The organism is Variovorax paradoxus (assembly GCF_000834655.1).
GTDB lineage: Bacteria > Pseudomonadota > Gammaproteobacteria > Burkholderiales > Burkholderiaceae_C > Variovorax > Variovorax paradoxus_F.
The window spans coordinates 1-57,671 of sequence record NZ_JXQQ01000044.1 but is presented as its reverse complement, the minus strand read 5'-3'; the positions used below and the strand labels follow the sequence as shown (position 1 = coordinate 57,671).

The window sequence follows — 57,671 nt, the reverse complement described above, 5'->3', positions numbered from 1 at the left end:
AAAACAACTGTCAACGAGATGTTTCCTGACACTCAGCACGCGATCGCCGTTGTCATTCCCACGTTCAATCGCCGCGAACGGCTGGAGCGCGCCGTGCAAAGCGTGCTGCAGGAGACGCGGGTCCCGATCGTCCTGCACATCTTCGACAACGCCTCCACGGACGACACCGAGGGCTACGCGCGCGAGCTCTCGGCACGCGACGCGCGGGTGGTCTACACGCGCAACGCCGCCAACATCGGTGGCCACTCGAACTACGCGAAGGCGCTGGACAGCGTCGAGGCGGAATATTTCGTGCCGCTGGCCGACGACGACTACCTGCTGCCCGATTTCCTGCACGACGCCTACGGGATTCTTGAGGCGCACGAGAGCGCGTGCGCCGCCGTGTTCCTGACGCAAACGCGCACCGACAGCGGCGCCGTCGGGATGACCTACCCGGAGCATCCCGACAAGATCCGGCTCGGCCTGGTGAACCCGCACGACCACATGCGCGACTGGCTCACCTATGGGCACTACAGCTGGAGCTCGGTGCTCTGGCGCTCGAAGGTGCTCGCCGAGGTGGGCGCGCCCTACCTGCACGTGGGGCTGCCCAGCGACGTCGATTTCCAGACCCAGATCTTCTGCACGTATCCGGTCTACATCGTGAACCGGCTGGGCGCCGTGTACACGCAGCACGAGGACCAGGCGAGCATGGGCTACGACCTGTCGCACATCAAGTCATGGGGCGCACTGTTCAAGCGGCTGGACCGCGCGGTGCTGGACCGCGGCCTCTTCTCGGTGGAGGAATACCTGCCGCTGCGCGCGAAGATGCAGCAGCGCTATCGAAGCACCTGGAACATCGCCGCCAAGGAAGAACTCGATTCCCGGCAGCTGGTGTCGTCCGCCTCGGCGGCCGGTTTCCGGCTGGGCGATTGGCCGTTGGCATTTTCGCTGATCGACACACTGGCCGCGAAGCCCCGCGCGGCGGGGCCGGATGGCGCCGACGACACCTCGGTCCTGTTGCTGCCTGAAGAAGTGGTGGCGGAAAGCGCAACGCCGAGCCGCCCGCAGGGATTCCTCGCATCGGTGCTGTGGAGCTTTAAGGCAGCCAGTGCGGTGATCGCCTCCGCGAAAAGCACCGCGGTGCAATTGGAGGCCACCTGCTCGACGCAGGAGCAGGCCTTGTCCGAGCAAAAGACGCTGACTGCGCAGATGCAACAGAAGTGCGCCGCGCTGGAAGCCGATCTCGCCGACCAGAAGGCGCAGACCGTTGCCGCGCGGGCCGAGGCCGATGCATGGCACTCGAAATTCGACGCGCTCGATGCCAGGGCGACGGCGTTGCAGGGCACGCTGCTCTTCAGAATCCTGCGAAAGCTCCGCCTGATGCGGCTCTAGCGCGGGAAAAACCTCGATCGGCAGTGCGCGTCCAGCGCACAATGTCGCCCCATGAAATCCGTGAACATGACGAGAACCGTTGGCGGCTCGCGCCATCCTGCAAAGGTGTCCCCCCGATGAAGGCCGTCATCCTCGCAGGCGGCCTGGGCACCCGTATCTCGGAAGAGACGCACCTCAAGCCCAAGCCCATGGTGGAGATCGGTGCCAAGCCCGTGCTGTGGCACATCATGAAGCTCTACTCGGCCTACGGCATCAACGACTTCGTCATCTGCTGCGGCTACAAGGGCTACATGATCAAGGAGTACTTCGCCAACTACTTCCTTCACATGTCCGACGTCACCTTCGACATGCGCAGCAACGAGATGCACGTGCATCAGCGCAAGGCTGAACCTTGGCAGGTGACGCTGGTCGACACTGGCGAAGACACCATGACCGGCGGGCGGCTCAAGCGCGTCGCCGAATTCGTGCGCGACGAAGAAGCCTTCTGCTTCACCTACGGAGACGGTGTCGCGGACATCGACATCGGCAAGCTGATCGCGTTCCACAGCAGCCACGGCCGCCTGGCGACGGTCACTGCCGTGCAGCCGGCCGGGCGCTACGGCGCGCTGGAGCTCGATGGCGATGCGGTGCGGGGCTTCGTCGAGAAGCCGCGCGGCGATGGCGGCTGGATCAACGGCGGCTTCTTCGTGCTGTCCCCGAAGTGCCTGGATTACATCGACGGCGATTCGTCCAGCTGGGAAGGCCGGCCGCTTGCGCAGATCGCAAAGGACGACCAGTTGCGCGCCTTCGAGCACGCCGGTTTCTGGCAGCCGATGGACACGCTGCGCGACAAGATGCATCTGGAGCAACTGTGGGCAACCCAGGCCGCACCCTGGAAGGTCTGGGCGTGAACACGGCGTTCTGGCGCGGCAAGCGGGTCCTGCTCACGGGGCACACGGGCTTCAAGGGCAGTTGGCTGGCGCTCTGGCTCCAGGCGGCAGGCGCCGAGGTCCACGGCTATTCGCTCGCACCGCCGACGGAAACCAACCTGTTCACGCAGGCCCGCGTTGCCGAACTCCTGGCGGGCCACACGCTGGGCGACATACGCGATCTCGCCGCGCTGCGGCGGGCCGTTCAGCAAGCCGCGCCGGAGGTCGTCTTTCACCTGGCCGCGCAGTCGCTGGTGCGGCCTTCGTACCGCGACCCGGTGGAGAGCTATGCCACCAACGTCATGGGCACGGTGCATCTGCTCGAAGCTGTGCGTGCCTGCGCTGGCGTCCGGGCCGTGGTCAGCGTCACGACGGACAAGGTCTACGAAAACCGCGAATGGCATTGGGGCTACCGCGAAGACGAACCCCTCGGCGGACTGGACCCCTATGCCAGCAGCAAGGCCTGCGCCGAACTCGTGACCTCGGCCTACCGTGCGTCGTTTCTCGCGCAAGGCGGCGTGGCGGTGGCCACGGCGCGCGCCGGGAATGTGATCGGCGGCGGCGACTGGGCCGACGACCGCCTGGTCCCTGACTTTTTCCGCGCCACCGACAAGTCCGTGCCGCTCGAAGTTCGCCATGCCGGCGCCACGCGGCCCTGGCAGCACGTGCTCGAACCGCTGGGCGGCTACCTGCTGCTGGCGGAGCGCCTTGCCGGCGGTGACCCGAGGTTCGCGCAGGCCTGGAACTTCGGCCCTGGCGACGACGATGCGGTGCCGGTGCGCGACCTGCTGGACCGGCTCGCGCGCCGCGTGCCCGGCGCGCAATGGCGCGAAACTGCCCCCGGCACCGTGCACGAGGCCAATTACCTCAAGCTCGACAGCAGCAAGGCGCGCGCAGGACTGGGCTGGAGGCCTCGCTGGACGCTCGATGCGGCGCTCGACAGGACGGTCGAATGGCATCGGGCCTGGCGCGAGGGCGACGACGTGCAGAAGGTCTGCCAGTCGCAGATCCTGGCCTACCAGGGCGGCGACGGACATGACCAGGTTTGACGTACACGCAACGCCGCTCGCGGGCGTGATGCGGATCCAGCGCCGGAAGCTCGAAGACTCGCGCGGTTTCTTCAGCCGCTTCTTCTGTGCGGAGGAATTGGCGGCTGCAGGGTTCAGCGCGCCCGTTGCCCAGATCAACCACACGCTGACCCGCCGACGCGGGTCGGTGCGCGGGCTGCATTTCCAGCATCCTCCGCATGCGGAGGACAAGCTGGTGAGCTGCCTGCATGGCGAGATCTTCGACGTCGCGGTCGACCTGCGCCGGGGCTCGCCGACCTTCCTGCAGTGGCACGGCGAGATACTGAGCGCCGGGAACGCCACGAGCCTGCTCATTCCCAAGGGCTTTGCCCACGGGTTCCAGACCCTCGGCGACGATGCCGAGTTGCTGTATCTTCATTCGGCGCCGTATGCCGCGGCGGCCGAGGGCGCATTGAACGCCCGCGACCCCGCACTTGCCATCGCCTGGCCGCTCGCGTTCGCCGACGTGTCGGACCGCGACGCGAGCCATCCTTTCATTACCGCCGAGTTCACGGGTCTTCCTGGATGAAATGCCGCCACTGTCACGCCGAGCTGAGTCTGCCGTTCATCGATCTTGCGACGGCGCCGCCGTCCAATGCGTACCTGCACGCCGATCAGCTGAACGCGCCTGAAAAGTGGTATCCGCTGCGTGTCTTCACCTGCACGCAATGCTGGCTGGTGCAGACCGACGACTACGCGCACCACGCCGATCTTTTTTCCAGCGAATACGCCTACTTCAGCTCCTTTTCTTCCAGTTGGCTTGCGCATTCGCAGCGCTATGTCCGCGACATGGTCCAGCGCTTCGCACTGGACCGAAGCGCCCATGTGATCGAGGTCGCGGCCAACGACGGCTACCTGCTGCAGTACGTTCGAGACGCCGGCATCCCGTGCCTTGGCATCGAGCCGACGGCCAGCACCGCGAAGGCGGCGCGCGAGAAGGGCATCGAGATCGTCGAGGAATTCTTCGGCGTGGCATTAGCCGAACGACTCGTCGCCGCAGGCAAGGGCGCCGATCTGACCGCGGCGAACAACGTGCTCGCCCACGTGCCGAACATCAACGACTTCCTGGCGGGCTTTGCCACGGTGCTCAAGCCGGAGGGCGTGGCCACCTTCGAGTTTCCGCACCTGCTTCGGCTGGTGTCGGAGTGCCAGTTCGACACGATCTACCACGAGCATTTCTCGTACCTCTCGCTCACGTCGGTGTGCCGGATGTTCGAGGCGAACGGGCTCGGCGTGTTCGATGTCGAACAGCTCGAAACCCACGGCGGCAGCCTGCGCGTGTTCGCGCAGCGGTGTGACACGGGCAATCGGGCGGTCGAGGCCGCCGTCTCGCGCGTGCTGGAGGCCGAGCGCGCGGCGGGCGTTGCGACCTCCGCTTACTACGCGGGCTTCCAGCAGCGCGCCGACGACGTGCGCGACGGGCTGATGTCGTTCCTGATCGAGGCGCGGCGCGCCGGCAAGCGCACGGGCGCCTACGGCGCCGCGGCCAAGGGCAACACGCTGCTCAACTACGCCGGTGTGCGCGCCGGCCTGCTGCCATGGGTGGTGGACCGGAACCCGGCCAAGCAGGGTCTCTTCATGCCAGGCAGCCGCATTCCGATCGTCGACGAGGCGCACCTGAAACGCGAGCGGCCGGACTACGTGTTGATCCTGCCGTGGAACCTCAAGAGCGAGGTCATGGAACAGCTGGCCTACATCCGAAAATGGGACGGCAAGTTCGTGATCGCCGTGCCCAAGCTGGAGTTGATATGAGATCGCGTATTCACTACACCAAGCCGTCCATCACCGAACTCGAAGTCGGCTACGCCACGGATGCTGCGCGCAATGGCTGGGGCGAACACTGCTACGACTACATCCATCGCTTCGAGGCGATGTTTCGGGAACACCTCGGTGTCAAGCACGCCATCGCAACCTCCGGGTGCACCGGTGCGCTGCATATGGGGCTGGCAGCGCTGGGTATCGGGCCCGGCGATGAGGTCATCCTCGCCGATTCCAATTGGATCGCTTCCGTTTCGTCGGTCGTTCACCTGGGTGCGACGCCAGTCTTCGTCGATATTCTTCCGGACAGTTGGTGTCTCGACCCAGCGCTTGTTGAAGCCGCAATCACGCCACGCACCAAAGCCATCATCGCGGTGCATCTCTACGGCAACCTGTGCGAGTTGGACAGGTTGCTGGCCCTGGGAGCTTTGCACGGTATTCCCGTGATCGAGGATGCCGCCGAGGCTATCGGCTCGATCTGGCACGGTCGCCGCGCGGGCTCGATGGGCACCTTCGGCGCTTTCTCCTTTCACGGCACGAAGACCCTGACGACCGGCGAGGGCGGCATGTTCGTGACAAACGACGATGTGCTCTACGAGGCTGTCCTGACGCTTTCGAATCACGGTCGTGCACGCAACCAGAAGCAGCAGTTCTGGCCCGACGTCGTGGGCTTCAAATACAAGATGTCGAACGTCCAGGCTGCCATTGGATGCGGCCAGATCGAGCGCATCGATGCCCTGTGCGAGCGAAAGCATGCCATTCTTGACCACTATCGATCGTTGCTTGCCCCCTGGGCCGACGTGATAGATCTCAATCCGGAGCCCGAAGGCACCGTCAATGGCGCTTGGATGCCCACAGCAGTTTTTGCTTCGAGAACCGGCGTCACTCGCGAGCGGCTGCAACAGGCTTTTGCGGGCGACGGCATTGATGCGCGGGTTTTTTTCCATCCATTGAGCAGCTTGCCGATGTTTGGGTCGAACCAGGGGGCAGCCAATGCCTCTGACATCGCTGCGCGCGCGATCAATCTGCCCAGCTACCACGACATGACGGACGAGGAACAAGCGCGTGTTGTCGACGTGATCCGGAAAACTCTTCATGGCTGACTTAAAGCGCTATGCAATTTGGGGCAGCGCGGGCCATGCGAAGGTGCTGGCCGGTGTCGTCGGACTGCTCCAGGGCCGGGTGATCGCGCTGTTCGACAACCGCGAGGTGCCGTCTGCACTTCCCGGTGTGCCCGTGCACATTGGCGACGAAGGATTTCAGCGATGGGCGGACAGCCAACCGGAGCTCGCGAATGTGCTCGGACTGGTCGCCATTGGCGGTGCCGGCGGGCGGCATCGGATCGAGATACAAAGGCGTTTCAGAACGCGAGGTCTTCGAGTTGCGTGCATCGTCCACCCGCAGGCATCGGTAGATGCGAGCGCAGTGCTGGGCGCTGGAACGCAGGTGCTGGCGCAAGCAGTCGTTGCGGCGGACGCGCATGTTGGCGAAGCCTGCATCATCAATCACCGGGCGTCCGTGGACCACGAATGCAACATCGGAAACGGTGTTCATGTCGCGCCTGGCGCAACGCTGTGCGGGCTCGTCACGCTTCACGACAACGTGATGATCGGTGCCAGCGCGGTAGTCCTTCCCAGGATCACCATTGGTGAAAACGCCATCGTTGGCGCGGGCGCCGTAGTGACTCGCGACGTACCGGCCAACGCCATCGTCGTCGGCAACCCGGCCCATCTTCTTCGAACCTAGAAAACCAAGGAACCTCCATGACGCCCTACGAACTCTTCAAACAAGAGTGTCACGAAGAAATTGCCCTTCAAGGAGGCGACGCATCGCTTGTCGATGCAACACGCACCTGGATCACGACCGCCAATGCTCGTAAGTACTCCTACCATTACGAATGGATGGGCCGCCCGATCATCCAGTACCCGCAGGACGTGATGGCGATGCAGGAGATCATCTGGCGGGTGCAACCCGACCTGATCATCGAGACCGGCATCGCGCACGGCGGCTCGCTGATCTTCTCGGCCGCGATGCTCGAGCTCAATGCGGCCTGCGGCGGTCCGGCGGACGCGAAGGTGCTGGGGCTCGACATCGACATCCGCGCGCACAACCGCCAGGCGATCGAGGCCCACCCGATGTCCCGCCGCATCTCGATGATCGAAGGCTCCAGCACTGCGCCCGAGGTGATCGAGCAGGTGCGCCGGTTCGCATCGGGCAGGAAGAGCGTGCTGGTGTGCCTGGACAGCAATCACACCCACGCCCACGTGCTTGCGGAACTGGAAGCCTATGCACCGCTGGCGACGGTCGGCAGCTATTGCGTGGTGTTCGACACCATCGTCGAAGACCTCCCCAAGGAGATGTACCCGGATCGGCCGTGGGGCCCGGGCGACAACCCGAAAACGGCCGTCCATGAATATCTGAAGTCGCATCCGGAGTTCGAGATCGACCATGCCGTCGATCACAAGCTGATGATCAGCGTCGCCCCCGAGGGATATCTGAAACGCATCCGCTGACTCGTGCTGTAAGGCGAAAGGCTCGGGGATTTGGCAAAAACGTCACATGTATTACGTTTTGCTGACGGCCATCGATCGTTCAGGCGCGTTGCTGACAAGGGGCCGGTATTGCAGGGCGTATTCTGGCCTTCGCCAGCGTGGCGCTTCGGCGGGGAGCGCAAAGCATTACGGCACAATTACAAGCCCCCGCCCTGAATTGAAGAAGATTTGAGATCGCACATGAAAAAGCACGCAGTAGTCACCGGTATTACGGGTCAGGATGGCGCCTATCTGGCCCAACTGCTCTTGAGCAAGGGCTATGTCGTGCACGGCACATTCCGCCGCACCAGTTCCGTCAATTTCTGGCGCATCGAGGAACTGGGCATCCAGGACGACCCGAACCTCGTGCTCGTGGAGCATGACCTCACCGATCTCGGAAGCTCGCTGACGCTCATCAAGGAAGCCAAGCCCCAGGAGGTCTACAACCTCGCCGCCCAGAGCTTCGTCGGCGTGAGCTTCAACCAGCCCGACGCCACGGCGCAGATCACCGGCATGGGTGCGCTTCACCTGCTCGAAGCCATCCGCCTGACCGACCGCAGCATCCGCTTCTACCAGGCGTCCACCTCCGAGATGTTCGGCAAGGTGCAGGCAATTCCCCAGGTCGAGGAAACCCCTTTCTACCCCCGCAGTCCTTACGGTGTCGCCAAGCTCTTTGCGCACTGGATGACCATCAACTACCGCGAGAGCTACGACATCTTCGGTAGCAGCGGCATCCTGTTCAATCACGAGAGCCCGCTGCGTGGCCGCGAATTCGTGACCCGCAAGATCACCGACGCGGTGGCCAAGATCAAGCTGGGCAAGCTCGACGTTCTGGAGCTGGGCAACCTCGGTGCCAAGCGCGACTGGGGCTTCGCCAAGGAATACGTCGAAGGCATGTGGCTGATGCTGCAGGCCGAAGAGGCGGACACCTTCGTGCTGGCCACCAACCGGACCGAGACGGTGCGCAAGTTCGTCGACCTCGCGTTCAAGGCGGCCGGCTACGAACTTCGCTTCGAAGGCGAAGAGCAACACGAAGTCGGCATCGACATCGCTACCGGCAAGACGCTGGTCAAGGTGAACCCGAAGTTCTATCGCCCGTCCGAAGTGGACCTGCTCATCGGTGATCCGGCGCGGGCCAAGCGCAAGCTCGGCTGGGAGCCCACCACGACGCTCGAGGACCTGTGCACGATGATGGTGGAAGCAGACCTTCGCCGCAACAAGAACGGTCACTCGTTCTGACGGTGGCCGGATCGGCCGGCCCGCACGTCCGTAACGCGGAACAGGCGCACCAAGACGCCGAAGGGAAAGAACAGTGATCAACGAACTCAAGAAGGTTGTACGACGCTTGGGAAGGGAGGCGCGCAACCTGGGCAAGGGCCTGGGCTCCAGGGCTTCGGTCGTTCGTGGAATCAGGGAAGAAGGGCTGTTCGACGCCGACTTCTATCGCCGCGAGTACCCCGTCGTTGCCGCTGCGTCGGCCGACCCGCTGCAGCATTACCTCGCACATGGGTGGAAGCACGCCATGGAGCCCTCGGACCGGTTCTCGGTGCGGGCCTACCTCGGCAGGAATCCCGACGTGCGCGCGGCCCGGCTCGATCCGCTGGCGCATTGGGTGCGCTATGGCAGGACCGATGGCCGCATTCTTCCCGAAGCGGCGGGCGGCGAGACCCCCTGGTTCGAGAACGACAGGCTGTACCCGCTGCCCGATGACGTGGTGCACTACGAGCTGATGGCCGGCCGCGCGTACTTTGGCGGCGCGGGCTTCGACTTCGCGCAGCGCGAAGCCGGCGCGACGGTCGCCGATGCGGCCAGGGCGATGGCGTTGCGCACGCCGCTCCTCACCATCGACACGGTGTCGCCGAAGGTCTCGATCGTCATTCCGGTGTACGGGCAGACGCATTTCGCACTGAACTGCCTCGACTCGCTCGCGCGGTTGCGCTCGAAGTATTCTGTCGAGGTGATCGTCGCGGACGATGCGTCGCCTGCGGCCGCGCGCACGGACGTGCTCCAGGCCATTCCCTGGATCCGCTACGAACGCCGCACCGAAAACGGCGGGTTCCTCGAATGCTGCAACTCGACCGTGCAACTGGCACGCGGCGAGATCGTCGTCCTGCTGAACAGCGACACGCGCGTCGTCGATGGCTGGCTGGACGAACTCGTCGAGGCCTTCGACCTGTTCCCCAAGGCCGGCATGGTCGGCTCGAAGCTCTTCAACGACGACGGCACGCTGCAGGAAGCCGGTGGCATCTTCTGGCGTGACGGCTCCGCCCACAACTACGGACGGGGCGACGACCCGAACCGGCCGCAATACTGCTTTGCGCGCCAGGCCGACTTCATTTCGGGTGCCTCCATCGCGATCCGCAAGCCGGTCTGGGACGAATTGGGCGGGTTCGATCCGGTCTACAAGCCGGCGTACTGCGAAGACGCCGACCTGGCGTTCCGGCTGCGCCGCGCGGGCTACGAGGTGTGGTTCGTCCCGACTTCGCGCGCCATCCACTACGAAGGCATCACGCATGGCCGCGACGTCACCCAGGGCATCAAGGCCTACCAGGTCACCAACCTGCAGAAGTTCGCCGAACGCTTCCGCGCCGAACTGGTCGCGCATCCGCAGCCGGGGTCCAGCTCGGTGCGTGCAGCCAGCTGGCGCAGCAGAAAGAACATTCTTTTCGTCGATGCGCTGACGCCGACGCCGGACCAGGATTCGGGCTCGATCGTGACCAACGAGGTCATGGCCACCTACCGCGAGGCCGGGTTCGGCGAAAGCTTCTTTCCGCTGCATTCGCCGTACTGGTCGAAGAAGTACACCGCCGCCCTGCAGCGCCGGGGCGTCTGCTGCCACTACAAGCCGTTTTCCAACGACATCGGCGACGCCCTCGCGCTGGACAACTGCTTCGACTACGCGCTGCTCTACCGCTACAACGTGGCGCAGGCCGTCCACGCAGAAGTGCGCGAGAAGGCGCCGGCCACGCGCGTGCTGTTCGCCAACGTCGATCTTCATTTCCTGCGCGAAGCGCGTGCCGCCGAAAACGCCAACGACCAGCTCGCGCTGCTGCGGTCCGAGTCCACCAGGAAGAACGAACTCGAGATGTTCCTGCGCGCGGACGCCTCGTTCGTCCACACGCAGATCGAGAAGGACGTGATCCAGGCCGCGCTGCCCCGTGCACTCGAGAACATGGTCGTGCTGCCGTGGATCGCAGAGGTCTTTCGCGACACCCCGCCTTTCGCGGACCGTGCGGACATCATGTTCCTGGGCAACTTCCCGCATGCGCCCAACGTCGACTCCATGCTGTTCTTCATGCAGGCGATCTGGCCCGCGCTGCTACTCGACCTGCCGCCGCACGCCAGGCTCCTGGTCGTCGGCAACCAGCCGCCCAAGGAAGTGCAGGACCTGGCGTCGGAGCGCGTCATCGTGACGGGCTTCGTGCAAGAACTCGAACCGTATTTCCAGGCGTCCCGCGTGTTCGTGGCGCCGCTGCGCTACGGCGCCGGCATCAAGGGAAAGCTGGTGACGGCACTGGCCCACGGTGTGCCCAGCGTAGCGACCCACATCGCCGCCGAAGGCATTGCCACGCCGCAAGAGCGCCATCTTTCGATCACGGACGATCCCGCGCAATTTGCCGCGGAGGTGCTGCGCATCTACGGGGACGAATCGTCGTGGTCGTCCTTGCGCGAGGCCGGGCTGGCCTACGTCGAGCAGAATTATTCGAGGGCAGCGACCCTGAAGACCTGCATGCAGGCACTGGCGATCGCCGACAAGGTCTGGCTTGCGCGGCAGGCGCACCGGCAGCATCGGTTCTTCGAAGAGATCATGAGGGAAAACGGTGAGCTCGAACCGACCCGGACCGATTGAGAAATTCGTGCGTTTTCACCTTCGACTCGTCACGCCTTTCCAATGAACAAGAACGAATCGAACCAGCTGCGTCCCGCCCCCGAGGGACAGGCGGCGACCGATGACACCGAGAAGATCGAGGGCGGCAGCGCGTCCGCGTTCGAGGCCTTGCTCGAAGCCGCGAACGAGCGGGCGAATGCCGCGCTGACGCAGCAGCGCGAGATCCAGAACTCGATCTCCTGGCGCATCACGGCGCCGCTGCGCAAGGCTGCCGACGCGATGCCGGAGTCCATGCGCGCCAACCTGCGGCGCGGCGCGAAGGCCGCATGGTGGGCGCTGACGCCCTGGCGCATGCCCGAGCGGCTTCGCGTGCTGCGCATGAAGCGGCCGGAGGAAGCGTCGCTCGCAGGAACGTCGGACCCCGCCGACGCCTATGGCACATGGATCGCCAGCACCGAAACCCGATCGCCCGTTGCCGGCGATGCGTCCCAGGCACCCCAGTTGTCTTTTCTCCTGGCTGCGGGTCGCGACGCCGAAGCGCTGTTGCGAACGCTCGCTTCGCTGCGCTCGCAGGCTTCCAGGCGCTGGGAGGCGTTGGTCGCGGTCGAGGCCGGCGACGCCGAGGCGGCCATCCAGGCCGCGCTGGACACGTTGGCCAAGGACCCTCGCATCGTCCGCGTCGCGGTTTCTGGGGGATCGCGCTCGCAGGGACTGGCCGCTTGTGCGGCGCAAGCCACGGGCGAGTTCGTCGCCATGCTCGATGCCGGCGACATCGTGGCGGCCGGTGCGCTCGACGAGATCGCCTTTGCACTGGCACGCGCCCCGCACAGCGACATCGTCTACGGCGACGAGGACGAGATCTCCGCGGAAGGGTTTCGCCAGCACCCGTACTTCAAGCCGGGCTGGTCTCCGGACCTGCTCTATGCCTTCAACTACTTCGGCCGCCTGACGCTGCTGCGCGCGAGCGTCGTCCATGCGGCGGGCGGCATCGACCCTGCTCTGGAAGCCGGTGTCGAGTGGGACCTGAACCTCCGGGCGAGCGAGCAGGCCGGCATCATCACGCGCGTGCCCAAGGTGCTGTGCCACCGCAGGACGGGAAGCGCGCGCGAACGCGCCGGCCCGCTGACCGAAGATGCGGCAGGCCACCGCGAGGCGCTGCGCAAGCATTGGCGCCGCTACGGCGTGGACGCCACCATCGAGACGCAGCCTGACGGCACGCAGCGCGCCACCTGGGCGCTGGCCCATCCGCCGCTGGTGTCGATCATCGTCCCGACCAGGGACAAGGTCGAACTGCTCCGGGTCTGCATCGACGGGCTGCTCGGGGGCACCGACTACGAGAACATCGAGATCGTAGTGGTGGACACCGGCTCGGTCGAACTACAGACGCAGGCCTACTACGAAGAACTGCGGCGCCACGCGCAGGTGTCGATCGTTCACTTCAGCAAGAAATTCAATTACTCCGCGGCCTGCAACCACGGCGCAACGTTTGCGCGCGGCGAGTTGCTGCTGTTCCTCAACAACGACATCGAAGTGCTGTCCCGCGACTGGCTCCTGGAAATGGTGCGCTTCGCCCAGCGTCCCGGGGTCGGCGTCGTCGGCACGCAGCTTCTTTATCCCGATGGGCAACTTCAGCATGGTGGCGTCGGCGTCGGGATTCACCTGTGCGGGCTCATGTACCGCTCGGCCGAGCGCGGCGAGTGGGGCGTGTTCGGTTCCGCGGAACATCCGCGCAACTGGCTGGCCATCATGGGCGCGTGCCAGCTGGTGAGCCGCGAGGCCTTCGATCGCGTGGGCGGCTTCGACGAGGCCTACCTGGTGGCCTGCAGCGACGTCGCGTTGTGCCTGAACCTCTGGCGCGCGGGCTACCGTACGGCCTATGCGCCGCATGCGCGGCTGCGGCATCACGAGGGAGCGACCCGCGGCACGGTCAACCCGACGCCCGACATGCAGCGCCTGGCCGACGACATCCGCCTGCTGGGTATCGACGAAGACCCCTACCTGCACCCGGAGCTGGATGCCCGCCAGCCGATTCCCGCGCTGCGGCTGGGCGGCGCGCCCACGGTGCGCGAAAGCCTCACGGCCGACACGCGTGCGCTCGGCTCGCTGATGCTGCCGGCCACGGTGCTCGACCTGTCCAACGACCGCACCTGCCTGGAGGCCGCGGGCCTGCCCAGGGAAGACGTGGTGTGGCCGCCCGAGCCGTCGCACCGTATCGCCGATACATGGTCCGCGGCACGCTGGTGCCTCGACCTGCTGCGCACCCGTCCCGATATCGCCCGGCGCTTTCCGGCGGCACTGTCCGGAGGCAGCGACGGCGAATTCGGCCGCTGGATCGCGAACGAGGGCGGCGAGGCGCTGCAGTTGTCCGACAGCGCGAGGGCCCTGGTGGCCGGCTGCCTGTCGATGGACCTGGGCGCGCGCGCGCGCCAGGCCTACCTCTTTCACGACGACATCAAGACCCCGCTGCCCCACGGCCTGCTGCCCATGGGGCAGTTCGAACTGTTCCAGTGGTTCATGCGGCAGGGACGCCAGCTCACCGGCCTTCGGCTCGAAGAGATCTGGTGGCTGTTGCGCGAAGCCTCGGAGCAGCCCGCCGTCGAGTTGCTGCGGGCCTATGCCTTCGCCCCCGCCTGGCAAACGCTCTACCCGGACGGGCTCACCGTTTTCGGCCGGCGCGCCTTTGCGGCCTGGTTCGGCGCCACCTACCGCGTGAAGGACGCATGGGTCGATCCGGCACAGTGGCACGTCGACATGGCGCCTGCGGCCCAGATCCGCATGGCCTACCTGGCCCGCGAGGACTGGCGACTGCGGCATCCCCACGCGCTGGACGAGGCGCGCCATGCCGCCGCGTTGATCGAATGGCTCGCCACGCCGGCCGCGGCGCAAACGCCGGAGGTTGCCGCATGGTGTGCCGCGCTCGATACCGCGCAGGTTGCGGCGGAGATGGTCGCGCCGGGCGTCAACGTGATCGGGCATTTCGCATATCCCTCAGGGCTGCGCGTTTCGGTCGAGGCGCTGGTCGAGGGCCTGCAGCGCGTCGGCGTGCAGACCTCGCTGCGCGACCTGAAGACCGACCGCAAGGACGATCCGACGCATGCGAAATTCGACGGCTTCGAGGATTTCGAGACCACGCTGATCCACGCGCAGCCCGAGCCCTTCTTCGACCAGGCATTCAGCCGCAGCGATCTGCACGAGCGCTCGCCGCGCACCTACCGCGTGGGCTACTGGTACTGGGAGTTCGACTCCATTCCCGATGCCTGGGTGGCGCATGCCGAGAAGGTCGACGAGGTCTGGGCGGCCACCGAGTTCGTGGCGCGCGGCCTTCGCGCGCGGCTGGCGCAACCGGTGCGCACATTGTTCCCGGGCGTGAAGCTCGGCCCGTTCGAGCGCCGTTCGCGCTCGTATTTCGGCCTCAGGGACGAGCCCTACACGTTCCTCTTCACCTTCCACATGATGAGCGTCATGGAGCGCAAGAACCCCATTGGGCTCATCCGCGCCTTCACGCGCGCCTTCGGCGCCGACGACGCGGTGCAACTGGTGCTCAAGACATCCTTCGGCGATCGCCATCCGCAGCAGTTCGAGGCCTTGCAGGCCGCGGCGGCCACCGCTGCCAACGTGACGATCATCAATGAGGTCTACAGCCCCGAGGACGTGCTCTCCTTGATGGACGCCTGCGATGCCTACGTGTCGCTGCATCGCAGCGAGGGCCTTGGGCTCACCATGGCGGAAGCCATGCTCATGGGCAAGCCCGTCATCGCCACCAACTTCTCGGGCAACGTCGATTTCATGGACAGCAGCAACAGCCTGCTGGTGGACTACGAGCTCGTGAAGCTCGGCAAGTCGATCCCGCCCTATGACGCGCACCTCGAATGGGCCGAGCCGTCCGAGGCGCATGCGGCGGAACTGATGCGGCGCGTGTTCGACAACCAGGCCTGGGCGGCCGAGTTGGGTGCCGCGGCCAGGGTCAGTGCCGAAAGTGCCCTGTCGCTCGATGTCGCAGGGCGGAAGGCCGCGAGCCGGCTGGCCGAGATCCGGGCGCAGCAACGCGACGCCCGCAACGGGCGCCGCGAGGACTGATCAGGAAACCTCGACGATCCGCCCGTGCTCCATGTGGATCACGCGGTTGCATTCCTTGGCGATCAGCTCCGGCGAGTGCGATGCCAGCACCAGGATGCCGGATTTGGAGACCACCTCGCGCATGCGCTGCTCGGCCTTCTCGGTGAACTCGGCGTCGCCGACCGACAGCCATTCGTCCATCAGCAGGATGTCGGCCTCGACGCTGGTGGAGATCGAGAACGCCAGCCGCATCATCATGCCGGTGGAGTAGGTGCGCACCGGCATGTTGACGTACTCGCCCAGGCCGCTGAACTCGCAGATCTCAGGCGTGAGCCGGTCGACCTCTTTCTTGCTCATGCCCATGACGAGGCCGCGCAGCATGATGTTCTCGACGCCGGTGGCGTCCATCTCGATGCCCAGCGACGGATCGATCAGGCTGGCGACCGAACCTTGCCGGGCGAATTCGCCGGCCGAGGGTTCATAGACACCCGCGAGCGTGCGCAGCAGCGTGGACTTGCCCGCGCCGTTGTGGCCGACGAGGCCCAACCGGTCGCCGCTCTTGAGCTCGAGATTGATGCCGCTGAGCGCTTGCACCACGGTGACGCCGGTTTCCTTGCCGAAGCGCCCGCCGGTGACCGAAGCCGCCAGCGTCTTCTTGAGCGATGCCGCACCGGCGCCGTAAATGGGGAAATTGACGGCGACGTTTTTGAGAGAGATGAATGCCATGGATCAGAGCCAGTAGACGACGCGGCGACGGTATTTGGCGAACAGCATGGTCGCGGCGACGAGGCTCACCGCCGTCCAGCACAGGATGCCCCACCAGTTGTGGATGTCGGCGACACCGCCCATCAGCGGGGTGCGCAGCAGGTCCAGCATCTGGGCGAAGGGATTCCAGAGGATGTACTTGGCGCGTTCAGGCAGGCTCGAGGGCACCCAGAACACGGGCGTGAGGAACATCAGCATCTGCATCACGCTGGTCACGATCTGCGTCACATCGCGATAGCGCGTGCAGATGAGGCCGAGCAGAAGCCCGAGGGCGTGCGCATTGACGATCAGGATGAGGAAGGCCGGCAGCACCAGCAGCGCCGACCAGGACAGCGAGATGCCCGCCCACAGGGCCACCGGCACATACAGCACGATCTGGTGGGCGAACTGGATCAGGTTGCGCGCCAGGCTTCGCCAGACGAAGAGGCTGATGGGAAAGTAGCCCTGCTTCAGGTAGTTGGACGACCCGACGAAGGCGTTGCAGGCGTCCGTGACCACGCTGGAGAAAAAGGCCCAGAAGATGACGCCGAGCGCCAGGTGCGGGAAGAATTCGTTGAGCTTGGTGCCGAAGAGCGACGCGTACAGCGGCCCCATGCCGCTGATCATGACGCCCATGCTCAAGGTGAGCCACAGCGGCCCGAGCATGGAGCGGCGATAGCGCAGCACGATGTCGAACCAGGCGAGCGTCCACCAGATGTCGGTGCGGCGGGTGCCTTCCCACCAGTCGGAAATGGCGCTTCGATGCAGATTGGAGTGAACTTGGCTCATGCGCGTCCGTAAGTGTCTGCGAGGCGAACGATGTCGTCCTCGCCAAGGTAGCCGCCGCACTGGACTTCGATGAGCACCAGTTCTTCGTCGCCGATATTGGTCAAGCGGTGTTTCTCTTTCAAGGGGATGTAGCGGTACTGGCCGGGCAGGGTTTCGTGCTCGACATCGCCGATCTGGACGATGCCGCGGCCCTGCACCACGACCCAGTGCTCCGCGCGGTGGTGGTGATATTGCAAGGACAGCGATTCTCCCGGCATGACCGTGATGCGCTTGACCTTGTACCCTTCTTCTTCCTTCAGTGCCGAGTAGGTGCCCCACGGGCGGTTCACGACCGCGGGAGAGTGCACCGTCTCGTGCCTGCGGGCCTTCAGCGTGTCGACCACCTTCTTGACTTCCTGGGCGCTGTCCTTGTGCGCCACGAGCAGTGCATCGGGCGTGTCGACAATGACCAGATCATGCACGCCCACCGTGGCGACCACCTTGGGGGAGTGGCTGTCCACCTGCACGTGGGTGCCGGTGGTGTCGATGGCCACGACGTTGGAAGGCATGGTGTTGCCGCTGGCATCGGGCGTGAGCGCATTGGCCAGCGCGGGCCACGATCCGACGTCGCTCCAGCTGAATTTGGCGGGCACAACGTGCACGTTGTCGGCCGGCTCCATGACCGCGTAGTCGATGCTGATGTCCGGCTGTAGCCCGAAGGTGTGCAGATCGAACTGGATCGTCTCGCCCGCCACGTGCGACGACTCGAGCGCGCGGCGTGCCGCGGCCAGCAGCTCGGGCGCATGGCGCTCGAAGGCGGCGACGATGGCGTCCGCGGTAAAGCAGAACATGCCGCTGTTCCAGTAGTAGCGGCCGGTGGCCAGGTACTCCTGCGCGGTCTGGAGGTCGGGCTTCTCGACGAAGCGCTTGGCGGCCTGGCTCTCGCGCGAGACCTTGGCCACCTCGACGTAACCGAAGCCCGTGTCCGGCCCCGTGGGGTTGATGCCGAATACCACCAGCTTGCCCTGCGTGGCGAGGCGGAATGCCTGGTTGGCACTGGCCACGAAGGCCTCGACGTCGGGCACCAGGTGGTCGGCCGACAGCACGAGCATCACGGTGTCGCCGCTGAACTGCCGGATGCACTGCAGGGCGGCCAGGGCGATCGCCGGCCCGGTGTTGCGGCCCCGGGGCTCCAGCAGCAGCGTGGCCTCGGGCGGGTCGGACATCTGGCGCAGCACGTCCTTGGTGAGAAACAGGTGGTCCTTGTTGGTGACGACCATCAGATCGCCCGTACCGCAGGCCTGTCCCCGTTCGATGGCCTGCTGGAGCAGGGTGGTGCCGCCAAGTTTCATGAAGGGCTTGGGAAAGGCTTGCCGAGATGCTGGCCAAAGCCGGGAACCTGCCCCCCCTGAAAGCACAACTGAAAAGACGCGCATTTTTTTATAGGGTGTGATGAGGGGATAATTTTACCGGCCCCCACGGGGCGGCCCCGTAACGATTGGAAGCGTCTATTTTGGTGACCTCGAGCAATGTTCAGTAAGCCTACGCTGCCGGCTGCGCAGCCTTCTCCCCGGCGGCGCGGGCTCGATGTCGCTTCGAGCAATGCACAGCTGCAGCGGCACATCGGTTTGCTGGAGGTGCAGGTCAAGGCCCTGGATGCGCAGGTCCGCAGCATGACGCAGTCCAGCAGCTGGCGCCTGACTGCCCCTTTGAGGTGGCTGAGCGGTCGTTTCCAGCGCGTTGTGCGCGGCGTATCACCGGCGGCTGATCCTGTTCGTCGGGGCACCTATGCCGACTGGGCAGCGCGTTACGACCACCCCGGGCACGACTCCCATGAGGAAGGCGAAGGCCGGCGCCCCGGGATGGCCGCGTGGCCCGCGCGTCCGCGTTTCCTGGTGTTGGCTGGCGCGCCCGGTGCAAACGCAGCATCGTTGCAACAAACGACCCGGTCCCTGGAAGCCCAGTCTTACGCGGAGTGGACGCTCCAGGCTGGCCCGCCGACCGGTCCGGTGAGCGCCGACTGGATTGTCTTGCTCGAACCCGGTTGCACGCTGCCCGACCACGCGCTCGTCACCATTGCCAGGGAGATCGACGCGCATCCCGGAGTCCGCATGCTGTATGCCGACACTGACGTGATCGACGCGGAAGGCCGTCGCGGGGATCCGTGCTTCAAGCCGGACTGGAACCCGGACCTGTTCCTGTCCCGCAATCTTTTCTCGCCGATGGGCGTGGTCCAGGCCAGCCTGTTCGAGGAGGCTGGCGGGCTCAATGCAGCCGCCGATGGCGCGCAGGGATTCGACCTGGCGTTGCGCTGCGTGGAGCGCGTTCGACCCGACCAGATCGGCCACATAGCCCGCATCCTCAGTCATTCGCGTAGGCCGCTCGCGCCGGCTGGCAAGGCCGATGCGCAAGCGCTCGACCGGCACTTCCAGCGCATCGGCACCGCGGCCACCGCCGAGGCCACGCCCCACGGTCTCCGCGTGCGCTATGCGTTGCCCGAGGTGCCGACCTTCGTCTCTCTGATCATCCCGACCCGCAACGGCGTGAACCTCGTGCGCCAGTGCATCGAGAGCATCGTCCTGGAGACCGCCTACCCGAACTACGAGATCCTGCTGGTCGACAACGGCTCGGACGACCCCGAGGCGCTCGCGTACTTCGCGGCGCTCGGCGCACAACCGGGCATCACCGTGATCCGCGACGACCGCCCTTTCAACTACTCGGCGCTCAACAACGCGGCCGTGGCGCAGGCGCGCGGAGAACTCGTCGGCCTGCTCAACAACGACATCGAAGTCATCTCGCCCGACTGGCTCCACGAGATGGTGTCGCTCGCGCTGCAGCCGGGTGTGGGCGCGGTCGGCGCGAAGCTGCTCTACCCCGACATGACCATCCAGCACGGCGGTGTCGTCCTGGGCATCGGCGGCATGGCGGGGCACGCGCACAAGCACCTGCCATCGACCGTCGCAGGCCATGGCGGCCGCGCGCAGCTGGTACAGAACTTTTCCGCGGTCACCGCGGCCTGCCTGGTCGTGCGCAAGTCGCTCTACGAGCAGGTCGGCGGACTCGACGAAGCTCAGCTGGGCGTGGCCTACAACGACGTCGACTTCTGCCTGCGCCTGCGAGAGGCCGGCTACCGCAACGTCTGGACGCCCTACGCCGAGCTGCTGCACCACGAGTCGGCGAGCCGCGGCCTCGAGATGGCGGCCGAATCGCGCGACCGGCTCGCGCGCGAATCCGCCGTCATGCGAAGCCGCTGGGCCGACCTGATCGCTCACGACCCCGCCTACAACCCCAACCTCACGCTCGACACCGAAGATTTCGACCTGGCGTGGCCGCCGCGCCCCACAAGCTCTCCATGAACGCTCCCCGTCCCCTCGAAGTCTCCGTCGCGCTTTGCACCTACAACGGCGCACGGTTCCTGCGCGAGCAGGTGCGCAGCATCTGCCTGCAGACCCGTCCGCCGGTCGAGATCGTGCTGTCTGACGACGCCTCGCGCGACGGGTCGGTCGAAGTGGTGCGCGCCGCCGTCGCCGAATGCGCGGCCGAACGCCCGGGTCTCTCGATCGCGCTGCGGGTCTTCGAGAACCCGGTCGCCTTGCGCGTCGTCAAGAATTTCGAGCAGGCCATCAGCGCCTGCACCAGCGAACTGATCGCGCTGAGCGACCAGGACGATGTGTGGATGCCCGACCGGCTCGAACAGATGGTGCCCCGCTTCGAGCAGGACGCCGACCTGCTGCTGCTGCACACCGATGCGCGCCTGGTCGACGCCGAGCGCCGCGACTTGAATCAGACGCTGTTCCACGCGCTGGAGGTCACGCCCTCCGAGCTGGCGCGCGTGCACGCCGGCAATGCCTTCGAGGTGCTGCTGCGGCGCAACCTCGTCACTGGCGCGACCACCGTGTTTCGCCGCTCGCTGCTGGCAGACGCGCTGCCGCTGCCGGTCGAGTGGGTGCACGACGAGTGGCTGGGCATCGTTGCTTCGACGACGGCGCGGGTCGACCTGCTGGAGCAGCCGTTCATCGAATACCGCCAGCACGAATCCAACCAGATCGGCGCGCGGCGCGACACCTTTGCCGAGAAGGTGCGCAAGGCGCTGGCCTCCCGCGGCACCACGCACGTCGAGCGTGCGGTCAAGGCCGAGCTTCTGCTCGCGCGGCTCGTGCAGCTGGGTGACCGGGTCCCGCCCGAGATCCTTGCCAAGGTGCGCAGCAAGATCGAGCACCAGCGTTTTCGCGCCGCGTTGCCCGCGTCGCGGCTCGCGCGCATCGCGCCGATCGCGCGCGAAGCCTTGACCGGCCGCTACGACAAGTTCGGCCGCGGCGTGCGCGGCGTGGTCCGCGACCTTTTCGAATCTGTGTAGGCTCCGCCCCCAAAGAACCATGAACCCAATGAACGCCTCCCCAGATTCCTTCATCGCAGCGCAACCGTCGGCCTGGCCGAGCGTCGTGGTGATCATCCCGTTCTACAACGGCGCCGATTTCATCGAGCGTTCGGTCAGGAGCGTCTTCGAGCAATCGGTGCCCGCGGCCGAGGTGATCGTGGTCAACGATGGCTCCCGCGCCGAGGAACGCGCTTCGCTCGACGCGCTGGCCGCGCGCTATCCGTTCCGCATCATCGACAAGGAAAACGGCGGGCAGGGCTCGGCCCGCAACGCCGGCGTGAAGGCCTCGACCTCGGACTTCATCTGCTTTCTCGACCAGGACGACTTCTACCTGCCCAACCACATCGAGACGCTGGCAGCCTCCATTCCGCCCGGCGACCGTCTGTTCGGCTATGTCTACGCCGACCTGTACGAGGCCGACGCCGACGGCAACGTGATCCGCACCGGCGTGATCAAGGAGCACGCGACGCACCCCAAGCGCAACATCAACGACCTGCTGCGAAACGACATGTTCGTGCTGCCGTCGGCGGCGCTGGTGAGCCGCAAGGCCTTCGAGGCCGTCGACGGTTTCGATTCGCAGTTCATGGGCTTCGAGGACGACGACCTGTTCCTGCGCATCTTCCGCAAGGGGTTCAGCAACTACTTCGTGGACAAGGCCGTCACCGTCTGGTGCATCCACACGGCGAGCACTTCGTTCGGCATCCGGATGATCCGCAGCCGCTTCAAGTACTTCAAGAAGCTCACCCAGATGTTCCCCGACGAGCACCTGCGCGGGCGCTACTACTTCCGCGATTGCCTGGTGCCGCGGTTCCAGCCGTACTTCGTCAACCACGCGATCGAGTCGATCAAGAACGACGACCAGTACCGCGCGGAGATGAGCGCGATCCTCAACGAGTACGGCGCCATGGTGCTGGCCAACCCGTATGTGGGGCGCAAGAAGAAGCTGCGCCTGCGGATCACGCTGTTCCTGCTCAACCACTGCCCGCCTGGCGTGGTGCGCCTGGTCGGTGCCATCACGCGCCTGCCCGGCATTCGCAGCCTCCGGCGCCTGTACGCCTAGCGCGCGGGAGCCGGGGCAGCCGCTGCAGGCTGCTTCGGCGTCGTCATCGCGGGGTCGATATAGGTGGCGAACTTGCGCACGTACTCGGCGCGCAGGTGCCCGGCATCCTTGTAGATCGGCGTGGCATCGGCGTCCGCCCGGGTGCACCAGTCCTTCTCGCACAGCGTCGGAATCGGATCGATCACGATGGCGCCGCTGCGTTGCGCGATCTGGCGCATGCGCTCGTGCAGCGCCTTCTGTTCCGGCACCCAGGGCGCGGTCGGCGACATGCGCCCGACGGTCATGTTCCCCAGGCGTCCACCCTTGACGAATTCCTCGGGGCCGAAGCCTTCGCCGACCGGGTTGTCCAGCAGCAGGTAGACCTGCTTGTGCTTGGAGAGCGCCGTCATCACCGTCTCGAGCGTGTTGAGCGCGAAGTCCGCGCCGCCGCCGCCCATGAAGCGGCGCTTGTTCTTACCGTCCTGGTAGTAGTAGCGGTCCGCCGCGGCGTTGTCGGCGGTGGGCTTGTCGGTCTCCGAGAAGTAGCAGTTCCAGCAGCCGCCGAAGACCACCGCATCGAACTTGTCGCTCACCGCCAGGCGCATGCCGCCGTCGCGGCGTTCCGCGCAGAGGTTGTTCTGCTCGTCGACCACGTTGGGAATCGGCGGGCAGGCGCCCCAGGTCACGAAGGACAGGGAATCGAGCGTGTCGGGCGCGGTCTTGCTCAGCTCCACCGCGCGCGGGCCGTATTGTTCGATGTGGCTGTCACCGAAGAAAAGCACGCGGCGCTTGCCGTGGCCGATCTGCTGCAGCACCTCGCCATCGACCTTGATCGGGCTCAGGCCGTCGGGGTAGCCCCAGTCCTTGGCCGCGGCCGCCGTCTTGTTGAAGTATGGATCGCTGTGGCGCCCGACGTAGTAGCCCGAGGTGGCCAGCAGACCGAGCACGACGAAGCCCACCATCGCGGCCACGAGGCCCGAGGTCACCGTGGAGTTCTCGGTCTTGCGCGTATAGCGTTCGACGAAGCGGTAGGTCAGCCACGCAAGCACGAAGGAGGCGACCAGCATCAGCGCGCGGATGCCGTCGGAAGGCAGCTTGCCCTCCAGGATGCGCGCATACGCCAGCAGCGGCCAGTGCCACAGGTACAGCGGGTAGCTGATGAGCCCCACCCACACCATCGGCTTCGAGGCGAGCACGTAGCGGTTCAGCACGCCGGTTGGCCCGGCGGCGATGCAGAAGAATGCGCCCAGCGTCGGCAGGATCGCCCAGAAGCCCGGGAAGGCCTTGCCGCCGCGAATGAAGCACAGGCCCAGCACGATCAGCGCCAGCCCGGCGATGGACTGCGCATGGCGTCCCCAGCCCGGCTTGGGCAGCGGCCGGTGCAGCCGCATGTACGCGAGCATGCCGCCGATCATCAGCTCCCAGAAGCGCGAAAGCGGCGAATAGAACGCGGCCGTGCGGTGGCTGTGGATGGTCGTCACGTTGAGCAGGAACGACGCCGCCGCGACGATGCCGACCACCCAGAGCACGCGCCATTTGCGCTTCCACGCGAGGCCCAGCAGCACGGGCCAGAAGATGTAGAACTGCTCCTCGATGGCCAGCGACCACAGGTGCAGCAGCGGCTTGGTCTCGGCCGCGTTGTCGAAGTAGCCGGCCTCGCTCCAGAACGCGAAGTTCGAGACGAACCCAGCGCCCGCGGCCACGTGCTTGCCCAGTTGCACCCATTCGTTGGGCAGGAGCGAATACCAGCCGAAGGCGAGCGTGGCCGCCAGCACCAGCGCCAGCGCCGGGAAGATCCGCTTCACGCGCCGGGCGTAGAACTCGCGGTAGCTGAAGCCCTCGCCCTCGAAGCTGGCCAGGATGATCGTGGTGATCAGGAAGCCGGAGATGACGAAGAAGATGTCGACGCCGATGAAGCCGCCCTTGATCCACTGCGGGAACGCGTGGTAACCCAGGACCGAGAGCACCGCCACGGCGCGCAGCCCGTCGATGTCCGGGCGGTATTTGGGGTGAACCAGGTGGGCGTGTTCGTTGTGGAACGTCGGGCTCGTCGTTGTCGTCGTCATCGTCGGTGTTGAAAGCGCGCTTGCTTTTTTGGTTCCCGATTGTCTTCGCAAACGCTTTTTGCCCCGTTCAGGGGCGGGGCGGCTGCATCCGCCGGTAGCGCCAGAAGGCGCCCGAGAGCCACACTTTCAGCAGGCTGCTGACGTGCCAGTACAGATAGCGCTTGCTGCGGTGGCTCGCGCGCTGGGCGTCGTGCCGCGCGAGCAGGTCTTCGCCGACCTGCAGCTTCCAGCCCGCCAGGCGGGTGCGGGCGCAGATGTCGAAATCTTCCCCGTACATGAAAAAGCGCTCGTCGAAGCCGCCGACCTGGCGGTAGGCGCTACTGCGGAACAGCATGAAGAGGCCCGGAATCCACGCGGGCACTGCGGGCCGCACATAACCCGGCTTGTTGCGCCCGAGGATCTCGAGCGGCGTGAGCAGCGCCCGATGCGGCTCGGGCGCGGGCTTGCCGGGCTCCAGGATGCGCGGGGTCATCAGGCCGGCGTCAGGTGCGGCCTGCACGATCAGCGGCGCGAGCACGTCGCCGTCCACGCGGATGTCCGGGTTGAGCACAAGGAACCAGGGCGTCTCGCAACGACCGAAGGCCTGGTTGTGATTCGCGCCGAAGCCCTTGGGGGCCGCGTTCTCGATCCGCTCGACCTCGAAACCCCAGCTTTGCCCCGCCAGCACGTCGGGCTCGGGGATGTTCACGGTGAGCACGACCTTGGCAATCGACGCGCGGCTGTGCCGGTCCAGCTGGTCGAGCAGCGGCTGCACCAGGGCGAGCTGGCCGTGGCTCACGATGGAAACGGTGATCGGGGGCAAAGGAGCAGGGGAGGCGGGGGAGGGGGGCGTTGGCATGGTCTAATTTCGCTCGGGAATTCTAGGGTTCCCCAACTCCCACACATGATTGCCCTGATCGTCATCAGTTTCTTCGTCGCTGCCTTCGCGGTTCAGCTCTTCATGCGCCGGGCGCGCAGGCATGCGCGGCTCTACGGCGCCGACATGCCTCAGCGCTTCCACAAGGGCCACGTGCCGCGCCTGGGCGGTGCGGGCATCCTGCTGGGGATGGGGGTGGCCTGGCTGGCCGCGGGCATCACCGGAACCGATCCCTTCAACGTGTCGTGGCCGGTCAAGACCTCGATGCTGACGCTGCTGTGCATCGCGCCCGCGGTGCTGGGCGGCATCGTCGAAGACATGACGCAGCAGGTGAAGGTGCGCTACCGGCTGGGCTTGACCATCGGCTCGGCGCTGCTGGTGTGCTGGCTGCTCGGCCTGGGCGTCTCGCGCACCGGCGTCCCGCTGGTCGATGGCTGGCTGGCCATGTTGCCGTATGCCACCGTGCTGTTCGCGGCGCTCGCCATCGGCGGACTGCCGCATGCCTTCAACATCATCGACGGCTACAACGGCCTGGCCGGCACGGTCGCCGTGCTGGTGTGCCTGGCAATCTCGCACGTGGCCCTGCAGGTGGGCGACCGGCAACTGGCGGCCATGGTGATCTGCCTCGTGGGCGCGACCTTCGGCTTTCTTGTCTGGAACTACCCGCGCGGCAAGATCTTTGCCGGCGACGGCGGCGCCTATGTCTGGGGCATGGTGATCGCCGTGGCCTGCGTGACGCTGGTGCAGCGCCACCGCGTGGTCTCGCCGTGGTTCCCGATGCTGCTGCTGATCTACCCGGTGTGGGAGACGCTGTTCTCCATCTACCGCAAGCTCGCGCGCGGCCAGTCGCCCGGCACGGCCGATGCGCTGCACTTCCACCAGCTGATCTTTCGCCGCATCGTGCGCGTGGCGCTGGCGGACGACGAGGCGCGGCAACTGCTCGCGCGCAACAACCGCACGTCGCCGTACCTCTGGATGTTCGCCGCGCTGTCGGTGGTGCCCGCGGTGCTGTTCTGGAACAACACCATCGTGCTGGTGCTGTTCTGCCTGCTGTTCGTCACGACGTACGTGGGTGCGTACCTCATGATCGTGCGATTCAAGGTCCCGCGCTGGCTGCGACCTTGAGAGAATTTCTGTTCGTTCCCATCGTTCAACGCTTTGGAGCCTGACCGCCCATGACCGACCCCGTCCTCAACATTCCCCCGCGCGACAAGGCCGAGATCCTTGCCCAGGCGCTGCCGTACATCCGCAAGTTCCACGGCAAGACCATCGTCATCAAGTACGGCGGCAACGCCATGACCGACCCGGCCCTGCAGGCCGATTTCGCCGAAGACGTGGTGCTGCTCAAGCTGGTCGGCATGAATCCGGTGGTGGTGCACGGCGGCGGCCCGCAGATCGAGGCCGCGCTCAACAAGCTGGGCAAGAAGGGCAGCTTCATCCAGGGCATGCGCGTGACCGACGCCGAGACCATGGAGGTCGTCGAGTGGGTGCTGGCCGGTGAGGTGCAACAGGACATCGTGGGCCTGATCAACCAGGCCGGCGGCAAGGCCGTGGGCCTCACGGGGCGCGATGGCGGCCTCATCCGCGCGCAGAAGCTCAAGCTGGCCGACCGCAACGACCCCAACGTTCAGCACGACGTGGGACAGGTCGGCGACATCGTCTCCATCGACCCCAGCGTGGTGAAGGCGCTGCAGGACGATGCATTCATCCCCGTGGTCAGCCCCATCGGCTTCGGCGAGGAGAACGAGAGCTACAACATCAACGCCGACGTGGTTGCCGGCAAGCTCGCCACCGTGCTCAAGGCCGAGAAGCTCATGCTCCTGACCAACACGCCCGGCGTGCTCGACAAGAACGGCAAGCTGCTCACCAACCTGAGCGCCCGCGAAATCGACGAGCTGTTCGCCGATGGCACCATCTCCGGCGGCATGCTGCCCAAGATCGAGGGCGCGCTCGACGCGGCCAAGAGCGGCGTGAACGCGGTGCACATCATCGACGGCCGCGTGCCGCACGCGATGCTGCTCGAGATCCTGACCGACCAGGCCTACGGGACGATGATCCGAGCCCGCTGAGCGGCGCGGGGAGCGCCTGTTGCGCTGTGCGAGAATCAATTGATTACATCTTTGCACGCGCTCCCATGCAGAACGAAGAGACAGCTGCTCCCGGCGTAGAGACCCCAGCGGAAACGCCAGCCACCGCCACGCGCAAGCGTCCGAAGCCGGGGGAGCGGCGCGTGCAGATCTTGCAGGCGCTGGCCGCCATGCTGGAGCAGCCCGGCGCCGAGCGGGTCACGACTGCGGCGCTGGCTGCGCGGCTCGATGTGAGCGAGGCTGCGCTCTACCGCCATTTCGCGAGCAAGGCCCAGATGTTCGAGGGCCTGATCGATTTCATCGAGCAGAGCGTGTTCACCCTGGTGAACCAGATCCTCGAGCGCGAAGGCGCCACCGGCGCCCAGCAGGCCGCTCGCATCCTCACGCTGCTGGTGCAGTTCGCCGAACGCAACCCGGGCATGACGCGCGTCATGGTCGGCGACGCGTTGGTGTATGAGAACGAGCGCCTGCAGCAGCGCATGAACCAGTTCTTCGACAAGATCGAAGCCACCCTGCGCCAAGTGCTGCGCGGCGCGGCCACCGCCGAAGGCTCGGCCACGCCCACCGTCGATGCGCAGGTGCGCGCCGCGGCGCTCACAGCCTTCGTGGTTGGACAACTGCAGCGCTTTGCGCGCTCGGGCTTTCGTCGCGCGCCTTCCGAACACCTCGAAGCCACGATCGCACTGATCGTCTGAAGAGACCGGTCTTCGGACCGCCCGCTGCCGCAGGTCTATCGATGCGATAGCCGAATCTGATGCCATGTCGCCATGTTCATTGACAAAATCGATGGACCCCGACAACTTCATCAGAGGACAGCATCCATGTCAGACACCCGCAAGCTCACCACCGAAAGCGGCGCCCCCATCGAAAACAACCAGCAGTCGCAGACGGCTGGCGTCAACGGTCCTGTGCTGATGCAGGACCACAACCTCATCGAGAAACTGGCCCGCTTCGACCGTGAGCGCATTCCGGAACGCGTGGTGCATGCCCGTGGTTCGGGCGCCTTCGGCACTTTCGAAGTGACTGCCGATGTCTCGAAATGGACCAAGGCCAAGTTCCTCGGCCGCGTCGGCAAGAAGACCGAAGTGCTGGCGCGTTTCTCGACCGTGGCGCTCGAACTCGGCTCGGCCGACACCGTGCGCGACCCGCGCGGCTTCGCGCTCAAGTTCTACACGGAAGACGGCAACTACGACCTCGTGGGCAACAACACGCCGATCTTCTTCATCCGCGATCCGCTGAAATTCCCCGATTTCATCCACTCGCAGAAGCGCGACCCCTACAGCCACGTGCAGGAGCCCAACAACGCCTGGGATTTCTTCTCGCATTCGCCCGAAGCCACGCACCAGTTCACCTGGCTCTTCGGCGATCGCGGCATCCCGAAGAGCTACCGCCACATGGACGGCTTCGGCTCGCACACCTTCCAGTGGGTGAACGCCAAGGGCGAGGCCTTCTGGGTCAAGTACCACTTCAAGACCAACCAGGGCATCGAGACCTTCGTGGCCGAAGAGGCGCAGCGCGTGGGCGGCGAGAACCCGAACCACCACCACCTCGATCTGCTGCATTCCATCGAGCGCGGCGAGTTCCCGAGCTGGCGCGTGCAGGTGCAGATCATGCCGGTGGCCGAGGCGCAGACCTACCGCTTCAACCCCTTCGACCTCACCAAGGTCTGGTCGCACAAGGACTATCCGAAGATCGACATCGGCATCCTCACGCTCGACCGCAACCCCGACAACTACTTCGCCGAGATCGAGCAGGCCGCCTTCAACCCGGCCAACTTCGTGCCCGGCATTGGCCCCTCGCCCGACAAGATGCTGCAGGGGCGCTTGTTCAGCTACGGCGACACGCAGCGCTACCGCCTTGGCATCAACCACACGCAGTTGCCGGTGAACCGCCCGCACGCGACCACCGCGCAGAACTACGGCCGCGACGGCGCGATGCGTGGCGACGGCAACGGCGGACGCGGCCCGAACTACGAGCCCAACAGCTTCAGCGATGCGCCCAAGCAGACGAACGAGCCGGTGTACGCGCCGCTGGAAATCCACGGCTGGACCGGCAGCCACCAGTGGCAGAAGCACGAGGCCGACACCGACTTCGTGCAGGCTGGCGACCTCTATCGCCTGATGGACGAGGCCGCGAAGAAGCGCCTGATTCAAAGCATCGCGGGCGGCCTCGGCGCGGTCACGCGGCAGGACATCATCGACCGCTCGGTGAGCTACTTCCGCCAGGCCGATGCGGACTACGGTGCGCGGCTCGAGAAGGCGATCGAGGCGGTACAGGCGAAGATCAAGGGCGACGACACCAGCGTGCAGGTGGGCAAGCCGGCGCACGACAGCAGCAAGAGCTGATCGCCGATGTCTTTCTTCCTCCCCTGCCGGGGGAGGGCAGGGGTGGGGGTAGGCAGCGTGCCCATCGGGCGCTCTGCGTGCCCCCTTCCCAACCTTCCCCAGAGGGGGAAAGAGCAAGAGGGTCAGGCGGTGACCGTGACGCCCACCTTCGCGCCGGCAGCCACGATCTCGCCCCACGTCGCATCGTCGATCCAGATCCCGTCCTGCCGGCGCGCCGCACGCGCTTTGCGCTCCGGCTCGCCCGCGATCTGCACTTCGTCGAAGCCTTGCCCGGGCGGGCTCTTCCTCAGCCAGTCGATGAACTCGCGCGCCTCTTCATCGAACGCCTTCTGCGTTCCGAGCTTCACCGGATCGATCAGCACCGTCAGCATGCCGTTGAGTACCGAGCGCGCCGTGTCCGCCGGCCGGTGCCACGTGCCGCCGCCCGTGAGCGCCCCGCCCAGCAGCTCGCACGCCACCGCCATGCCGTAGCCTTTGTGTTCGCCGAAGGTCATGAGCGCGCCGAAGAGTCCGTTGCCCTGCGGCACGACCACCACGCCGGGGTCGTTGGTCGGTGCGCCTGTCTCGTCGATCAGGTAGCCGTCGGGCACCTGCTCGCCCTTGTTGTGCGCCACGCGCATCTTTCCTTGCGCCACGCGGCTCGTTGCATAGTCGAGCACGAAGGGTTCCGCGCCCGCGAGCGGCACGCCGATGCAGCACGGGTTGGTGCCGAAGCGTCCATCGCCACCGCCCCAGGGCGCGACCACGGGCCGCGAGAGCACGTTCACGAAATGCATCGCTACCAGCCCCTGGGCCGTCGCCATTTCGGCGAAGTGCCCGATGCGCCCCAGGTGGTGCGCATGCGAGAGCGTGAAGATGCAGCTGCCGTGCTGCTTTGCCCGCGCAATGCCCAGCTCCATCGCCTGCACGCCGACGATCTGCCCGTAGCCGTGCTGGCCGTCCAGGCCCAACAGCGTGCCGATGTCCAGGTTGATCTTCACGGCCGCGTTGGGCTTGAGCCCGCCCTCGGCCACCGCATCGATGTAGCGCGGCAGCATGCCGACGCCGTGCGAGTCGTGTCCGCTCAGGTTGGCCAGCACGAGATTGGCGGCCACCTGCTGCGCCTCGGCGGGGCTGCTGCCTGCGGCTTCGAGGATGCGGGAGACGTCGGTTTGCAGGCCGTCGGCCGGCAGTGTTCTGGGCATGGATCAGGCTCCCTTTGCGTTCAGTGTGATGGCGTAGAGCGACGTCGTCGCGCAGATGAAAAGCCGGTTGCGCTTGAGTCCGCCGAAGCAGACATTCGCCACGCGCTCGGGCAAGAGGATCTTTCCGAGCAGCGTGCCGTCGGGGTGGTAGGCGTGCACGCCGTCCAGGGCGCTGGTCCAGATGCGGCCTTCGGTGTCGAGGCGAAAGCCGTCGAACATGCCGCTCGTGCATTCGGCGAACACGTCGCCGCCACCCAGGCTGCGGCCATCGGCGCCCACCTTGAACCGGCGGATGTGGCGCGGCCCGTCCTTCAGGTGGCTCGCGCCGGTGTCGGCGATGTAGAGCAGCGATTCGTCGGGCGAGAACGCCAGGCCGTTGGGTTTCACGAAATCGTCGGCCATGCGCTCGACGTTGCCGCTCGCGGGGTCGATGCGATAGACATGGCAGGCGCCGATCTCGCTCTCGGCGCGCAGGCCCTCGTAGTCCGAGAGGATGCCGTAGCTCGGGTCGGTGAACCACACGCCGCCGTCCGAATGCACCACCACGTCGTTGGGGGAGTTCAGGCGCTTGCCCTGCCAGTGCGAGGCCAGCACGGTGATCGATCCGTCGTGCTCGGTGCGCGTCACGCGTCTCGTCAGGTGCTCGCAGCTCACCAGCCGGCCCTCACGGTCGACCGTGTGGCCATTCGCGTTGTTCGACGGTTCGCGGAACACCCCGACCGTGCCGTTCACCTCGTCGTAGCGCAGCATGCGGTTGTTCGGAATGTCCGACCACAGCAGCGTGCGGTGCGCGCCGAACCACACCGGGCCCTCGCACCAGCGCGCGCCGGTCCACAGCCGCTCGACGCGCTCGGGGCCGGGGATGCAGGTGTTGAAGCGTGCATCGATGCGTTCGAAGCCCGTGCCTTCCAGGAAGCCGAAGGGGAGAGTGTTCATTGGTGCGCCTTCCCGCCAAGCGGGAGCGAGCTTGCCTTCGGGCGGCCCGGCGCTGCGCTCATGCCGTGCCCCGCGTTCACATCACCGCGCCGACTTGCCACGGCACGAATTCGTTCTGCCCGTAGCCGTGCTGCTCGCTCTTGGACTGCGCGCCCGAAGCGGTGGCCAGCACGAGCTCGAAGATGCGCTGCCCCATCTCCTGGATCGAGGCCGTGCCGTCGACGATCTCGCCGCAATTGATGTCCATGTCTTCTTCCTGCCGCTGCCACAGCGCCGAGTTGGTCGCGAGCTTGAGCGAAGGCGAGGGCGCGCAGCCGTAGGCCGAGCCGCGCCCGGTGGTGAAGCAGATCAGGTTCGCGCCGCCGGCCACTTGGCCCGTGGCGCTCACCGGGTCGTAGCCCGGCGTGTCCATGTAGACGAAGCCGTGCGCGGAGACGGGCTCCGCGTATTCGTACACCGCCTCCAGGTTGCTGGTGCCGCCCTTGGCGACCGCGCCGAGCGACTTCTCCAAGATGGTGGTGAGCCCGCCCGCCTTGTTGCCGGGCGAGGGGTTGTTGTTCATCTCGCCTTCGTTGATCTCGGTGTAGTGCTCCCACCACTTGATGCGGTCCACCAGCTTCTGGCCCACCTCGCGCTTCACCGCGCGGCGCGTGAGCAGATGCTCGGCGCCGTACACCTCGGGCGTCTCGCTCAGGATGGCCGTGCCGCCGTGCGCCACCAGCAGGTCGACCGCGGCGCCGAGCGCCGGGTTCGCGCTGATGCCCGAGTAGCCGTCCGAGCCGCCGCACTGCAGCCCGATGGTGATGTGCGCCGCGCTGCAGGGCTCGCGCTTCACGGCATTCGCGCGCGGCAGCATCTCGTTGATGAGCGCCACGCCCTTCTCGACCGTCTTGCGCGTGCCGCCCGTGTCCTGGATGTTGAAGGTGCGGAAGTTCTCGCCTTCGGCCAGGTGGCCTGTCGCGAGCCATGCGTTGATCTGGTTGGCTTCGCAGCCGAGGCCGACCACCAGCACGCCCGCGAAGTTCGGGTGCGTGGCGTAGCCCGTGAGCGTGCGCGACAGCACCTGCATGCCCATGCCCTCGGTGTCCATGCCGCAGCCTGTGCCGTGCGTCAGCGCGACGATGCCGTCCACGTTGGGGAATGCCGCGAGCGCGGAAGGGTTGGTCCGGCGCGAGAAGTGATCGGCAATGGCGCGCGCGGCCGTGGCCGAGCAGTTCACGCTGGTCAGCACGCCGATGTAGTTGCGCGTGGCCACGCGGCCGTCGGCGCGCTTGATCCCCATGAAGGTGGCTTCGCGCTTCGGGGGCGAGGGCTTCACGTCGGCGCCGAAGGCGTAGTCGCGTGCGAAGTCCCCCTTGTCCGGGCCCATGTCCAGGTTCTGCGTGTGCACGTGCTCGCCGGGCGCGATCGGCTTGCTCGCGAACCCGATGATCTGGTTGTAGCGACGCACCGGTTCGCCCTGCGCAATGCTGCGCATCGCGACCTTGTGGCCCGGTGGGATCAGGCCGCGCACGGCCACGTTCTCGACGAGCGTGCCGCCCAGCAGTTGCGAGCGCGCGATGACGACGTCGTCGGCGGGGTGGAGTCGGATGTAGGGGGTCATCGTGGGTATCGTCTTTGGAGCCGGCACGGGCAGGCCGGCGGTGGTCACTACTGCATGATCCTCGGCAGCCACAGCACGGTGGCGGGCCAGTAGGTGATGATGCCCAGGCTCAATAACAATGGCACCAGCCAGGGCAGGATCGCCATCGTCGTGCGCTCGATGCTGAGGTTGGCAATGCGTGCCAGCACGAACAGCACCATGCCCATCGGCGGATGCAGCACGCCGATCATCAGGTTGAGCACCATCACCACGCCGAAGTGCACCGGATCGATGCCCAGCTGGTTCGAGATCGGCAAGAGGATCGGCACCAGGATCGTGATGGCCGCGGTGGTCTCCAGGAAGCAGCCGACGAACAGCATCAGCAGGTTCGCCAGCAGCAGGAACACCCAGGCTTCCTTGGTGAAGTTGAGCACCCACGCGGCAATGTCGGCGGTGACGCCCGTGGCCGTCAGCATCCAGCCGAAGATCGAAGCGGCCGCCACGATGAAGAGCACCGTCGAGGTCGATTCCACCGTCTCCAGGCACACCTTGACGAACATCTTCCACTTGAGCGTGCGGTACCAGAAGAAGCCCAGCACCATCGCCCACACGCAGGCCGCGATCGCGCCTTCGGTGGCGGTGAAGAGGCCCGTCGCCATGCCGCCGATGAGCAGCACCGGCGTCATGATCGGCAGCACCGCCTCGAACTTGAAGACCTTGTCGGCCGCGAAGAGGATCACCAGCGCGATCAGCACCGCCGGTTGCGCCGGCGCGCCGAGCTTGTCGATCGCCAGCCACAGCAGCGTGGGCCAGAGGCACACCACCAGGAGCTCGACCAGCGCCTTCATGAGGCGCGTCCACTGGAACTTCACGTCCGCGCCCCAGCCGTTCTTGTGCGCGTAGTAGGCCACGGTGAGCATCATGAGCAGCGTCATGATCAGCCCCGGCATCAGCCCCGCGATGAAGAGCGCGCCCACCGACACGTTGGCCATCATCCCGTAGATCACGAAGGGCAGGCTCGGCGGAATGATCGGGCCCAGGGTGGCCGAGGCCGCGGTCACCCCGACCGCGAATTCGGTCGAGTAGCCGTGCTCCTTCATCGCCTTGATCTCGATGGTGCCCAGGCCCGCCGCGTCCGCGATCGCGGTGCCGCTCATGCCCGAGAAGATCACAGAGCCCAGGATGTTGACGTGGCCCAGGCCCCCCTTGAGCCATCCCACCAGCGCGAGCGCGAAGTTGTAGATGCGGTTGGTGATGCCGGCGTTGTTCATCAGGTTGCCGGCGAGGATGAAGAAGGGAACGGCCAGCAGCGGGAAACTATCGACGCCGCTCACCATGCGGTGAATGACGACGAAGCCCGGCAGGTTGCCGCTCCAGAGGATGTAGACCAGCGAGGCGCCGGCCATGGCCACGGCGACCGGGATGCCGGCGCTCATGAAGAGCAGGAAGACGATCTTCAGCATGTTTTTGTTGTCGTGCAGACGTGGAGAAGGTCGCGACCTCAGCGGTCGTCGATGGTGGATTCGGGCCGTTCCAGCACGCAGTAGCCGCGGCGCCAGTGCACCACGCTCACCTGCACCGAGCGCACGAACATGGCGACGAAGCCCAGCAGGCACACGCCGTAGACGATGTTCATCGGCAGGTCGACGATGGTCATGCTCGCGTTGTTGCCGATCTTGATCATCATCTGCACCGTCATGACCACCGCCGCTGCGTAGAACGCCGTGCGCAGCACGTCCACCACGATGCCCAGCGCGCGGCCCATCGCGGCCGGCATGTGGCGGTAGAAGAAGTCGACCTGGATGTGGTTGTTGCGCGCCACGCCGATCGAGGCGCCCACGAACACGGTGCCCACGAGCAGGTAGCGCGCAATCTCCTCGGTCCAGGAGGCCGAGTCGTTCAGCACGTAGCGCGTCACAAACTGGTAGAGCACCGTGAGGCCGAGCACCCAGAAGATGCCCAGCGCCGCCCAGGCCTCCACGGTGGTTCCGGACAGGTCGACGGCCTCGTCCTTGACGTGGAACTCGCCGTCGTCGCCCAGCAGCTTTTCATCGCTCATCGTGTCGCCTTACTTGATCGCGATGATGCGGTCGTAGTCCTGCTGGCGATAGCCGTGGTCGGTGGGCTTGGTGTTCTTGAGCACCGCCTCGCGGAACGCGTTCTTGTCGACCACGATCACGTTGTTGCCCTTCTTCTTGAACTCCTCCACCAGCCGCGTCTCGGAGGCGATGATCTCGCGGCCGGTTTTCTCGGCGGCTTCCTGCATCACGTCGGAGAACATCTTCTTCTCGTCGGCGCTCAGCTTGCCCCAGAGCTGGCCCGAGACCACGGTGAGCAGCGAGTCGACGATGTGGCCGGTCAGCGAGATGTTCTTCTGCACTTCGTAGAACTTCTTGGCCTCGATGGTGGGCAGCGGGTTCTCCTGCGCATCGACCGTGCCGCTCTGCAGCGCGAGGTAGACCTCGGCAAAGGCGATAGGCGTGGCGTTGGCGCCCAGCGACTTGGGAAAGGCCAGGTAGGCCGGCGCATCGGGCACGCGGATCTTCAGGCCCTTCATGTCTTCGGGCTTGCTCACCGGCCGCGCCGCGCTCGAGGTGACGTGCCGCGCACCGTAGTAGTTGAGCGCGGTGATGTGGTTGCCGGTCTTGTCGTCGTAGCCCTTGGCGAGCTCCTTGAACACGTCGCTCTTAGCGTACTTCAGCTGGTGCTCGGCGTCGCGGAAGATGAACGGAAAGTAGGTGATGGCCAGCGGCTTGTAGCTGTTGCCCGCGAAGCTCGCACCGGTCAGCACGATGTCCACCGTGCCCAGCGTCAGCCCCTGGTTGATGTCCGCTTCCTTGCCGAGGCTGGAGGCCGGGAACACCTGGATGTCGTACTTGCCGTTGCTGCGCTTCTTGATCTCTTCGGCGGCCCACACCGAGTACTTGTGGAAGGGCTCCGAGGTCTCGTAGACGTGCGCCCACTTGAGCTTGGTCTGCGCCGAGGCCATGCCCGACACGCCGAGCGCGCCGGCCGCGAGGGCGCAGGCGGCCAGGGCCTTGAGGGCGGTGCGTTTGCTGCTGTTCTTGCTGTCTCTGATCATTTGGCTTGTCTCCGTTGTAGTCGTTGGCAGAAAAATTCGGAAAAACTGCTGGCGAGAAATCAGGAAGGCTTCGCGCGTCGCCAGCTCGCGCTGAATCGCTGGTGCGACTTGTCCATGTGCGCGTGCATCGCGACACGCGCACCTTCGGCGTCGCGGGCGGCCACCGCATCGCGGATGGCCTCGTGCTCGGCGATGGCCGAGCGCCAGGAAGAAACGTTCTCGAAGTAGCCGCCCAGGCGCGTGAAGATCGGGCCCTTGCGCGAGTCCCAGAAGTTCTGCACGGTCTCCACCAGCACCGCGTTGCCGCTGGCGGTGACGATGGCCAGGTGGAAGGCGCGGTCGCCTTCGAGCGGCATCACCTTGCGGTCGGCCATCTCGCGCATGACCTCGATGGCGCGCGTCATCGCGTCGACGTCCTTGCGCTTGCCCGCGGCGGCGGCGATGGCGGCCGTTTCGCCCTCGATCACGCGGCGCGCGCGGATCAGTTCCAGCGGCCCCCATTCGGTGGGCGCGATTGGCGCGGCGGCGCGGTGCGAGCGGTCGAGCACGTAGACGCCCGAGCCCGTGCGCACCTCGACCCAGCCCTCGACCTCCAGCGCGATCAGCGCCTCGCGCACCGAAGGGCGGCTCACGCCGAGCTGCTTGGCGAGGTCTCGCTCTGCGGACAGGCGGGCACCCACGGCGAATTCGCCCTTGGCGATCAGCGCACGCAGCTGGTCGGCGATCTGGCGATAGAGGCGCTGGGGTTCGACGGTCTGAAGGGGCACGAGGAGCGAGAGGGCGAACGAGGTTTAAGGGTTGTCCTGAATTGGACAAGTGGTAAGGCCAATTCAGAATACGATGTGTCGCCCGTGCCACCCATCGGGCCAAACCCGAATTGGAGACACCATGCGATTGAAGGGAAAGACCGCGCTCGTGACCGCCGCCGGCCAGGGCATCGGCCATGCGAGCGTGCTGGCGTTGGCCGCCGAGGGCGCCCAGGTCTGGGCCACCGACGTCAACGAGAAGCTGCTGGAGCGCTATGCGGGCGTTGCCAACGTCACCGCCGTCAAGCTCGATGTACTCGACAAGGCCGCCATCGGCGCGCTCTTCGCGAAGCTGCCCGCGCTCGACGTGCTCTTCAACTGCGCAGGCGTGGTGCACAACGGCGCCATCGAGCAGGCGAGCGACGACGACCTGGACTTCGCCTTCCGGCTCAACGTGCGCGCGCAGATGTGGACCATCCAGGCGGCGCTCCCCGCCATGCTCAAGGCGGGGCGCGGCAGCATCATCAACATGGCGAGCGTGTGCTCCAGCATGAAGGGCCTGCCCAACCGCTTTGTCTACGGCACCACCAAGGCCGCGGTGCTCGGCCTCACCAAGAGCGTGGCCGCCGACTACGTGACCAAGGGCATCCGCTGCAACGCGGTGTGCCCGGGCACGGTCGATACGCCTTCGCTGGGCGACCGCATCAACGCCAACGCCGACCCCGAGGAGGCCCGCAAGGCCTTCATCGCGCGCCAGCCGATGGGACGGCTCGCGAAGGCGGAGGAGATCGCGCCCGTGGTCGTCTTCCTCGCGAGCGACGAATCGATCTTCGCGACCGGCCAGTTCTTCACCGTCGACGGCGGCATCACGATATGAACCAGCTCGACTTCACCGGCCGGCACGCGGTCATCACCGGCGGCGCCACGGGCCTGGGCTTCGGCATCGCGCAGCGGCTGGTGGCATCGGGCGGCAGCGTCACGCTGTGGGACCGCGACGAAGCGGCGGCGAACCAGGCTGCCCAATCGCTCGGCGACAAGGCCTTCGCGCTGAAGGTCGACGTGTCGCAGCAGCCTTCGGTTGCCAAGGCCGTGGCCGCCACGCTGGCGCATGCATCGCGCATCGATGCGCTGGTCAACAGCGCCGGCATCACCGGCCCCAACGTCAAGCTGTGGGACTACCCGGTGGACGACTGGCGCCAGGTGATGGAGGTCAACATCAACGGCGTGTTCCTCTGCTGCCGCGAGGTGGTGGCGCAGATGCGCAAGCAGGGCTACGGCCGCATCGTCAACATCGCATCGGTGGCCGGCAAGGAGGGCAACCCCAACGCCAGCGCCTACAGCGCGAGCAAGGCGGCGGTCATCGGCATCACCAAGTCGCTCGGCAAGGAACTGGCCGACACCGGCATCCGCGTCAACTGCGTGACGCCCGCCGCGGTGAAGACCGCGATCTTCGACCAGATGACGCCCGAGCACATCGCGTTCATGTTGTCCAAAATTCCCATGGGCCGATTCGGCACGGTGGAAGAGGTGGCCGCGATGGTCGGCTGGCTCTGCACCGAAGATTGTTCGTTCTCCACCGGCGCGGTTTTCGACCTCTCCGGTGGCCGCTCCACATATTGATCATTCAATGCACTGAAAGGAAAGCATGAAACTCGTCCGCTACGGCAACCCCGGCAAGGAGAAGCCCGGCCTCATCGACGCCGACGGCAAGCTGCGCGACCTGAGCGCCATCGTCAAGGACATCGGGCCCGACCAACTCGGCGATGCCGCCATCGCCAAGCTGCGCAAGACCAAGCTGGACAAGCTGCCGCTGGTCAAGGGCAAGCCGCGCCTGGGAAGCCCCGTGGCCAACGTCGGCAAGTTCATCGCCATTGGCCTGAACTATGCGGACCATGCGGCCGAATCGGGCCTGCCGGTGCCCAAGGAACCCGTGGTCTTCATGAAAGCCACCAGCTGCATCCAGGGCCCGAACGACCCGGTGATGCTGCCCAAGGGCTCGGTCAAGAGCGACTGGGAAGTCGAGCTCGGCGTGGTCATCGGCACGCAGGCGCGCTATGTCTCGCAGAAGAGCGCGCTCGACTACGTGGCCGGCTACTGCACCATCAACGACGTGAGCGAACGCGAATACCAGATCGAGCGCGGCGGCACCTGGGACAAGGGCAAGGGTTGCGACACCTTCGGCCCGCTCGGCCCCTGGCTGGTGACGCGCGACGAGATCGAGAACCCGCAGAAGCTCTCGATGTGGCTCGACCTGAACGGCCAGCGCGTGCAGACCGGCAGCACCAAGACCATGATCTTCACGGTCGCCAAGATCGTGAGCTACGTGAGCCAGTTCATGACGCTGATGCCCGGCGACGTGATCACCACCGGCACGCCCCCCGGCGTCGGCATGGGCATGAAGCCGCCGCTGTTCCTGAAGAAGGGCGACGTGATGACGCTCGGCATCGAAGGCCTGGGCGAACAACGCCAGGAAGTCATTCCCTTCAAGCTCTGATCCCTGCGATCATCCGGCGGATGAAAGCGCCGCCGGACCATCGATCGCAGGTGTTCGGCACGCCCTGGGAGGGCGTGCATGGCACCGCGATCGAGAGTGCCCGCCACTACGGCCGGCACTGGCATTCCACCTACGGACTCGGCCTGCTGGAGCACGGCGCGCAGCGCTCGGCCAGCGGGTGCGGCAAGGTCGATGCGTATGCGGGCGACCTGATCGCCACCAACCCCGGTGAAGTACACGACGGCCAGCCGCTCGGCGGGCCGTCGCGCCGTTGGCGCATGGTGTATTTCGATGCCGGCGTGATGGCCGCGATGAATGGCGATGTCGCCGCCGATGTGGCGTTGACGCGCCCTGTCATCCAGGATGCAAGGCTCGGCGACATGCTGCGCCGCCTGTTCAACCGTCTGGACGATTGGCGCACCGCGTCACCGGATGCGCGCCGCGTCGAACTGCTCGCCTGCGATGAATCGCTGGCCGAAGTCTGCGGCCTGCTGCGCGACGGCCACTCCACGGCCGCTCCGTCACACGAAGCCGCCGCCAACGTGAAGCAGGTGCGCGACCGCCTCGCCGACGAACTGCTCGCCCCGCCCACGCTCGCCGAGCTCGCGGCGATGACGGGCCTGAGCACCTACCAGGTGCTGCGCCGCTTCGAGAAGGCCTACGGCGTGCCGCCGCATGCATGGCTCGTGCTGCAGCGCAGCGAACGCGCGCGCCACCTGATCCGCCACGGCGCCGACCTCGCAGAGGCTGCGGCGGCCAGCGGGTTCTCCGACCAGAGCCACATGACGCGCATCTTCACGCGCCAGTTCGGATTCACCCCCGGCGCCTGGCAGCGCGGCATTCGGTCTTAAATGTCCCATTGACAGAACATTGAAACTGCAAAAACATCAAAGGCATGTCGCAAATGCCTTTGCCGAAGTACCACCAGATCTATCTGGTCCTGCGTGAGCAGTTGCACGAGGGGCGTTTCGCGGAGGGCCTGCCCGGCGAACTCGCGCTCATGGCGCAGTTCGGCGTGGCGCGCGTCACGGTGCGCCGTGCGCTCGAGCAGCTCGCGTCCGAAGGGCTGATCGCACGCAACCCCGGCCGGCGCACGCGCGCATTGCCGCCACCGGCAGCGGGCGAGTCGCCCGGCGCGAAGAACCTGGAGCGCGCCAACCTGCGCGGCCTGCTCGAGAACCTGGTCACCATGGGCCTGCACACCTCGGTGAAGGTGATCGAGGTCGCGACCATCACCGCGTCCACCCAGGTGGCCGAGGCGCTGCAGCTGCAGCTGGGCGACGCGGTGCAGAAGGCGGTGCGCGTGCGTTCCACCAAGGAAGGCCCGCTCTCCCACATCACCACCTACGTGCCCGACACCATCGCGCGCCGCTTCGGCCGCCGCGAGCTCTCCAAGAAGCCGATCCTCGTGCTGCTGGAGGAGTCGGGCGTGAAGGTGGGGCGCGCGCACCAGACCATCTCGGCGCGCCTGGCAGACAACGTGCTTGCGCAGCACCTCGACGTGTCGGTCGGTTCGGCCCTGCTCGCGGTGCGCCGCCTCATCTACGACGAAGACGAACGGCCCGTGCAGTGGCTGCACGGCCTCTACCGCCCCGACCGCTACACCTACGAAATGCAGCTCTCCCGCGTGGGCAGCATCGACGCGAAGGTGTGGGTCAGCAAAGACGTGTCAGCCCAGTTCAACTGAAGAGAAAAAGGAAAGCCCACCATGCAGAACCGCCGCAGTTTCGTGTCGCAGTCCGCCGCCCTGGCGACCGCCGTCGCCTTCCCGCTCGTGGCCGGCGCGCAGCCCAAGACCGTCAAGGTCGGCGTGCTGCATCCGGTCACCGGCGCGCTGGCCTATTCGGGCCAGCAGTGCCGCCTCGGCGCGCTGATGGCCATCGAGGACATCAACGCGGCGGGCGGCATCAAGTCGCTCGGCGGCGCGAAGCTTGAGGCCCTGCTGGGCGATGCGCAGTCGCAGCCGCAGGCGGGCGCCGCCGAGGTCGAGAAGATGAACGAAGCCGGCGTCTCGGCCATCGTGGGCGCCTATGCGTCCGCCATTTGTCTGGCCACCACGCAGGCCGCGGCCAAGTACAACCTGCCGCACGTGGTGGACGTGGGCGTGGCCGACCAGATCGTGGAGCGCGGCCTGAAGAACACCTTCCGCTTCGGCCCCGGCTACAAGAAGTCGACCGAGGTGGCCATGGCCAACCTGCTGGTGCTCAACAAGGCCGCGGGCAACCCGGCCAAGACGGTGATGATCATCCACGAGGAGTCGCTCTTCGGCGCCGGCACCGCGCAGCTGCTCTCGCGCGAATTGCCGGGCTACGGCTTCGAGGTGAAGGAAGTTGTCAAGCACGCCAACCCCACGCGCGACTTCAACAACATCGTGCTGCGCATGAAGTCGATCAACCCCGACATCGTGATCCCGGCCAACTACTACAACGAGTACGCGCTGCTCGTGCGCACCATGCAGCAGCAGAAGGTGGTGCCCAAGGCGATCTTCTCGGTGCTCGGCGGCGCGGCGTCGAGCTACAAGTTCGTGAAGGAATTTCCGGACGCAGCCAACGGCATCATCGACTGCAACCACTGGTTCAACCCGAAGGACAAGCGCGCGCAGGACCTGCGCAAGCGCGTGGAGGCCAAGGGCCAGTTCTTCAGCTACGAGGTCTTCATGACCTACGCCTCGATGTGGCTCCTGGCCGATGCGCTGGAGCGCGCCAAGTCCACCGAGCGCGCGGCCATCGTCGATGCGCTGGAGAAGAGCACCTTCTCGAACCACTTCATGCCCTACGGCCCGACCAAGTTCGTCAACGGCCAGAACGAGGGCGCGCAGCCGCTCATGACGCAGGTGGTGAAGAACGACATCAAGGTCATCATCCCGCGCGACTACCGCGAGGTGGACCCGGTGTTCCCCCTGCGCGCGGTCTGAGGCGGAAGGCGGGATGTTCGATTTCGGCATTCTTTTCCCGTCGGTCCTGAACGGGCTGACGACGGGCGCGGTGTACGCACTGATCGCGCTGGGGCTCACGCTGATCTACGGCGTCCTGCACATCATCAACTTCGCGCACGGCGCCAGCCTGATGCTGGCGCTGTACGCGGTGTACTTCCTGAAGGAACGGCTGGGCATCGACCCCTACCTCGCGCTGCCCATCGTCGTGCTCGGCATGTTCGCGCTCGGCTATGCGCTGCAGCGCGTGGTCATCAACCGCGCCGGCCACGGCAAGGACGAGAACATCCTGCTCGCCACGCTGGGCATCGCCATCGTCATGGAAAACCTCGCGCTGCTTTTCTTCAAGTCCGACACGCGCAACATCGACACCGCCTATTCGCTCAGCACCGTCGCCATCGGCCCCGCGATGATCGCGGTGCCCAAGCTGGTCGCGTTCGCGGGTGCGCTCGTGGTCTCGGGCATCCTGTTCTGGATCATGGGCCGCACCGACCTCGGGCGCGCCATCCGTGCGGTTGCGAAAGAGAAAGAGGGCGCCAAGCTCATGGGCATCGACGTGGACCATGTCTACGCCATGAGCTTCGGCATCGGCCTCGCGTGCCTCGGTGCCGCCGCGTGCTTCCTGCTGCCGGCGTACTACGTCAACCCGCAAGTGGGCGGCGGCTTCGTGCTGGTGGCCTTCACCATCGTCGTGCTCGGCGGCATGGGCAGCTTCGTGGGGGCGCTGATCGGCGGCTTCCTCGTCGGTATCGTCGAGTCGCTCGGCGGCCTGTACCTCGGTGAGTCGCTGGGGCAGATCGGCATCTTCGCGATCTTCATCGGCGTGGTGCTCTTCAGGCCCCAGGGCATGTTCGGGGCCAAGGCATGAGCCGCCGGGCCGCTCCCAAGGCGAATGCCGAAGCCGAAGGCGGAGGCTATCGAATGAACGCGGGCATGAAGCAACTCGCGGGCATCGCGCTCTTCGCGGTGCTGGTGGCGTGCGTGCCGCTTGTCACCAAGTCGGGCGTCACGCTCAACTTCGTGATGATGGCGCTCTACGCCACGCTCATCGCGCAGGCCTGGAACATCCTCGGCGGTTTCGGCGGGCAGTTCTCGTTCGGGCATGCGCTGTTTTTCGGCACCGGCGCGTACATCCAGGCGATCGCGCAACTGCAGGGCGGCATCAACGCCTGGATCGCGCTGCCGCTGGCCATCGTCGGCGCCGCGCTCGTCGGGCTCTTCATGGGCGCGCTCACCTTCCGCTATGGCCTCAAGGGCTCGTACTTCGCGCTGGTCACGCTGGCCTTCGCGGAGGTGTTCCGCATCCTCGCGCTGTCGGTCGACTTCACGGGCGGCGGCGTCGGGCTCATGGTGCCGCTGCGCGAGTCGGTGGCCAACCTGCAGTTCCCTTCGCGCGCGGGCTACCTGTGGGTTGTGCTCGCGATGGTCGTCGCGGCGCTGCTCGTCACTTGGTGGCTTCGCAACGGGCGCTTCGGCGCGTACCTGCAGGCGGTGCGCGACAACGAGGATGCGGCGCGCGCCGTCGGCGTCAATCCGTTCCGCGTGAAGCTCGGGGCCATCGGCCTGTCAGCGGCGTTCATGGGCGCTGCGGGCGCCTTCTACGTTCAGGTGTTCCAGTACATCGACGCGGGCATCGCCTACGGCCCGGCCGTGTCGATCGAGGCGCTGGTCGCGGCCATCGTCGGTGGCATGGGAACGATGTGGGGGCCGGTGCTCGGCGCGGTGGTGCTGCATGTGCTGTCGGACCTCACGCGCAACCTCTTCGGCGAACTGCCCGGCATCAACATGGTGATCTATGGCACGGTGCTGGTGCTCATCGTCATCTTCGTGCCGCGCGGCATCGCGGGCATCGGGCTGTCGGTGCGGCAGCTGTGGAAGTCCAAGGGAGGCCGCCATGACTGAAGCCCTCTTGGCCATCGACGGCCTCTCGCGCTCCTTTGGCGGCCTGAAGGCCGTGCAGAACGTGAGCCTCTCTGTGCGCGAAGGCAGCCTGAGCGCGCTGATCGGCCCGAACGGCGCGGGCAAGACCACGCTGTTCGCGCTGATGTCGGGTTTCCTCAAGCCCGACACCGGCACCGTGCGCTTCGCAGGCGAGGACATCACCGGCCGCGAGCCGCACCGCAACGCCGCGCTCGGCATGACCCGCACCTTCCAGATCGTGAAGCCCTTCGCCGCGCAGACGGTGCGCGAGAACATCGCGGTCGGCGCGCACCTGCATGTGCGCGGCCGCGCCGAGGCGTTGCAGAACGCCGAAGCCGTCGCGTTGCGCGTGGGCCTCGCGCCGCAACTCGACAAGCCCGCGTCCGACCTCACCGTGGCCGGCCGCAAGCGACTCGAACTGGCCCGCGCACTCGCCACGAAACCGCGCCTCCTGCTGCTCGACGAAGTGCTCGCCGGCCTCAACCCCCAGGAGATCGCCGAGATGATGCCGGTGGTGCGCGGCATCGCCGACAGCGGCGTCACCGTGCTGATGATCGAGCACGTCATGCAGGCCGTGATGCACCTGGCCGAACACGTGTGGGTGCTCGCGCAGGGCCAGCTGATCGCCGAGGGCAGCCCAGCGCAGGTGACCTCCGACGACCGGGTCGTCGAAGCCTATCTGGGCCATGGCACCGCGGCGCGGCTGCGCAAGGCCGCATCGGGAGTTCAAGCATGAGCGCGTTGCTCGAAATCCAGGGCCTGCGCGGCGGCTACGGCCGCGTCGAGGTGCTGCGCGGCGTCGACCTGCAGGTGAACGCCGGCGAGATGGTCGCGCTGCTCGGCAGCAACGGCGCGGGCAAGTCCACGCTCAACAAGATGGTCTGCGGCCTGTGCCCCGCGTGGGGCGGCACGGTGCGCTTCGACGGCAAGGACCTGAGCGGCGCGCACTACCGCGACGTGGTGAAGGCTGGCCTCATCCAGGTGCCCGAAGGCCGCAAGGTGTTTCCCAACCTGAGCGTGCTGGAAAACCTGGAGCTAGGCTCCTTCACCCGCGGCCGCGAGCGGCGCGCAGCCAACGTCGAGAAGATGTTCCACATCTTCCCGCGGCTGCGCGAGCGCATGGCGCAGCACGCCGGCACGATGAGCGGCGGCGAGCAGCAGATGCTGGCCATCGCGCGCGGCCTCATGGCCGAGCCGGTGCTGCTGATCCTCGATGAACCCTCGCTCGGCCTCTCGCCGCTGCTGGTGGAAGAGATGTTCTCGCTGATCCGCGACCTGCGCGACGGCGGCCTCGCGGTGATGCTGGTCGAGCAGAACGTGGGCCAGTCGCTGGAGATCGCCGACCGCGCCTACGTGCTGGAGAACGGCAGCGTGCGCTTCTCGGGCCTGCCGGGCGAATTGCTCGGCAGCGACGAACTGCGGCGTGCCTACCTGGGGCTCTGACCCCCGCGAACACCCCACGATTTTCCCGGAGAACAACACATGAAAAGACGCGACATCCTCCTCTCGTCGCTGGCCGCGGCATGGGCCGGCGGCGCCTTCGCACAGATCGGCAACGCGCCCGTGCGCATCCTCGTGGGCGCGCCCGCGGGCGGCTCGACCGACACGCTCGCGCGCTCGCTCGCCGTGAGCATGGGCCCGGCGCTCGGCCGCACGGTCATCGTCGAGAACCGTCCCGGCGCGGGCGGCAACATCGCCGCCGATGCGGTCGCCAAGGCTGCGCCCGACGGCAACACGCTCCTGATGAGCTTCACCAGCCACGCGATCAACGCCACGCTCTACCCGACGCTGCCGTTCGACCCGGTGAAGGACTTCACCGCGCTCACCTGCGTGGCAACGTCGCCGTCGATCCTCGTGGCGCACCCGTCGCTGCCCGCCAAGGACGTGCGCGAACTCATCGCGCTCGCCAAGGCCAAGCCGGGGCAGCTGAACTTCGCGATCGGCGCGGTGGGCTCCTCGCTGCACATGGCCGGCGAGGCCTTCAAGATGCAGTCGGGCGTGGACATCGTGAACATTCCCTACAAGGGCACGTCGCCCGCGGTGCAGGACGTGCTTGCCGGCCAGGTGCAGCTGATGTTCGCGGCCGTGGGCAACGTCAAGGCGCACATCCAGGCCGGCAAGCTCAAGGCGCTGGGCGTGACCACGGCCAAGCGGCTGCCTGCCTTTCCGAACGTGCCTGCGATTGCCGAGGCGCTGCCGGGCTACGAATCGAGCGCGTGGTTCGGCCTCTTCGGCCCTGCGCACATGCCTGCGGACCGCGTCAAGCAGATCGGCGATGCGGCGCGCCACGCGCTGCAGCAGGCCGACATGCGCCAGCGCCTGGACACCGAGGGTGCGATCCCGGTCGGCAACTCGACCGAGCAGTTCTCCGCCTTCGTGCAGAGCGAGATCACGCGCTGGGCCAAGGTCGTCAAGTTCTCGGGAGCCAAGCCGGAATGACATCGATGGCTCCAACCCGCGCGCAGACACAGGCGCAGACGCTGGCGCAGAAGCTCATCGCACGCGCTAGCGGACGCGATCGGGTGTCGGTGGGCGAGATCGTGACCTGCGGCGTCGACATGGCGATGTTCCACGACTCCTCGGGCCCGCGGCGCCTGAAGCCCATGCTCGAGGAACTGGGCGCGCAGATCTGGGACCGCTCGCGCGTGGTGCTCGTCATGGATCACTACGTGCCCGAGCGCGACGACGACTCGCGTCGCATCGTGCGCATCGCGCGCGACTGGGCACGCGACCAGCAGTTGCCGCACGTGTACGACAGCCAGGGCATCTGCCACGTGGTGGTGCCGCAGCACGGCCACATCCGCCCCGGCATGCTGTGCGTGGGCGGCGACTCCCACTCGCCCACGGGCGGCGCGTTCGGCGCCTACATGTTCGGCATCGGCAGCACCGAGATGCTGGGCGTGATGGTGACCGGCCAGATCTGGCTGCGCGTGCCCGAGACCATCCGCATGTGGTGGGACGGCACGCTGCCCACGGGCGTGACCGCGAAAGACATGATGCTGCACATGATCGGCCGCTTCGGCATGAACGGCGGGCGCTACCAGGCGGTCGAGTTCGCGGGGCCCGCGGTGGCCGCGCTGTCGATGCAGGAGCGCATGACGCTCTCGAACATGAGCGCCGAACTGGGCGCACAAGCCGGGCTGATCGCACCCGACGCGACCACGGCCGGGTTCCTGGCCGGCGCAGGCGCACCGCCCGTGGACATGGCGCCGTGGTTCACCGACGAAGACGCCACGCTCACGGACCATCGCTTCGATGCCTCCACGCTCGAACCCTACGTCGCCGCGCCACACAGCCCGGCCAACGCGCACGGCGTGAGCCGCTACGTGGGCACGCACGTCGACGTGGCCTACATCGGTGCCTGCACGGGCGCCAAGCTCGACGACCTGCGCGCCGCCGCAGAGGTGCTGCGTGGCCACAAGGTGGCCAGCGGCATTCGCCTGATCGTGGCGCCCGCCAGCATCCGCGACCAGGAACAGGCGCGCGAAGAGGGCGTGCTGCAGGTGCTGATGGATGCGGGCGCCGAGCTGTTCCCGACCGCCTGCGGCGCCTGCTCCGGCTACGGCGATCCGATGGGCGACGACGTCACCGTTATCTCGACCACCGCGCGCAACTTCAAGGGCCGCATGGGCTCGCCGACCGCGCAGGTCTACCTGGGGTCGCCCTACACGGTGGCCGCCGCCGCATTGCGCGGCTGCGTGACCGATCCGCGCGAGGTGCTCGCATGAACGGCCAGACCCTGCACCGTGTCTGGCGCCTGGGCGCCGACGTCGACACCGACGCGCTCGCGCCGGGCCATGCGATGAAGCACGGCATCGACATCATCGCCAAGCACTGCCTGGAGGCCGTTCGCCCCGAGTTCGCAGGCGAGGTGCGGCCGGGCGACGTGATCGTGGCCGGCCCGAACTTCGGCATCGGCTCCTCGCGGGAGCAGGCCGCGGCCGTGCTCGTGCAACTGGGCGTGGCGGCGGTGATCGCGCCTTCGTACAGCGGGCTCTACTTCCGCAACGCCTTCAACCTCGGCCTGCTGCTCCTGACGTGTGCCGAGGCCGAGACGCTGGCCGAGGGCGACCGCATTGCCCTGGACACCACGGCGCCCGCCGTCGTCTCGCCCCGCGGTGCACGGCTGGCCTGCGAGCCCGTGCCCGGATTCCTCATGGACATGGTCCGCGCCGGCGGATTGATGAACCAGTTACGCCAGCGTGGCGGCTCACCGGCCTCCCAGAAAGCAAGCAATGTCTGACCCTTCCTCTTTCGCAGCGACCGCGACAGCGATCGACCCCGTCACGCTCGCCGTGCTGCGCGGCCGCCTCGAGCAGGTGGCCGACGAGATGGACGCGACGCTCTACCGCAGCGCGTTCAATCCCATCATTGCCGAGGCCCACGACGCCTGCCACGGCCTGTACGACGCCGCGAGCGGCGACACGCTGGTGCAGGGCAAGTCGGGCCTGCCGGTGTTCGTCGGCGCCATGGCCTTCGCGGTGCGCGCGACCGCCAAGGCGGCCGAACCGCGCGGCGGCATGAAGGACGGCGACATCTGGATCAGCAACGATGCCTACGACGGCGGCACGCACGCCAACGACTTCAAGCTGGTCAAGCCTTTCTTTCGCAACGGCAAGCTCTACTGCTACATGGCTTCGGCCGCGCACTGGCACGACGTGGGCGGCGCCGTGCCCGGCAACTACAACCCGGCCGCCACCGAGTGCTGGCAGGAGGCGGTGCAGATTCCGCCGGTGCGCATCGTGCGCAATGGCGTGCTCGATGCGGACGTGCTGGCCATCCTGCAGGCCAACACGCGCCTGCCCGATAGCCTCTGGGGTGACCTGAACGGCCAGCTCGCGGCGCTGGAGCTGGGCGAGAAGCGGCTGAACGGCCTGCTCGACGAGTACAGCGACGACCTGGTGCTGAACGCGCTCGGCGAGCTGCGCAGCCGCGCGCTGCGGCTCATGCGCTCGCACATCGCCTCGCTCCCCGACGGCCGCTACAGCTTCGAGGACGTGCTGGACAACGACGGCATCACCAATGAGCCGCTCACCATCGCCCTGGACATGACCGTGGCCGGAGACCGGCTCTTGCTCGACTTCTCGCGCACGTCGCCGCAATGCGCGGGGCCTGTGAACATCTCGCGCGCCACCGCCGTGGCGGCGTGCTATGTCGCGCTCAAGCACCTGTTTCCCGATGTGCCCGCCAATGCCGGCGTGCTCGACGCGGTGGACTTCGACATTCCCGACAAGCTGGTGATCAGCTGCCAGCGCCCGCGGCCGGTCGGCGGCTACACCGAGACCATCCTGCGGATGATCGACGTGATCTTCAGCGCCGCCGCGCAGGCCGACCCGACACGCGCCGTGGCGCAGGCCTACGGCACGATCAACGCGCTGTCGATCGCGGGCCACCGCAGCGACAAGGGCCGCGAAGGCCAGCGCTGGGTGATGTTCAGTTTCTTCGGCGGCGGACACGGCGGCCACTCGGGTGGCGACGGGCTCTCGCACGGCAACGCGCCGATCTCGACCGCGACGATCCCGCCGCTCGAGATCCTCGAAGCCGCGTACCCGGTGCGCTTCACCGAATGGTCGCTGCGCGCCGACTCGGGCGGCGACGGCCAGCACCGCGGCGGCCTCGGCGCGGTCTATGAAATCGAACTGCTCGAGAAGGACGCCGAGGTGTTCGTCTTCGGCGAGCGCGGCACCTCGCCGCCCAAGGGCATCGCCGGTGGCGGCGAAGGCGCGGTCAACAAGTTCAGCTACGAGAACGACGGCACGTGGCACACCCCGCCCATGGTCTCGAAGATGCGCGGCATCCAACTGGTGCGCGGCGAACGCGTGCGGCTCGAAACGCCGGGCGGCGGCGGCTGGGGCAGTGCGGCCGAGCGGCCCGCACCGCAGCGCGAGGCCGACAGCGCGATGGGCTATGTGACGACCGGCACCGACAAGAAAGCGTCCGAATGACTTCCACTGGTAAATCCCTTGTCGTCGGCGTCGATGTCGGCGGCACCTTCACCGACCTCTTCGTGCTCGACGAGGCCAACGGCACGGCGCGCATCGTCAAGGTGCCCTCCACGCGCGGCGAAGAAGCGCGCGGCTTCATGAACGGCGTGGCGCGCGTGGCCGATTCGGCCGCCGACATTTCCACCATCGTGCACGGCACCACGGTCGGCACCAATGCGCTGCTCGAACGCAAGGTGGCGCGCACCGGCATCATCACCACGCGCGGCTTCCGCGACGTGCTGGAGATGCGCCGCCGCGACCGCCCCGAGACCTGGGGTCTGCGCGGCAGCTTCACGCCCGTGGTGCCGCGCGACCTGCGCCGGGAAGTCGACGAGCGTGTGCTCGCCGATGGAACGCTGCACACCGCGGTCGACCTGGAGCAGGTGCGCGCCGAAGCACGTTCGTTGCTCGAAGCAGGCTGCGAGGCGGTGTGCGTGTTCTTCATCAACACCTACGCGAACCCCGAAAACGAGCGCCTGGCCGTTGCGGCCGTGCGCGAGCTGTGGCCCAACCCGCACGTCACCTCGGCCAGCGAAGTGCTGCCCGAGATCCGCGAGTTCGAGCGCTGCTCGACCGCCACGCTCAACGCAGCGCTGCAGCCGGTGGTGGGCAGCTACCTCGGCCGGCTCGAGTCCGACCTGCGCGGCCAGGGCTTTGCGGGCGAACTGCTGGTGGTGCAGAGCAACGGCGGCGTGATGTCGCGCCAGACCGCGAGCGACCTGCCGGTGCGCACGGCGCTGTCGGGTCCGGCGGCCGGCGTGATCGCCTGCGCGGCGATTGCGCGCGCGGCGGGCTTTCCGAATGCCATCACCGGCGACATGGGCGGCACCTCGTTCGACGTGTCGCTGGTGGCGAACGGCGAGGCGGCTTTGGCTGCGCAGACCGCCATCGAGTTCGGCATGGTGATCCGCTCGCCGATGATCCAGATCGAGACCATCGGCGCAGGCGGCGGCTCCATCGCCTCGGTGGATGCGAGCGGCATGCTGCAGGTGGGCCCCGAGTCGGCCGGCAGCGTGCCGGGGCCTGCGTGCTACGGGCGCGGCAACATGCGGCCGACGGTGACCGATGTGAACGTGCTGCTGGGCCGCATCGCGGCGGACCGCCCGCTCGGCGGCGGCTTGCTCGCCGCTCTCGATGCGGAGAAGTCGCGCCAGGCCATCGAGGAACACGTTGCGCGTCCGCTGGGCCTGGACGTGCATGCGGCTGCTGAAGCCATCCTCACGGTGGCCAACGCACGCATGGCGGGCGCGATCCGCCTGGTCTCGATCGAGCGCGGGCACGACCCGCGCCGCTTCGCCTACATGCCGTTCGGCGGCGGCGGCGCGCTGCATGTGTGCGCGATGATGCGCGAGGTGGGCGTGGCCACGGGCATCGTGCCGCGCTATCCCGGCGTGACCTCGGCGCTCGGCTGCGTGATCGCCGACATGCGCCACGACGCGGTGCAGACGCTCAACAAGCCGCTGACCGAACTCGACGTGGCCGACGTGCAGCACCGCATCGACGAACTGGCCGCGAGCTGCCAGCAGCGCCTCGACTCCTCGGGCGTGCGCTTCGACGAAGTGCGCGAGGTGATTGCGCTCGACATGCTCTACGCGGGCCAGACGCACACGCTGCCCGTGGTGCTCGCCGATGCAGGCAAGTCGCCGCTCACGGCCGCGTCGATCCGCGCTGCGTTCGAAGCCAGCTACACGGCCGCATTCGGCCGCGTGCTGGACGGCATCCCGATCCGCGTGATGAACCTGCGCTACGCGCGCATCGGCGTGCGGCCCAAGTTCGATCTGAAGGTGCTCGCGCCCGAAGGGGAGGGCAGCACCGCGCCGCTGGGCACGCAGCGCGTGTTCCACAACGGCCAATGGCACGAGGCTGTGCGCCATGCGCGGCTCGAACTGCCGGTGGCCGCGCGCATCGAAGGGCCCGCGATCCTGGAGCAGGCCGACACCACCGTATGGCTCGAACCCGGCTTCCATGCCGAGGTCGATGCGCACGGCAACCTGCTGGTGAGGCTGTCGTGAGCGAAGCGACGAAGCCGGTGGCGGCGAAGACGGCGCTGGTCATCATTGACCTGCAGAACGATTTTCTCGATGCGAAGGGCGCCTATGCGCGCGGCGGCGATACCAATCCGCCGGCGCTGCTGCTGCCTGCGCGCGTGGCCGAGGTCGCACGCGCGCTCAAGGCGGCGGGCGGCCTGGTGGTAGCTAGCCAGTTCACGCTGTGGCCCGACGCGGGCGGCGAGCCGATGGTCTCGCCGCACCTGAAGGCGCTGCGCCCGTACCTGAAGAAAGGCGACTTCGCGCCCGGTAGCTGGGGCCAGGCCAACGTCGATGCGTTGAGCGGGCTCATCGACGTGACGGTCAGCAAGGTCGCGTATTCGGCCTTCTTCAACACGCAGCTCGACTGGGTGCTGCGGCGCGCGGGCATCGACACCGTCGCGGTCTGCGGCATCGTCACCAACGGCGGCGTCGCGAGCACGGTGCGCGATGCGCACATGCGCGACTACCGCACGCTGGTGCTCGCCGACGGCTGCGCGGCCTTCGGCGAAGAGCGCCACCAGACCTCGCTGGCCGACATGCGCAACGTGGCCGAGGTGACGGACTGCGCGGCCTTCGCCGCATCGCTCGCATGACTGGAAGCCCTTCGCGCCTCGTCCGCCGCGCGGCGCAGGTCGAAGCCGACGTGCACGTGCCGGTGGCCATCGTCGGCGGCGGTGCCTGCGGGCTCACCGCCGCGCTGATGCTGGCCGATGCGGGCGTGGAGTGCGTGGTGCTGGAGCGCGATGTGGTGCCGAGCGGATCGACCGCGCTGTCCTCGGGATTCATTCCCGCACCCGGCACCCGCACGCAGCGCGCGCACGGCGTGCGCGAGGACAGCGCCGAGCGCTTCGCCGCCGATATCCAGGCCAAGGCGCATGGGCGCGCGGCGCCTGCGCTGGTCGAGGCTTATGCGGCCTCCATCGGGCCCGCGCTCGATGCGCTGCAGGAACGGCACGGGTTGCAGTGGATGCTGCTCGACGGCTTTCTCTATCCGGGCCACAGCGTGCATCGCATGCACGCGCTGCCGCAGAAGACGGGTGCGTCGCTGATGGCGGCGCTGCAGTCGGCGGTCGAGGCCGCGGGCATTCCCGTGCTGACGCAGGCGCTGGTCGACACGCTGGTGCTCGATGCCGAAGACCGGGTGATCGGCATCGACTACACGCGGCCCGACGGCAGCCGCGAGGCGCTGGCCTGCGACGCGCTGCTGCTCGCCTGCAACGGCTTCGGCGGCAATGCGCAGATGGTCCGCGCGCTGCTGCCGGAGATGGCTGAAGCCACCTTCGGCGGCCACATCGGCAACGACGGCAGTGCGATTCTCTGGGGCGAATCGCTGGGCGCGCGGCTGCGCGATCTCGGCGGCTACCAGGGCCACGGCTCGTGGGTCACGCCGCAAGGGGCGCTGATGTCGTGGGCCGTGATGATGGAAGGCGGCGTGCAGATCAACTGCGAGGGCCGGCGCTTCCATGACGAGACACAGGGCTACTCGGAAGCGGCGGTGCATGTGCTCGCGCAGCCGGGCGGCATTGCGTGGAATGTGTTCGATGCGCCGCTGCTCGCGCTGGCGCGCGGCTTTCCCGACTTCTGCGATGCGGAGGCGGCGGGCGCCTTGCGCTGCTGCGAATCGGTCGCCGCGCTCGCGGACTGCATCGGCTGCGAGCCCGGCGTTCTCCAGGGCACGCTGGACGCCATGCACAGCGGCACATCGCCCGACGGACGCGTGTTCGCACGCGCGCTCGATGCGCCGTACTTCGCGGTGAAGGTCACGGGCGCGCTCTTCCACACCCAAGGCGGCCTCGACACCGCGCCCGACATGCGCGTGCTGCGCCACGACGGCACGCCCTTCGCCAACCTGCTCGCGGCCGGCGGCGCGGCGGGCGGCGTGTCGGGCGACGCGGTGTGGGGCTACCTCTCCGGCAACGGCCTGCTGAGCGCCGTCGCCGGGGGCTACATCGCGGCCCGCACGGCTGCCGCATTGATCCCTTCGACGAAAGCGTCCAGATGACGAACCCTTCCTTCAAGACCCGGCTCGCGCGCAACGACATCGTGCTCGCGCCCGGCGTGTACGACGCGCTCAGCGCATTGGTGGCCGAGCAGGCCGGCTTCGAGGCGCTGTATCTTTCGGGCGCATCGATTGCTTACACGCGATTGGGCCGCTCCGACGTCGGCCTCACCACCTTCACCGAGGTGGCCGACACGCTCGCGCGCATCACCGAGCGGGTGAGCCTGCCGGTGATCGTCGATGCCGACACCGGCTTCGGCAATGCACTGAACACGCAACGCACCGTGCGCGGCTTCGAGCGCGCGGGCGCGGCGATGGTGCAGATCGAGGACCAGACCTTTCCCAAGCGCTGCGGCCACCTCGACGGCAAGGCCGTGGTGCCCGAGCGCGAAATGGTCGGCAAGCTCAAGGCCGCGCTGGACGCGCGCGCATCGAGCGACACGCTGATCCTCGCGCGCACCGATGCGGTGGCGGTCGAAGGGCTCGAGGCCGCGCTCGACCGCGCCGAGGCGTACCTCGCCTGCGGCGTGGACGCGCTCTTCATCGAGGCGCTGCGCTCGCCCGAGCAGATGGATGCGGCGTGCCAGCGCTTCGGCGACCGCGTGCCGCTCCTGGCCAACATGGTCGAAGGCGGCAAGACGCCGATCCAGGATGCCGATGCGCTGCACAAGCACGGCTTTCGCATCGCGATCTTTCCGGGCGGCACCGCGCGCGCGGTGGTGCACACGCTGCAGGGCTACTACGGGAGCCTGCACAAGCACCGCACCACGCAGCCGTGGCGGCCTCAGATGCTGGACTTCGATGCGCTCAACGAGGTGATCGGCACGCCCGAGCTGATGCGCAACGGCCAGAAATACGACTGACCGCAAGACCGGCCACGCGGCTCAGCGCAACGCGCGGATCAGTTCGTCGTAGACCAGCCGCACCCGCGCCGGCACCGGCGCGCGCTGCGAGCGGTAGACATGGATCGGCCAGGACTCGGGCGCCTCCGCCTCGAGCACTTCCACCAGTTCGCCCGACGCGATCAGCGGCTCGGCCAGCGGCCCCGCGAGCTGGCCGAAGCCCAGGCCCGCGCGCACCGCGGCGCATTCGGCATCGACGTCGTCGGTAATGAAGGCCGGCGCGCCGACCGGCATCTGCCGCCCCTTGCTGAAGAACCACGACCAGGGCCGGCCCGCGCTGCGGTCGAGCAGCGCGGTGAGCGGGAAGCCGGGCAGCGCCTCGAGGTTCTCCGGGATGCCGGTGCGCGCGATGAGCGCCGGCGTTGCCACCACGCGCAGTTGCATCCGGCCGACCGTGCGTGCGACGAAGCGCGCATCGCGGATCGGGCCCGCGCGCACGCCGATGTCGATCTGCTCGTCGACCACGTCGGCGTGTTCTTCCGACAGCCGCAGGTCGAGCACCAGTCCCGGATGCGCTGCCAGCATCGGCGCCAGCGCCTCGGGAATCAGGCGCCTGCCATAGACGTTGGGCGCGGTGACGCGCACCGTGCCCGCGTGCTGCGACAACGAACGCCGGTCGATGCGGTGGAAGAGTTCGTCGACGCCGCCCACCGCGATGCGGGCGCGCTGCGCGAGCTGCCGGCCGAAATCGGTGAGCTGCACGCCGCGCGTGCTGCGGTGAAAGAGCGGCTCGCCCAGTTCTTCTTCCAGCTCGCGCACCGCGCGCGTCACCACCTGCGGCGACACGGACAGGCGCACCGCCGCCTCGCGGAAGTTGGCGGCATCGGCAGCGGTGAAAAAGACGCGCAGGGCTTCGAGGCGGTTGGCCATGGGTTGTTCCTTGTTGAGGAATTCTGAAGTCGCCAGAGTTTCATTTACTGGAACGCGTGGATTTTCCACACTGCATGCACTTCTTCAACACACCCGAAAGGAATTTCTCCATGACATCCGTTCAAGACAACATCAAGGGCAAGGTCGCCATCGTCACCGGCGCCAGCAGCGGCATCGGCGAATCCATGGCGCGCCACCTGGCCGCGCGCGGCGCCAAGGTGGTGCTCGCGGCACGCCGCACCGACCGGCTCGACAAGGTGGTCGCCGAGATCCGCGAGGCCGGCGGCGAAGCCGTGGCCATCGCCACCGACGTGTCCCGGCGCGCCGACCTGGAAAAGCTCGCCGCCGCGACGGTCGAAGCCTTCGGCCGCATCGACGTGCTGGTCAACAACGCGGGCGTGATGCCGCTGTCGCCGATCGAGAAGCTCAAGGTCGACGAGTGGGACCGCACCATCGACGTCAACATCAAGGGCGTGCTCTACGGCATCGCCGCGGTGCTGCCGCGCATGCAGGCGCAGGGCAGCGGGCACATCGTGAACGTGGCCTCGATCGCCGGGATCAAGGTGTTCACGCCGATCGGCACCGTGTACAGCGCCACCAAGCACGCGGTGCGCGCCATTTCCGAGGGCCTGCGCGTGGAAATGGGCAACAGCGGGGTGCGGGTGACGGTCGTGTCGCCGGGGGCGGTCGAGTCGGAACTGAAGTTCGGCAGCTCCGACGCCGATGCCGCGGCGGGCGTGAAGGCCTTCTACGACGCCAACCAGATTCCCGCCGATTCGGTGGCCCGCGCGGTGGTCTATGCGGTCGAGCAACCGGCGAACGTGGACATCAACGAGGTGGTCGTGCGTCCCGTGTCGCAGGAGTTCTGATCGAGGCCGGGGCCCTGGCGGCCCCGGTTTACATCAATTAACCTTCGTGGCCTGAAGGTCATTTGCGGCCAAAAGTGCAAAGCTCCCGCAAAATAGAACGACCGTTCGTTTTATTCGGAGCTCCACGATGTCTGTCAATGCCGTTCCCGCCAAGCCGGCCCGCGCCGCCCAGAAGGGCCAGCAGACCAAGGCCGTGATCGTCGACGCCGCGCTGGCGTTGGCTGCGCAGATCGGGCTCGAGGGCCTCTCGATCGGCGCCGTGGCCGAGATCACCAAGATGAGCAAGTCGGGCGTCTTCGCCCACTTCGGCTCCCGCGAGGAACTGCAGATCTCGGTGG

51 protein-coding genes are annotated in these 57,671 nt (G+C 67.0%); 38 read left to right on the top strand and 13 right to left on the bottom strand.

The window, feature by feature from the left end:
- Positions 1–18 precede the first annotated feature (18 nt).
- From RT97_RS32150 to RT97_RS32580, 11 genes are all read left to right on the top strand, one after another.
- Positions 19–1,371, top strand: coding sequence for a glycosyltransferase family 2 protein (locus tag RT97_RS32150; protein ID WP_052810698.1), 1,353 nt, complete (start codon positions 19–21; stop codon positions 1,369–1,371).
- 116 nt (positions 1,372–1,487) lie between these two features.
- On the top strand, positions 1,488–2,261 hold the full coding sequence (gene rfbF, locus RT97_RS18660) for a glucose-1-phosphate cytidylyltransferase (RefSeq protein ID WP_042580302.1): 774 nt from the start codon (positions 1,488–1,490) through the stop codon (positions 2,259–2,261).
- Positions 2,258–3,328 (top strand): CDP-glucose 4,6-dehydratase, encoded by a 1,071-nt coding sequence (gene rfbG / locus RT97_RS18655; RefSeq protein ID WP_042580360.1) that lies wholly within the window; start codon positions 2,258–2,260, stop codon positions 3,326–3,328. Before rfbF ends, rfbG begins: the two co-directional genes overlap by 4 nt.
- The gene (locus RT97_RS18650; protein WP_042580301.1) at positions 3,315–3,875 is read left to right on the top strand and encodes a dTDP-4-dehydrorhamnose 3,5-epimerase family protein; all 561 of its coding nucleotides are present in this window, start codon (positions 3,315–3,317) and stop codon (positions 3,873–3,875) included. Before rfbG ends, RT97_RS18650 begins: the two co-directional genes overlap by 14 nt.
- Positions 3,872–5,098 carry a class I SAM-dependent methyltransferase gene (locus tag RT97_RS18645; RefSeq protein WP_042580300.1) on the top strand — a complete coding sequence of 409 codons (1,227 nt, stop codon included), beginning with the start codon at positions 3,872–3,874 and terminating at the stop codon, positions 5,096–5,098. The genes RT97_RS18650 and RT97_RS18645 overlap by 4 nt, the downstream gene beginning before the upstream one ends.
- Positions 5,095–6,207 carry a DegT/DnrJ/EryC1/StrS family aminotransferase gene (locus tag RT97_RS18640; RefSeq protein WP_042580299.1) on the top strand — a complete coding sequence of 371 codons (1,113 nt, stop codon included), beginning with the start codon at positions 5,095–5,097 and terminating at the stop codon, positions 6,205–6,207. Before RT97_RS18645 ends, RT97_RS18640 begins: the two co-directional genes overlap by 4 nt.
- Positions 6,200–6,850, top strand: a complete 651-nt coding sequence (locus RT97_RS32585) for an acetyltransferase (RefSeq protein ID WP_080898355.1) — start codon at positions 6,200–6,202, stop codon at positions 6,848–6,850. Before RT97_RS18640 ends, RT97_RS32585 begins: the two co-directional genes overlap by 8 nt.
- A gap of 17 nt (positions 6,851–6,867) precedes the next feature.
- On the top strand, positions 6,868–7,617 hold the full coding sequence (locus RT97_RS18630; RefSeq protein ID WP_042580297.1) for a cephalosporin hydroxylase family protein: 750 nt from the start codon (positions 6,868–6,870) through the stop codon (positions 7,615–7,617).
- Positions 7,618–7,836: 219 nt separating this feature from the next.
- Complete coding sequence (gmd, locus tag RT97_RS18625) at positions 7,837–8,874, top strand: GDP-mannose 4,6-dehydratase (protein WP_042580296.1); 1,038 nt, start codon at positions 7,837–7,839, stop codon at positions 8,872–8,874.
- A 73-nt stretch (positions 8,875–8,947) separates the two neighbouring features.
- Positions 8,948–11,485: a glycosyltransferase gene (locus RT97_RS18620; protein WP_042580295.1), complete on the top strand. Its 2,538-nt coding sequence runs from the start codon at positions 8,948–8,950 to the stop codon at positions 11,483–11,485.
- A 42-nt stretch (positions 11,486–11,527) separates the two neighbouring features.
- Positions 11,528–15,541 (top strand): glycosyltransferase, encoded by a 4,014-nt coding sequence (locus RT97_RS32580; protein WP_080898354.1) that lies wholly within the window; start codon positions 11,528–11,530, stop codon positions 15,539–15,541.
- Here the strand turns inward: RT97_RS32580 and RT97_RS18605 are convergent, their stop codons facing one another.
- Genes RT97_RS18605 through RT97_RS18595 form a run of 3 tightly spaced genes read right to left on the bottom strand, consistent with a single transcriptional unit; the run spans position 15,542 to position 18,468 of the window.
- Entirely contained in the window at positions 15,542–16,246 is a 705-nt protein-coding gene (locus RT97_RS18605) for an ABC transporter ATP-binding protein (protein WP_042580294.1), read from the bottom strand. It lies immediately after the preceding gene.
- Between the two features lie 3 nt (positions 16,247–16,249).
- Complete coding sequence (locus RT97_RS18600) at positions 16,250–17,053, bottom strand: ABC transporter permease (protein ID WP_042580293.1); 804 nt, start codon at positions 17,051–17,053, stop codon at positions 16,250–16,252.
- A complete protein-coding gene (locus RT97_RS18595; protein WP_042580292.1) occupies positions 17,050–18,468 on the bottom strand; it encodes a mannose-1-phosphate guanylyltransferase/mannose-6-phosphate isomerase in 1,419 nt (472 codons plus the stop codon). The genes RT97_RS18600 and RT97_RS18595 overlap by 4 nt, the downstream gene beginning before the upstream one ends.
- Positions 18,469–18,963: 495 nt before the next feature.
- Here RT97_RS18595 and RT97_RS18590 point away from each other — a divergent pair, with 495 nt between their 5' ends.
- Genes RT97_RS18590 through RT97_RS18580 form a run of 3 tightly spaced genes read left to right on the top strand, consistent with a single transcriptional unit; the run spans position 18,964 to position 22,470 of the window.
- A complete protein-coding gene (locus tag RT97_RS18590) occupies positions 18,964–20,388 on the top strand; it encodes a glycosyltransferase family 2 protein (protein ID WP_172672224.1) in 1,425 nt (474 codons plus the stop codon).
- Positions 20,385–21,389, top strand: coding sequence for a glycosyltransferase family 2 protein (locus tag RT97_RS18585; RefSeq protein ID WP_042580357.1), 1,005 nt, complete (start codon positions 20,385–20,387; stop codon positions 21,387–21,389). Before RT97_RS18590 ends, RT97_RS18585 begins: the two co-directional genes overlap by 4 nt.
- A 28-nt stretch (positions 21,390–21,417) precedes the next feature.
- Positions 21,418–22,470 (top strand): glycosyltransferase family 2 protein, encoded by a 1,053-nt coding sequence (locus RT97_RS18580; protein ID WP_155403838.1) that lies wholly within the window; start codon positions 21,418–21,420, stop codon positions 22,468–22,470.
- Here the strand turns inward: RT97_RS18580 and RT97_RS18575 are convergent.
- Together RT97_RS18575 and RT97_RS18570 are read right to left on the bottom strand one after the other, a co-directional pair.
- Positions 22,467–24,515, bottom strand: a complete 2,049-nt coding sequence (locus RT97_RS18575; protein ID WP_042580289.1) for an acyltransferase family protein — start codon at positions 24,513–24,515, stop codon at positions 22,467–22,469. The genes RT97_RS18580 and RT97_RS18575 overlap by 4 nt on opposite strands.
- Before the next feature lie 67 nt (positions 24,516–24,582).
- Complete coding sequence (locus RT97_RS18570; RefSeq protein ID WP_042580288.1) at positions 24,583–25,353, bottom strand: glycosyltransferase family 2 protein; 771 nt, start codon at positions 25,351–25,353, stop codon at positions 24,583–24,585.
- A 45-nt stretch (positions 25,354–25,398) separates the two neighbouring features.
- Between RT97_RS18570 and RT97_RS18565 the strand changes: the two genes are divergently transcribed.
- The 4 genes from RT97_RS18565 (at position 25,399) to RT97_RS18550 (ending at position 29,803) form a co-directional block, all read left to right on the top strand.
- Positions 25,399–26,496, top strand: coding sequence for a glycosyltransferase family 4 protein (locus RT97_RS18565; protein WP_042580287.1), 1,098 nt, complete (start codon positions 25,399–25,401; stop codon positions 26,494–26,496).
- Between the two features lie 50 nt (positions 26,497–26,546).
- A complete protein-coding gene (gene argB, locus RT97_RS18560) occupies positions 26,547–27,440 on the top strand; it encodes an acetylglutamate kinase (protein ID WP_042580286.1) in 894 nt (297 codons plus the stop codon).
- A 65-nt stretch (positions 27,441–27,505) separates the two neighbouring features.
- Positions 27,506–28,153, top strand: a complete 648-nt coding sequence (gene slmA / locus RT97_RS18555) for a nucleoid occlusion factor SlmA (protein WP_042580285.1) — start codon at positions 27,506–27,508, stop codon at positions 28,151–28,153.
- 126 nt (positions 28,154–28,279) lie between these two features.
- Entirely contained in the window at positions 28,280–29,803 is a 1,524-nt protein-coding gene (locus RT97_RS18550) for a catalase (RefSeq protein WP_042580284.1), read from the top strand.
- A 122-nt stretch (positions 29,804–29,925) separates the two neighbouring features.
- Here the strand turns inward: RT97_RS18550 and RT97_RS18545 are convergent, their stop codons facing one another.
- The 7 genes from RT97_RS18545 to RT97_RS18515 form a co-directional block, all read right to left on the bottom strand.
- Positions 29,926–30,987, bottom strand: coding sequence for a malate/lactate/ureidoglycolate dehydrogenase (locus RT97_RS18545; protein WP_042580283.1), 1,062 nt, complete (start codon positions 30,985–30,987; stop codon positions 29,926–29,928).
- A 3-nt stretch (positions 30,988–30,990) separates the two neighbouring features.
- Positions 30,991–31,923 carry an SMP-30/gluconolactonase/LRE family protein gene (locus RT97_RS18540; RefSeq protein ID WP_042580282.1) on the bottom strand — a complete coding sequence of 311 codons (933 nt, stop codon included), beginning with the start codon at positions 31,921–31,923 and terminating at the stop codon, positions 30,991–30,993.
- A gap of 76 nt (positions 31,924–31,999) precedes the next feature.
- Positions 32,000–33,526 (bottom strand): UxaA family hydrolase, encoded by a 1,527-nt coding sequence (locus RT97_RS18535; protein ID WP_042580281.1) that lies wholly within the window; start codon positions 33,524–33,526, stop codon positions 32,000–32,002.
- 47 nt (positions 33,527–33,573) lie between these two features.
- On the bottom strand, positions 33,574–34,968 hold the full coding sequence (locus tag RT97_RS18530; protein WP_042580280.1) for a TRAP transporter large permease: 1,395 nt from the start codon (positions 34,966–34,968) through the stop codon (positions 33,574–33,576).
- Between the two features lie 38 nt (positions 34,969–35,006).
- The gene (locus RT97_RS18525) at positions 35,007–35,564 is read right to left on the bottom strand and encodes a TRAP transporter small permease (RefSeq protein ID WP_042580279.1); all 558 of its coding nucleotides are present in this window, start codon (positions 35,562–35,564) and stop codon (positions 35,007–35,009) included.
- A 9-nt stretch (positions 35,565–35,573) separates the two neighbouring features.
- Positions 35,574–36,587: a sialic acid TRAP transporter substrate-binding protein SiaP gene (locus RT97_RS18520; protein WP_042580278.1), complete on the bottom strand. Its 1,014-nt coding sequence runs from the start codon at positions 36,585–36,587 to the stop codon at positions 35,574–35,576.
- A 59-nt stretch (positions 36,588–36,646) separates the two neighbouring features.
- Entirely contained in the window at positions 36,647–37,354 is a 708-nt protein-coding gene (locus tag RT97_RS18515; protein WP_042580277.1) for a FadR/GntR family transcriptional regulator, read from the bottom strand.
- 121 nt (positions 37,355–37,475) lie between these two features.
- Here RT97_RS18515 and RT97_RS18510 point away from each other — a divergent pair, with 121 nt between their 5' ends.
- Genes RT97_RS18510 through RT97_RS18425 form a run of 18 tightly spaced genes read left to right on the top strand, consistent with a single transcriptional unit; the run spans position 37,476 to position 55,555 of the window.
- Complete coding sequence (locus RT97_RS18510; RefSeq protein WP_042580276.1) at positions 37,476–38,210, top strand: SDR family oxidoreductase; 735 nt, start codon at positions 37,476–37,478, stop codon at positions 38,208–38,210.
- The gene (locus tag RT97_RS18505; protein ID WP_042580275.1) at positions 38,207–38,953 is read left to right on the top strand and encodes an SDR family NAD(P)-dependent oxidoreductase; all 747 of its coding nucleotides are present in this window, start codon (positions 38,207–38,209) and stop codon (positions 38,951–38,953) included. The genes RT97_RS18510 and RT97_RS18505 overlap by 4 nt, the downstream gene beginning before the upstream one ends.
- Before the next feature lie 25 nt (positions 38,954–38,978).
- Entirely contained in the window at positions 38,979–39,827 is an 849-nt protein-coding gene (locus tag RT97_RS18500) for a fumarylacetoacetate hydrolase family protein (protein ID WP_042580274.1), read from the top strand.
- 20 nt (positions 39,828–39,847) lie between these two features.
- Complete coding sequence (locus tag RT97_RS18495) at positions 39,848–40,678, top strand: helix-turn-helix domain-containing protein (RefSeq protein WP_042580273.1); 831 nt, start codon at positions 39,848–39,850, stop codon at positions 40,676–40,678.
- A 53-nt stretch (positions 40,679–40,731) separates the two neighbouring features.
- A complete protein-coding gene (locus RT97_RS18490; protein WP_042580272.1) occupies positions 40,732–41,514 on the top strand; it encodes a GntR family transcriptional regulator in 783 nt (260 codons plus the stop codon).
- Between the two features lie 21 nt (positions 41,515–41,535).
- Positions 41,536–42,741, top strand: a complete 1,206-nt coding sequence (locus RT97_RS18485; RefSeq protein WP_042580271.1) for an ABC transporter substrate-binding protein — start codon at positions 41,536–41,538, stop codon at positions 42,739–42,741.
- 13 nt (positions 42,742–42,754) lie between these two features.
- Positions 42,755–43,627, top strand: coding sequence for a branched-chain amino acid ABC transporter permease (locus RT97_RS18480; RefSeq protein ID WP_042580270.1), 873 nt, complete (start codon positions 42,755–42,757; stop codon positions 43,625–43,627).
- A 53-nt stretch (positions 43,628–43,680) separates the two neighbouring features.
- Positions 43,681–44,661: a branched-chain amino acid ABC transporter permease gene (locus RT97_RS18475; RefSeq protein WP_172672223.1), complete on the top strand. Its 981-nt coding sequence runs from the start codon at positions 43,681–43,683 to the stop codon at positions 44,659–44,661.
- Positions 44,654–45,415, top strand: coding sequence for an ABC transporter ATP-binding protein (locus RT97_RS18470; RefSeq protein WP_042580268.1), 762 nt, complete (start codon positions 44,654–44,656; stop codon positions 45,413–45,415). Before RT97_RS18475 ends, RT97_RS18470 begins: the two co-directional genes overlap by 8 nt.
- Complete coding sequence (locus RT97_RS18465) at positions 45,412–46,122, top strand: ABC transporter ATP-binding protein (protein ID WP_042580267.1); 711 nt, start codon at positions 45,412–45,414, stop codon at positions 46,120–46,122. Before RT97_RS18470 ends, RT97_RS18465 begins: the two co-directional genes overlap by 4 nt.
- Before the next feature lie 39 nt (positions 46,123–46,161).
- Positions 46,162–47,118, top strand: coding sequence for a tripartite tricarboxylate transporter substrate binding protein (locus tag RT97_RS18460; RefSeq protein ID WP_042580266.1), 957 nt, complete (start codon positions 46,162–46,164; stop codon positions 47,116–47,118).
- Entirely contained in the window at positions 47,115–48,407 is a 1,293-nt protein-coding gene (locus tag RT97_RS18455; protein ID WP_042580265.1) for a 3-isopropylmalate dehydratase large subunit, read from the top strand. The genes RT97_RS18460 and RT97_RS18455 overlap by 4 nt, the downstream gene beginning before the upstream one ends.
- Complete coding sequence (locus RT97_RS18450; protein ID WP_042580264.1) at positions 48,404–48,922, top strand: 3-isopropylmalate dehydratase; 519 nt, start codon at positions 48,404–48,406, stop codon at positions 48,920–48,922. Before RT97_RS18455 ends, RT97_RS18450 begins: the two co-directional genes overlap by 4 nt.
- Positions 48,915–50,624, top strand: a complete 1,710-nt coding sequence (locus RT97_RS18445; protein WP_042580263.1) for a hydantoinase B/oxoprolinase family protein — start codon at positions 48,915–48,917, stop codon at positions 50,622–50,624. Before RT97_RS18450 ends, RT97_RS18445 begins: the two co-directional genes overlap by 8 nt.
- Positions 50,621–52,675, top strand: coding sequence for a hydantoinase/oxoprolinase family protein (locus tag RT97_RS18440; RefSeq protein ID WP_042580262.1), 2,055 nt, complete (start codon positions 50,621–50,623; stop codon positions 52,673–52,675). Before RT97_RS18445 ends, RT97_RS18440 begins: the two co-directional genes overlap by 4 nt.
- Positions 52,672–53,286 carry a cysteine hydrolase family protein gene (locus RT97_RS18435; RefSeq protein WP_042580261.1) on the top strand — a complete coding sequence of 205 codons (615 nt, stop codon included), beginning with the start codon at positions 52,672–52,674 and terminating at the stop codon, positions 53,284–53,286. Before RT97_RS18440 ends, RT97_RS18435 begins: the two co-directional genes overlap by 4 nt.
- Positions 53,283–54,695 (top strand): FAD-dependent oxidoreductase, encoded by a 1,413-nt coding sequence (locus RT97_RS18430; protein WP_042580260.1) that lies wholly within the window; start codon positions 53,283–53,285, stop codon positions 54,693–54,695. The genes RT97_RS18435 and RT97_RS18430 overlap by 4 nt, the downstream gene beginning before the upstream one ends.
- Positions 54,692–55,555 carry an isocitrate lyase/PEP mutase family protein gene (locus RT97_RS18425; RefSeq protein WP_042580259.1) on the top strand — a complete coding sequence of 288 codons (864 nt, stop codon included), beginning with the start codon at positions 54,692–54,694 and terminating at the stop codon, positions 55,553–55,555. Before RT97_RS18430 ends, RT97_RS18425 begins: the two co-directional genes overlap by 4 nt.
- Before the next feature lie 21 nt (positions 55,556–55,576).
- On the opposite strand, the gene RT97_RS18420 is transcribed toward RT97_RS18425, so the two are convergent.
- Positions 55,577–56,464, bottom strand: coding sequence for a LysR family transcriptional regulator (locus RT97_RS18420; RefSeq protein ID WP_042580258.1), 888 nt, complete (start codon positions 56,462–56,464; stop codon positions 55,577–55,579).
- 110 nt (positions 56,465–56,574) lie between these two features.
- On the opposite strand from RT97_RS18420, the gene RT97_RS18415 reads away from it, so the two are divergent.
- Together RT97_RS18415 and RT97_RS18410 are read left to right on the top strand one after the other, a co-directional pair.
- Positions 56,575–57,333: an SDR family oxidoreductase gene (locus RT97_RS18415; protein WP_042580257.1), complete on the top strand. Its 759-nt coding sequence runs from the start codon at positions 56,575–56,577 to the stop codon at positions 57,331–57,333.
- A gap of 127 nt (positions 57,334–57,460) precedes the next feature.
- The coding region (locus RT97_RS18410; protein WP_042580256.1) for a TetR/AcrR family transcriptional regulator at positions 57,461–57,671 on the top strand (211 nt) is incomplete at its 3' end.

Coding starts and splice junctions, on each gene's coding strand:
- RT97_RS32150 (WP_052810698.1), top strand. CDS start 19: ATGTTTCCTGACACTCAGCACGCGATCGCCGTTGTCATTCCCACGTTC.
- rfbF (WP_042580302.1), top strand. CDS start 1,488: ATGAAGGCCGTCATCCTCGCAGGCGGCCTGGGCACCCGTATCTCGGAA.
- RT97_RS18650 (WP_042580301.1), top strand. CDS start 3,315: ATGACCAGGTTTGACGTACACGCAACGCCGCTCGCGGGCGTGATGCGG.
- RT97_RS18645 (WP_042580300.1), top strand. CDS start 3,872: ATGAAATGCCGCCACTGTCACGCCGAGCTGAGTCTGCCGTTCATCGAT.
- RT97_RS18640 (WP_042580299.1), top strand. CDS start 5,095: ATGAGATCGCGTATTCACTACACCAAGCCGTCCATCACCGAACTCGAA.
- RT97_RS32585 (WP_080898355.1), top strand. CDS start 6,200: ATGGCTGACTTAAAGCGCTATGCAATTTGGGGCAGCGCGGGCCATGCG.
- RT97_RS18630 (WP_042580297.1), top strand. CDS start 6,868: ATGACGCCCTACGAACTCTTCAAACAAGAGTGTCACGAAGAAATTGCC.
- gmd (WP_042580296.1), top strand. CDS start 7,837: ATGAAAAAGCACGCAGTAGTCACCGGTATTACGGGTCAGGATGGCGCC.
- RT97_RS32580 (WP_080898354.1), top strand. CDS start 11,528: ATGAACAAGAACGAATCGAACCAGCTGCGTCCCGCCCCCGAGGGACAG.
- RT97_RS18605 (WP_042580294.1), bottom strand. CDS start 16,246: ATGGCATTCATCTCTCTCAAAAACGTCGCCGTCAATTTCCCCATTTAC.
- RT97_RS18600 (WP_042580293.1), bottom strand. CDS start 17,053: ATGAGCCAAGTTCACTCCAATCTGCATCGAAGCGCCATTTCCGACTGG.
- RT97_RS18595 (WP_042580292.1), bottom strand. CDS start 18,468: ATGCGCGTCTTTTCAGTTGTGCTTTCAGGGGGGGCAGGTTCCCGGCTT.
- RT97_RS18585 (WP_042580357.1), top strand. CDS start 20,385: ATGAACGCTCCCCGTCCCCTCGAAGTCTCCGTCGCGCTTTGCACCTAC.
- RT97_RS18580 (WP_155403838.1), top strand. CDS start 21,418: ATGAACGCCTCCCCAGATTCCTTCATCGCAGCGCAACCGTCGGCCTGG.
- RT97_RS18575 (WP_042580289.1), bottom strand. CDS start 24,515: ATGACGACGACAACGACGAGCCCGACGTTCCACAACGAACACGCCCAC.
- RT97_RS18570 (WP_042580288.1), bottom strand. CDS start 25,353: ATGCCAACGCCCCCCTCCCCCGCCTCCCCTGCTCCTTTGCCCCCGATC.
- RT97_RS18565 (WP_042580287.1), top strand. CDS start 25,399: ATGATTGCCCTGATCGTCATCAGTTTCTTCGTCGCTGCCTTCGCGGTT.
- argB (WP_042580286.1), top strand. CDS start 26,547: ATGACCGACCCCGTCCTCAACATTCCCCCGCGCGACAAGGCCGAGATC.
- slmA (WP_042580285.1), top strand. CDS start 27,506: ATGCAGAACGAAGAGACAGCTGCTCCCGGCGTAGAGACCCCAGCGGAA.
- RT97_RS18550 (WP_042580284.1), top strand. CDS start 28,280: ATGTCAGACACCCGCAAGCTCACCACCGAAAGCGGCGCCCCCATCGAA.
- RT97_RS18545 (WP_042580283.1), bottom strand. CDS start 30,987: ATGCCCAGAACACTGCCGGCCGACGGCCTGCAAACCGACGTCTCCCGC.
- RT97_RS18540 (WP_042580282.1), bottom strand. CDS start 31,923: ATGAACACTCTCCCCTTCGGCTTCCTGGAAGGCACGGGCTTCGAACGC.
- RT97_RS18535 (WP_042580281.1), bottom strand. CDS start 33,526: ATGACCCCCTACATCCGACTCCACCCCGCCGACGACGTCGTCATCGCG.
- RT97_RS18530 (WP_042580280.1), bottom strand. CDS start 34,968: ATGCTGAAGATCGTCTTCCTGCTCTTCATGAGCGCCGGCATCCCGGTC.
- RT97_RS18525 (WP_042580279.1), bottom strand. CDS start 35,564: ATGAGCGATGAAAAGCTGCTGGGCGACGACGGCGAGTTCCACGTCAAG.
- RT97_RS18520 (WP_042580278.1), bottom strand. CDS start 36,587: ATGATCAGAGACAGCAAGAACAGCAGCAAACGCACCGCCCTCAAGGCC.
- RT97_RS18510 (WP_042580276.1), top strand. CDS start 37,476: ATGCGATTGAAGGGAAAGACCGCGCTCGTGACCGCCGCCGGCCAGGGC.
- RT97_RS18505 (WP_042580275.1), top strand. CDS start 38,207: ATGAACCAGCTCGACTTCACCGGCCGGCACGCGGTCATCACCGGCGGC.
- RT97_RS18500 (WP_042580274.1), top strand. CDS start 38,979: ATGAAACTCGTCCGCTACGGCAACCCCGGCAAGGAGAAGCCCGGCCTC.
- RT97_RS18495 (WP_042580273.1), top strand. CDS start 39,848: ATGAAAGCGCCGCCGGACCATCGATCGCAGGTGTTCGGCACGCCCTGG.
- RT97_RS18490 (WP_042580272.1), top strand. CDS start 40,732: ATGCCTTTGCCGAAGTACCACCAGATCTATCTGGTCCTGCGTGAGCAG.
- RT97_RS18485 (WP_042580271.1), top strand. CDS start 41,536: ATGCAGAACCGCCGCAGTTTCGTGTCGCAGTCCGCCGCCCTGGCGACC.
- RT97_RS18480 (WP_042580270.1), top strand. CDS start 42,755: ATGTTCGATTTCGGCATTCTTTTCCCGTCGGTCCTGAACGGGCTGACG.
- RT97_RS18475 (WP_172672223.1), top strand. CDS start 43,681: ATGAACGCGGGCATGAAGCAACTCGCGGGCATCGCGCTCTTCGCGGTG.
- RT97_RS18470 (WP_042580268.1), top strand. CDS start 44,654: ATGACTGAAGCCCTCTTGGCCATCGACGGCCTCTCGCGCTCCTTTGGC.
- RT97_RS18465 (WP_042580267.1), top strand. CDS start 45,412: ATGAGCGCGTTGCTCGAAATCCAGGGCCTGCGCGGCGGCTACGGCCGC.
- RT97_RS18460 (WP_042580266.1), top strand. CDS start 46,162: ATGAAAAGACGCGACATCCTCCTCTCGTCGCTGGCCGCGGCATGGGCC.
- RT97_RS18455 (WP_042580265.1), top strand. CDS start 47,115: ATGACATCGATGGCTCCAACCCGCGCGCAGACACAGGCGCAGACGCTG.
- RT97_RS18450 (WP_042580264.1), top strand. CDS start 48,404: ATGAACGGCCAGACCCTGCACCGTGTCTGGCGCCTGGGCGCCGACGTC.
- RT97_RS18445 (WP_042580263.1), top strand. CDS start 48,915: ATGTCTGACCCTTCCTCTTTCGCAGCGACCGCGACAGCGATCGACCCC.
- RT97_RS18440 (WP_042580262.1), top strand. CDS start 50,621: ATGACTTCCACTGGTAAATCCCTTGTCGTCGGCGTCGATGTCGGCGGC.
- RT97_RS18430 (WP_042580260.1), top strand. CDS start 53,283: ATGACTGGAAGCCCTTCGCGCCTCGTCCGCCGCGCGGCGCAGGTCGAA.
- RT97_RS18425 (WP_042580259.1), top strand. CDS start 54,692: ATGACGAACCCTTCCTTCAAGACCCGGCTCGCGCGCAACGACATCGTG.
- RT97_RS18420 (WP_042580258.1), bottom strand. CDS start 56,464: ATGGCCAACCGCCTCGAAGCCCTGCGCGTCTTTTTCACCGCTGCCGAT.
- RT97_RS18415 (WP_042580257.1), top strand. CDS start 56,575: ATGACATCCGTTCAAGACAACATCAAGGGCAAGGTCGCCATCGTCACC.